This window comes from Kitasatospora phosalacinea (assembly GCF_000717185.1).
In the GTDB taxonomy this organism is placed as follows: domain Bacteria; phylum Actinomycetota; class Actinomycetes; order Streptomycetales; family Streptomycetaceae; genus Kitasatospora; species Kitasatospora phosalacinea_A.
The window spans coordinates 110,978-156,653 of sequence record NZ_JNYE01000003.1; the positions used below are offsets into that span (position 1 = coordinate 110,978).

The following is a 45,676-nucleotide window of genomic DNA, read 5'->3' on the forward strand; positions in this document are numbered from 1 at the left end:
ACCCCAGCACCGACCCCAGCGCGTTGCCCAGCCCCGCCGCCGCCGCGACCAGGCCCAGCGCCACCGTCCCCGGCAGGCCGCCCGGAGGGTCCCGGCGGATCAGGAACGCCAGGAACATCACCAGGAACCCGACCAGCCAGCGCAGCGCCGCCACCCCGCGCAGCGCCATCACCACCGAGGGGCCGACCGCCCGCAGCACCCCCTTGGGCCGCACCTCCGGCGACTCGGCGTGCAGCTCCGCCCGCTGCTCGCCCTTCGCCGAGTCCACCTGGTGCGGCAGGTGGAAGGCCATCAGCGTCCCGACCACGAACACCACGAACGCCCCGCGCAGCGGCCACGCCGGCCCGAGCAGGTGCAGCAGACCGCCCACCCCGCCCGCCACCAGCGTGGTCAGCAGACCCGCCAGCGTCACCCGCGAGTTCGCCTTCACCAGCGACAACTGGGCGGGCAGCAGCCGCGGCACCACCACGCTGCGCACCACCCCGTACGCCTTCGAGGCGACCAGCACGCCCAGCGCCTCCGGGTACAGCGCCAGCCCGCCGCCGGTCACCACCCCCGCCATCACCCAGGCCAGCACCGCCCGCGCCAGCATCGACATCGCCATCGCCGAGCGACGGCCGTTCGGCAGCCGGTCCAGCAGCGGGCCGATCACCGGGGCCAGCACCGCGAACGGCGCCATCGTGATCAGCAGGTACAGCGCGACCCGGCCGCGGGCCTCGCCGGTCGGCACCGAGAAGAAGATGGTGGACGCCAGCGCCACCGTGATCAGCATGTCGCCGAACGAGTTCAGCGCGTGCAGCTCGATCAGCTTCGCCAGGCCCGACTCGCCCGCGCCCTCCGCCGACGTCGCCCGCCGGATCCGCCGGCCCGTCCCGTGCACCACCCGGCCGGTGCGCACCCCCGCCGCCGACGCGCGGCGGGCCCAGAACCCGCGGGCCTTCACCGTCGGTGCGGCGCCGGCCCCGCCCTCCGCAGGCTCCTCCGCCGGCTGCCCGTCCTGACGGGGCGTCGGACGCGGCGCACCCGCCTCCGGCTCACCGGGGGCCACGGGTTGCTGCCGCGACACGGCGGACGCTCCCGACAAGCCCTCGGCCTGCCCGGGACGCAGTCCGTGTTGCGGTGGGTTCTCCTCCGCCACACACCCATCCTGCCCGAGAATCGCAGACCTAACGAGTGATTGCCCGGGCCTCGGCGCGCCCGGGCCCGCGGCCCCGGACTGTCCTGCACCACCGACCGACGGGTAGCCTGCACTACGCGCATGCCCGGCCTCCCGCAGGGGGGTGGCCGACCTGGGCGGCGCGGCCCGGCCACGGAGCGGCCCCGGGTCTAGCAGAATGGACCGGCCCCGTGCTCGCGGGGGCCGCCCGGAGACGTGGCAGCGGCAGCCGGCGCGGGCCCGGACGCCGGGCGACACCGGCAAGGCCGCAGGATGACAGAACTGGGAGAGAACCGACGCCGTGAGTGCTGCGATGCGAAGCCGTACCCCTGACCGGCTCTGTGCAGAGGCCGTCGACCTCGCCCGCCAGGCAGTGGTGGACAGCGTCGGAGAGGCCGTCGTCGGCCCCCACGTGAAGGCGGGCGCGGACGCCGAGCGCGTCGTCACCCACACCTTCGAGTGCCTCGACCCGGCCTACCGCGGCTGGCACTGGGCGGTCACCGTCGCCCGCGCCCCGCGCGCCAAGAACGTCACCCTCGACGAGGTCGCCCTGCTCCCCGGCGCGGACGCCGTCCTCGCCCCGCAGTGGGTCCCGTGGAGCGAGCGGCTGCGGCCCGGCGACCTCGGCCCCGGCGACCTGCTCCCCACCGGCGCCGACGACCTGCGCCTGGAGCCCGGCTGGACCGGCGAGGACGAGCCCGCCCCCAACTCGGTGCTGGCCGAGGCCGCCGAGGACGAGGCCCCCGCCGAGGACATCCAGCCCGCGCCCGCCCGCGCCAAGATCAGCGCGATCGCCGAGGAGCTCGGCCTCGTCCGCCCCCGGGTGCTCTCCCGGCACGGCCTGCACCAGGCCGCCGAACGCTGGGAGACCGCGTACGGCCCGCAGACCCCGATGGCACAGTCCGCCCCCGCCTCCTGCAACACCTGCGGCTTCCTCGTCCCGATCGGCGGCTCGCTCGGCCAGGCGTTCGGCGTCTGCGGCAACGAGTTCGGCCCCGCCGACGGCCAGGTCGTCTCCCTCGCCTACGGCTGCGGCGCCCACTCCGAGGCCGCGGTCCTCCCGGCCCCGCCCGTCCCCAGCGAGCTCATCCTCGACGAGACGGTCGTCGAACCCCTCCCGCTCCACCCGGACCGCACCTCCGGCTCCGTCGAACCGGACGCGCCCGCCGAGGAGCTCGGCCACGCGTAGCGTTGCGCGCTGAGCGGAACCAGGGGCGCGGGGAACTGCGCGAGCGAGTACGCACCCGCAGCAGGACCGCGAGGCGGCAGCAAGCCACTGCCCCCGTCGCGACCCCGCTAGCGTGCGACTCCCGCTGCGCGCAGCTCCCCGCGCCCCCGTCGTGCGCATCCCGTTCGGTGCCGTCCCGTCGGGGACGACTGGCAGAATGCCGACTCGTACGCAGACCACGCGAAGGGCGGCTCGGCACGTGGAGTCTCGGATCATCGGCAGTGCGGCGCTCCCCGGGGAACCGGACGTCTTCGACACGGCCAGGCTGCGGCACACCGTGCTCACCGCCTGGGCGGCCGCGCCCGCCCGGTTCCGGGAGGACGCCAACGCCGAGGAGGAGCTCGCGCTCGGCGGCTACCGGGACCGCCTGGTCGTCGAACTCGCCCAGAACGCCGCGGACGCGGCCGCCCGGGCGGGCGTCACCGGGCGGCTGCGGCTGACCCTGCGGGACGGCGTGCTGGCCGCCGCCAACACCGGCGCCCCGCTGGACGCGGCCGCGGTGGAGTCGCTGTCCACGCTGCGGGCGTCCGCGAAGCGGGAGGACGAGCGGGCGGTGGTCGGCCGGTTCGGCGTCGGCTTCGCCGCGGTGCTGGCCGTCAGCGACGAGCCCGCCGTGCTCGGCCACACCGGGGGCGTGCGCTGGTCGCTCACCGACGCCCGCGCGCTGGTCGCCGACATCCCGCAGCTCACCGCGGAGTTGACCCGCCGCGAGGGCCACCTGCCGGTGCTCCGGGTGCCGTTCCCGGCCGAGGGCGGGGCCCCCGAGGGCTACGACACGGTGGTCGTCCTGCCGCTGCGCGACGCCGCCGCCGAGGACCTCACCCGCCGCCTGCTCGCCGAGGTCGACGACGCCCTGCTGCTGACCCTGCCCGGCCTGGCCGAGGTGGTCGTCGACACCGCGGAGGGCGAACGCACCCTGACCCGCACCGCGCACCCGCCGCGCCCCGAGCAGCTGCCCACCGTGACGATCACCGACGGGGAGCGCGCCACCACCTGGCAGACCGTCAGCGCCTCCGGCACCGCCGCCCCCGAACTGCTCGCCGACCGCACCACCGAGGAGCGGGCCCGCCCGCACTGGACGCTCACCTGGGCCGTCCCGGTCGACGAGCGGGGCCGCCCGCAGCGCCCGCGCACCGCCGCCGTGGTGCACGCCCCCACGCCCAGCGACGAGCCGCTCGGCGTGCCCGCGCTGCTGATCGCCTCGTACCCGCTCGACCCGACCCGGCGGCACGTCGCGCCCGGCCCGCTCACCGACTTCCTCACCGAGCGCGCCGCCGAGGCCTACACCGAACTGCTGCGCGCCCGCGGCGCCGACCTGCACTCGCTGGACCTGGTGCCCGCCCCGCTCGGCCAGGGCGCGCTGGACGGCGCGCTGCGCACCGCGGTGCTGCGGCGGCTGCCCGACGTCCCGTTCCTGCCGCACCCGCGCGGCACCGAGGAGGGCACCCCCGCGCTGCGCCCGCGCGACGCCGTGCTGCTGGAGGGCGCCGACCACTCGGTGGTGGAGGCGCTCGCCCCGGTCTTCCCCGGCCTGCTCCCGGCCGGCCTGGAGCGCCGCACCGAACTGCGCACCCTCCAGGTGCGCCGCACCCCGCTCGCCGAGGTGGTCGACCAGCTCGGCGGCCTGGAGCGCGAACCCGCCTGGTGGCGCGGCCTGTACGCGGCCCTGGCCGGGGCCGACCCGGAGGCCCTGGGCGCGCTGCCCGTCCCGCTCGCCGACGGCCGCACCGTCACCGGCCCGCGCCGCGTCCTGCTGCCCTCCGACGCCGCCGACTGGGCCGGCTACGAGGGCTACCCCGCGGCGCTCGCCGAGGCCCTCGACCTGCTCGACCTGCGCCTCGCCCACCCCGACGCGGCGCACCCGCTGCTGGCCAAGCTCGGCGCCGCCACCGCCACCCCCGCGGGCGTCCTGGACACCCCCGAGGTGCGGGCCGCCGTCGCCCGCTCGCTGGAGCTCGGCGAGGACGACTACGAGGCCGCCGTCGACCTCGCCGACGCCGTCCTGGCCCTGGTCAAGGCCGCCGCCCCCGCCCCCGGCGCACACCCCTGGCTGGCCCGCCTGGCCCTCCCCGACGACGAGGGCGAACTCGCCCGCGCGGGTGAACTCCTGCTCCCCGACAGCCCGTTCGCCCGCCTGGTGGACGAGGATGACGCCGCCTTCGTGGACGACGACCTGTACGACCGCTGGGGCCCCGAGGTCCTCGCCGCGGCCGGGGCGCTCACCGCCTTCACCCTGGTGCGCGCCGAGGACGTCGTCCTCGACCCCGACGACCTGGAGCGCCTCGACCCCACCGCCCCCGCCGACCGGGCCGCGGGCGGCCGCCCCACCGGCCTGATCGACGAGGCCCCCGACGGCCTCGCCGAATGGTGCGAGGACGCCCTGGAGGCCCTGCACGCCGACGACGCCGGGGAGTTGGGCGTCCCGCCGGTCGCCGCCGAACTGCTCGCCGTCCGCGACCTCGACCTGGTCGCCGACGACGCCTGGCCCGAGGCCCTCGCCCTGCTCGCCCGGCCCCCGTACCGGGACGCCGTGGTGACGCCGGTGCGCACCCTGCTGCCCGACGGCAGCTACACCGACCTGCCCCCGTACACCGCCTGGTGGCTGCGCGACCACCCCGTCCTGGACGGCCGCGAACCGGCCGGGCTGCGCGCCGCGGGCGCCGACCCGCTGCTGCGCGGCCTCTACGACGAGGCCCGCACCACCCTCGACCCGCAGTTCCTGCACGCCCTCGGCGTGCGCACCACGCTGAACGCGCTGCTCGCCGAACCGCACGGCCCCGAGGAGCTGGTCGACCGGCTCACCGACCCGCTCTCCGAGGTCAGCCACCGCCAACTCCACGGCATCTACAGCCTGTTGGCCGCCCTCCCGGCCGAGCGCGTCGAAGCCCTGGACGTGGTGCGGGCGCTCGCCCCGCTCGACTCCGCCTCCGGCCGCCGCGACGACCGCACCGTCATCGTGGACGCCGGCACCGCGGTCGTCGCCGACGCCCCCGACCTGGTCGAACTCCTCCACGACCACGCCGTGCTCCCGGTCCACCCGCTGCTCGCCCCGGCCCTCGCCGAGCGCCTGCACGTCTCGCTGGCCAGCGAGGTGGCGGGCGGCCGCGTCCTGTCCGAGGGCACCCTGCACCGCACCCCCGCGGTGGTCCGCGAACTCCTCCCCGGCTGCCCGGCCGTCTACGAGGAGCACGAGGAACTCCTGGTCGTCGGCCCCGACGGCGAGGAGGCGCACGTCGCCTGGCGCTGGGACACCGCGGCGACCGCCCCCGAACTCCCCTACGCCCCGGAGGACGCCGAAGCGGCCGACGAGGACGACGAGTTCGACGTCCCGCCCGTCCCCGGCCTGCTGCACGCCGCCACCCCCGAGGGCCTGGCCGCGGGCCTCGCCTGGTCCGTCCACCAGTGGCACCGCCGCTTCGAGGTCCTCGCCGCCCTCACCGAACCGGACCGGGCGTACGAGCTGCTGGCGGCGCGCGACTACGAGTAGGGCCCCTGTCGGGGCTCTGCCGTTCCCCCTTCAGCTCTTCTCAGCTCTTCTCAGCTCTTCTCCACGAAGACCCGCGAGGTGACCTCCAGCAGGCAGCCCGCGATCGCGGCGATCGCCACGCCCGCCAACGGGTCGCGCCAGCCGACGAGTTGGAGCTGGAAGAAGTCGGAGAGCCAGGGGACCACCAGCACCAGTGCGAACGCGCCGGACATGGTGCCGATCAGCAGCAGGCGCCACCAGGTGTACGGGCGGGCGACGATCGCGAGGACCCAGATCGCGCAGATGAACAGCGTCAGGGTGGCGACCGAGGTGTCGGCCTCCAGGGTGGTCGCGTCGTCGCCGCGGGCCAGTGCGTAGGCGGTGAAGGTCGCGGCGCCGCAGACCGCCCCGCCGGGCACCGCCAGCCGCAGCACCCGGCGGACGAAGCCGGTGCGGGCCCGCTCGTTGTTGGGGGCCAGGGCGAGGAAGAACGCCGGGATGCCGATGGTCAGCGAGGACAGCACCGTCGAGTGCCGGGGCAGGAACGGGTACGGGACCTGGGTGAACACCACCAGCAGGGCCAGCAGCACCGAGTAGACCGTCTTCACCAGGAACAGCCCGGCGACGCGCTCGATGTTGCCGATCACCCGGCGGCCCTCGGCGACCACCGAGGGCAGGGTGGCGAACCGGTCGTCGAGCAGCACGATCTGGGCGACGGCCCGGGTCGCGTCCGAGCCGGTGCCCATCGCGACGCCGATGTCGGCGTCCTTCAGGGCGAGCACGTCGTTGACGCCGTCGCCGGTCATCGCGACGGTGTGGCCCTTCGACTGCAGGGCGCCGACCAGGGCGCGCTTCTGCTGCGGGGTGACCCGGCCGAAGACGGCGGTCCGGTCGGCGGCCTCGGCGAGCCGTTCGGGGTCGGTGGGCAGGGTGCGGGCGTCGGTCGCGGTCTCGGCGCCGGGCAGGCCGAGGTGGGCGGCGACCGCGCCGACCGAGACGGCGCTGTCGCCGGAGATGACCTTGGCCCGGACGTCCTGGGAGCGGAAGTAGCGCAGGGTGTCCGCGGCGTCCTCGCGCAGCCGCTGCTGCAGCACCAGCAGGGCCAGCGGCCGCAGCTGCGCGGCCGGGTCGGGGTCGTCCAGCGGCAGCGGGCTGCGGCCCAGCAGCAGGACCCGCAGGCCCTTCGCGCCCAGCTCGTCGACCTCGGCGAGCGCGGGGGCACCGGCCGGGAGCAGCACGTCGGGGGCGCCGAGCAGCCAGCTGCCCTCGGTGCCGCCGGGCTCCAGCAGCTGCACGCCGCTCCACTTGCGGGCGGAGGAGAACGGGATCGCCTCCAGCACCCGCCAGCGGCCCTCCGGCGGCGGCCCGTACGCGTCGATGACGGCCTGCATGCTGGGGTTGGGGCGGGCGTCGGCAGTGCCGATCGCGCCGAGCGCCTCGGCCAGGAGCACCTTGTCGGCGCTGCCGGCGGCGCTGTCGGTGCTGCTGGATTGCGGGGCCTCGCTCGGGGCGGCGAGCGGGCGGAGGTCGACCAGGTCCATGCCGCCCTCGGTGAGGGTGCCGGTCTTGTCCAGGCACACGGTGTCGACCCGGGCCAGGCCCTCGATCGCGGGCAGCTCCTGCACCAGGCACTGCTTGCGGCCCAGCCGGACCACGCCGATCGCGAAGGCCACCGAGGTGAGCAGCACCAGGCCCTCGGGCACCATCGGCACGATGCCCGCCACCATCCGGCGCACCGCCTCCTTCCAGTCGTTGCGCTGCACCGCGAGCTGGCTGATCACCAGGCCGATCGCGGTGGGCACCAGCAGGTAGGTGATGAACCGCAGGATCTGGTCGATGCCGGTGCGCAGCTCCGACTTCACCAGGGTGAACTTGCTGGCCTCCTCGGCGAGCTTGGCGGCGTACGCCTCCCGGCCGACCTTGGTCGCGGTGAACGCACCCGCCCCGGCCACCACGAAGGAGCCGGACATCACGTGGTCGCCGGGGCGCTTGTGGACGGGGTCGGGCTCGCCGGTCAGCAGCGACTCGTCGATCTCCAGGGCGTCCGCCTCGGTGACCGTGCCGTCCACCACGACCTTGTCGCCGATGCCCAGCAGCACCGTGTCGTCCAGCACGATCTCGCCGGTGCCGACCTGCACCGCGGCGCCGTCCCGGCGGACCTGGGGGCGGGCCTCGCCGATCAGCGCGAGGCTGTCCAGGGTCTTCTTGGCGCGCAGCTCCTGGACGATGCCGATCGCCGTGTTGGCGACGATGACCAGGCCGAACAGGCCGTCCTGGAGCGGGCCGACGACCAGGATGATGCCGAACATCACCCCGATGATCGCGTTGAACCGGGTGAACACGTTGGCCCGGACGATCTCCCGCACCGAACGGCTCGAACGCACCGGGACGTCGTTCACCTGCCCGCGGGCGACCCGCTCGGCGACCCCGGCCGCACTCAGCCCGGGCTGGTACGCGCCGCCCGCGCCGGTGGGGTGCGCGCCGGGGCCGGGGCCGGGGACCGGGCCGGGCGCGGCGGTGCCTTCCGCTGAGTGCGTCATGGCACCGACTCTAGGTGGGCGATTTGTCCGGTGCGCCCCGCCTCGGGACGGATTCCGGCCGGACGGGTGGCGGCCGGGCGGCGGCTGCCCGGGGCTGCTAGGCCACCGGCTCCCCGGCCGCCTCGGCGGCGCGGGCGCGGCGGATCGCGGCCCGGCGGGCGGTGCAGTACTTGAGGCCGATCAGGCCGAGCAGGCCGCCGGACAGGCAGACCCACGGCCAGCTGCCGTGGCCGTGGTCGGACAGCCACCCCTGGAACGGCACCAGCGCCACGAAGCCGACGAACCACAGCACCGTGCCGGTGCCGACGATGGCGACGTCGTTCCCTTCCAGGGGCGGGGGAGCGGTGCGCAGCGCGGTCTTGGGCATGGGCCCTAGCCTACGGGCCGCTCCGGCGGGCGGTCCGCGGCGGGTCGCGACGGCCCGTGGCCGGGTGGCCCGGCGAGGGGAGGTCCGGCGGGGTGGCCCGGCAGGGCGGCCCGGCAGGGCGGCCCGGCAGGGCCGGACGTGTCGACAGGTGAGCGACGGTGACCGTAATGGGCTCACTCTACGCGCGAAGATGGCGCGTGCACGACCGGAATCGACATACTGAAATGCCCCCCCACCTTGCTTCGCCCGGTCTCCCCCGGCCTCTCCCGATCGAGGACCCCCGACATGTCTCCGCAGGCCCAGTCGACCACCGCGTCGCCCGAGCCCTCCCAGAACGCGCCGAAGCCCCCGTCCGGCGCCCTGGACCGCTTCTTCAAGATCTCCGAGCGGGGCTCCACCCTGCCCCGCGAGATCCGCGGTGGTGTCGCCACGTTCTTCACGATGGCGTACATCCTGGTGCTCAACCCGATCATCCTGGCCTCGGCCACGGATATGAACAACACGCACCTCAACGGCGGACAGCTGGTCACCGCGACCGCGCTCACCGCCGGCCTCACCACCCTGCTGATGGGCGTCATCGGCAACGTCCCGATCGGCCTCGCCGCGGGCCTGGGCGTCAACACCATCGTGGCGCTCCAGCTCGCCCCCCAGATGACCTGGCCCGACGCCATGGGCATGGTCGTCCTGGCCGGTTTCGCGATCATGCTGCTGGTCGCCACCGGCCTGCGCGAGCGCGTCATGAACGCCGTCCCGCTCGGCCTGCGCAAGGCCATCGCGATCGGCATCGGCCTGTTCATCACCCTGGTCGGCCTGGTCGACTCCGGCTTCGTCACCCGCATCCCGGACGCCGCCCAGACCACCGTCCCCCTCCAGCTCGGCATCGGCGGGCACCTGCACGGCTGGCCCGTGCTGGTCTTCATCCTCGGCCTGCTGCTCACCATGGCCCTGGTCGTCCGCAAGGTCCCCGGCGCGATCCTGATCTCCATCGCCGTGATGACCGCAGCCGCGGTGGTCATCCAGCAGTTCGCCGACCTCTCCGCCGAGGCCTGGGGCCTCACCGTCCCGGCCTGGCCCGGCAACCCCGTCGCCACCCCCGACTTCGGCCTGGTCGGCCACTTCAGCCTGTTCGGCGGCTTCCAGCACGTCAGCGTGCTGACCGGCATCCTGTTCGTCTTCACCGTGCTGATGAGCTGCTTCTTCGACGCGATGGGCACCATCCTCGGCGTCGCCGACGAGGCCCACCTGCTCGACGAGAAGGGCGACCTCCCGGGCATCAACAAGGTCCTGATGGTCGACGGCATCGCCACCGCCGCGGGCGGCGCGACCTCCGCCTCCGCCAACACCTGCTTCGTCGAGTCCACCGCGGGCGTCGGCGAGGGCGCCCGCACCGGCTTCGCCTCGATCGTCACCGGCGCGCTCTTCCTGCTCGCCCTCTTCCTCACCCCCCTCGCGACCATGGTCCCCGCCCAGGCCGCCACCCCCGCCCTGGTCACCGTCGGCTTCCTGATCCTGGCGAACTCCATCAAGGAGATCGACTGGTCCGACTACACCATCGCGATGCCGGCCTTCATCACCATCGTGATGATGCCGTTCACCTACTCCATCACCAACGGCATCGGCTTCGGCTTCATCGCCTTCTGCCTCCTGCGCGTCGTCGCGGGCCGCGCCCGCACCGTCCCGATCGCGATGTACGGCGTCGCCGCCGTCTTCGCCTTCTACTACCTGATGCCGGCCCTCGGCCTGCTCTGACGGCTCTCGCCCCGACGGCCCTCCTCCGCGTGCTGCGGGGGAGGGCCGTCGGGGCTGTGCGATATCGAATGAGGGGTGCTCTCGATATCATGGGGTTCGCCCGCCGACGGAAGGACGATCATGACGCGTACGGTCATCGACCTCGACGACGACCTCCTGGCGGAGGCCCAGCGGCTCTTCGGGACCACCACCAAGGTCGCCACGGTGAACGCCGCCCTGCTCGAAGCCGTCAAACTCGCCCGCCGGATAGAGTTCGCGGACGCCGTGGCCAGCGGGGAGTTCGACCTCCTCGGTGAGCCCGGCGACCGGGCGGTGGCGTGAGCCGGGAGCACTTCCTGATCGACAAGTCGGCCCTGGCGCGGTGGGGCAAGCCGTCCGTGCGCCCGGTGCTGGACGACCTCTCCCAGCGGGCCCTGCTCGCCGTCAGCCCGACGGTGGAGATGGAGGTGCTGTTCAGCGCCCGCACCCTGGCCGAGGCCGAACGGCTGCGCCACCTGCTCCGGGGCTTCGACTACCTGCCGTGTCCCGACGAGGTGTGGGACCGGGCGAAGCAGGTGCAGCAGCAGGCGCTGTTCCGCGGGAACCACCGGGCGCTGTCGATGGCCGACCTGCTCATCGCGGCCACGGCGGAGCGGCACGGCGTCACCGTCCTGCACTACGACGGCGACTACGACATGATCGCGGCGATCACCGGGCAGCCGGCCCGCTGGGTGGTGCCGACCGGGACGGCCGACTGAGGGGCGGCCCGGAGCTTCGGCAACCGCCCCGGCCCCACACGCCCGTGCCCTCCTCCGCGTGGTGCGGGGGAGGGCCGTTCCGTGTGGTCAGGGGGTGCGCAGGAGCGGGGTGAGGCGGGGGGTGAGGAGGGTGGCGGCGGCGAGGAGGTGGGCGGGGTCGGGGGTGCGGGCGAGGAGGACGACGATGACGACCAGCAGGGTGCGGTCGGCGGGCGGGAAGCGGCGGGCGGGGCGGGGGCGGCGGGTGCGGGACATGGGCGGTCCTTCGTCGGAGGGTCAGGCGGTGGTGCGGGCGACCAGGTCGTCGATGCTCTGGGCGGGGCGCAGGAGCTCGAAGCGGACGGTGCCGTCGGGGGAGGTCGCGGCGCCGTGGACGGCGGGCTCGGGGAGGCTGTTGTAGGAGAAGTGGTTGGTGGCGTAGTAGGCCCCGCAGTCGAGCAGGCAGTACAGGTCGCCCTGGTCCAGCAAGGGGAGCGGGCGGGCCCGGGCGACCAGGTCGCCCGCGAAGCAGCACGGGCCCGCCACGTCCTGGAGGACGGGCACACCGTGCTTGGCCGCGCCGGAGGGGTGGTGGACGCTGATCCGCAGCGGCCAGCTGCCGGGCGCGAAGACGGTGCGGGTGGCGACCTGGGCGCCCGCGTGGCCGATGGCGATGGGGCGGCCGCCCGCCACCTTGGTGTACTCGACGTACGAGGCGACGAAGCCGGACTTGGCGAGCACGGAGCGGCCGAACTCGGTGGTCAGCCGGTAGCGGCCGTCGAACAGGACGGGGGCGTGCGCGCGCAGCCGCTCCACGTAGGCGTCCCAGCCGGGGGCGGTCCGGTCGCCGGCGAAGTTGACCGGGAGGCCGCCGCCGAGGTCGATGCCGGTGACCTGGCGGCGGCCCAGCTCCCGGTTGATCCGTTCGGCGAAGGCGGCGGTGCTGGCGATGCCGGTGGCCATCAGGTCGAGGTCGACGCCCTGGGAGCCGACGTGGCAGTGCAGTTCGGTGAGCCAGGGGCGGGCGCGGAAGGCTTCGACCAGGCGGGCCGCGTTGCCGGTGTCGGCGAGCGGGACGCCGAACTTCGAGGTGGAGGTGGCGGTGCTCATCGCGGCGATCCGGCCGCCGCCGACCTGCGGGTTGATCCGGACGCCGATCCGGGAGGAGCTGCGGCGGTCGGCCAGGATCGCGTCCACGCGGGCGAGCTCCTGCCAGTTGTCGATGTTGACGCTGACGCCGAGGTCCAGCGCGAGGGCCAGTTCGGCGCGGGTCTTGGCGGGGGAGTCCAGCACGATCAGTTCCGGGGGGAAGCCCGCGGCCAGCGCCTGCGCGAACTCGCCGGGGCTGGCCACCTCGCACCCCATGCCCAGCTCGCGCAGTCGGCGCAGCACCGGCCCGAGCGGGTTGGCCTTGGCGGCGAAGGCGTGCCGCACCTCCAGTTCGGCGGGGAACGCGGCGTGCAGGGCGGCGACCGTCCCGGCGACGGCGTCCAGGTCGAGGAAGGCGGCCAGCGGGGCCCGCTCCGGGTCGAGCAGGCCCTGCCGGACGGCCGCGCGCAGGACGAGTTCGCGCCGCTCGGCGCTGATCAGGGACGGTGAGGGGCGGTGCTCGGGCATGGGGACACACTCCGCACGGGTCGGCGCTCGGAAGGGAGGGGGCCGGGCCGGCGGACGGGCGCCGGGGCCGTGCTCCCAGGATGGCCGCGGGGGCGGGGGCCGCGTAGTACCGGCCGGGCCGGGTTTCCGGGGCCGGAGCGGTCGCCGTGCACCGCCGCGGGGTCGGGTTGCGGCCGGTGCGGTGCGCGGCGGCGGCCCGGGCGGTCCGGAGCGGTGCGGGCGGACCGGGCGCGGCCTCCGGCGGGCGCGGACGGTCGGGGGAGACCGGGGACGGGGCGGCCGGTGGTGCGGGCGGCGGTGCGCGGCGGCCGGGGCGGGGCGGGGTGGTGCGCGGACACCGGAGCGACGGGCGGATCCGGTGCCCGCGCACCACTGGCCGCGCCGCCGTACGCACCACCGGCGGCGCCGCCGCCCGCTCAGCCCCGGTCGGCCCGGTACTCGCGCGCCAGCAGCTGGATGCGGGCGAGCAGCATGGCGTCGGCGTCTGCGGTCTCCAGGCCGAAGGTGTCGCGCAGCTTGGCGAGTTGGCGGTTGAAGGTGGCACGGGGCATGCCGAGCGAGTCGGCCGCCGGGCCCTTCTGCTCGCCGTGGCGCAGGTAGGCGGACAGCAGCTCCAGCGGGTGGCGGCCGTTCTGGGGCGCGGCCTCGGCGAGCCGGGCCACCGAGGTGCGCACCGGCAGCGGAAGCCCGTCCGCCGTCTCGATGAACTGCCGCAGGGCCACCGCGTCGGCGACCTGCTCGACGGTGGCGCAGTCGGGGGCGGGGCGCTCGCGGCGGAACAGCAGCCCGCCCAGGGCCAGTTCGGCGGCCCGGCGGGAGCGGGCGGCGTCGTCCAGCCGGGCCTGGACCGGGCCGAGGCCGACCGGCACCCGGACGCCCAGCCGGGCGGACAGGGCGTCGGACAGCCGGCCGCCGTAGTCGGCGACCTGGGCCCGGGCGTCGGCGGGGGTGTTCGCCAGGCCGCCGAGCAGGACCAGGACGCCGCGTTCGGCGGGGAGGACCAGGTAGTCGCTGCCGGGGCGGGGCTGGTGCAGGCGCACCGCCCGTTCCAGCCGGGCCCGGCGGGCGTCGTCCACCGGACCGGGCGCACCCACGGCCAGGACGGCGCAGCGGGCGGCCGCGGGCAGGCCGCTGTACCCGGCGAGCAGGGCGCCGGAGCCAGGGCCGTCGAGCACCGCGCGGGCCGCGCCGAGCAGCAGGGCGTGCCGGGCCTCGTGGTGCGTGCGGTGGTGGAGCAGGTGGGGGACGGCGGCCTCGGCGGCGGCCCGCAGCACGTCGACGGCCTCGTGCCCCAGGGCCTTCCCGGTGATCGCGGCCACCCAGATCGAGCCGAGGCGCATGCCGCCGGCCTGCACCGCGACGGCCATCCGCTCCGGCACGTCGCCCTCGGGGAGGCGGTGCAGCACCTGGTTCGAGGACCAGAGCTGCTTGAAGAAGCCCTCCCGGTTCATCGCCTTGCGCCGCTCCTCGGGGACGGCGCCGGTCAGGACGGTCCAGAGCCGGATCCGGTCCACGTCGATGCTCTCGGCGTGGTGCGCGAGGACCCGGGAGTCCGGGTCCTCGATGGTCACCGCCCCCTCGACCGCCCGGGCGATCTGGCGGGCCAGGCCGCCGAGGTCGCCCAGCAGCACGTTGCCGCCGTCCGGGGCCGGGCTCTCCAGGGCGGCCCGCACGGTGGCGATCACGGTCTGCCAGTCCGTCCAGGAGGCGCGCAGCAGCAGGGCGGTCCCGGCCCGTTCCGCGATCTCCCCCAGCCGTTCCCGGCGCGCCCGGTCGGCCACTCCCCGCAGCACCACGGCCGTCACCCGGTCCGCGCCCGCCTCGCGCAGCAGGTCCTCGGCCACCGCGGAGCGCGGGTCGACCCCGATCGCGACCAGGACGGTCCCGGCCCGGTTCGCGCCCGGGGGGTCGAGCGGGTCGAACACCGACAGGTGCCGGACGGGCGCCAGCGGCTCCGGCAGCGCGACCGCGTCGACCAGGGTGCTGGTCAGGGCGAGCAGCCCCGTCAGGGTTCCGGCCCGCAGTGCCGATCTGTTCCACGCATCCTCGCCCATCGGGCGGCCTCCCCGGAACGCACGAAAAACTGATGGGCGGTCAACTGTGGTCGCTGCCGCCCGAGTCGGGCCATCGTAGGGCCGTCGCCGGTGGCTGTCACGGTCCGTCGCGGGCGGGAGGCGGTGCGGGGCGCGGCGCGGGGCGCAGCGCGGGGCGGGGTGCGGGGCGAGGGAAAAACCCGAGGTGGGAGCGGGTGCGAACGGGTTAGGGTGGGCGCGTCCCGGGGCGGCCGTCTACCGCTCCTCTCGTGGCGCGAACAACGCGCCCGCAATCCAGGGAGTTGCTTCGGCATGGTGCGCGTCCTCGTCGGTGAGCTGTCGTCCGCGATCGGGCGGACGGTGACGGTCAAGGGGTGGGTCGGCACGCTGCGGCTGCAGAGCAGGGTGCAGTTCGTGGTGGTGCGGGACCACACGGGGGCGGTGCAGGTCACGCACCGGCGCGGGGGCGGGGAGGACGCGCTGGGGGAGCTGCTGCGGGGGCTGACGGTCGAGTCGGCGGTGGTGGTGACCGGCCGGGTGGTGGCGAACCCGGTGGTGAAGCTCGGCGGGCTGGAGATCGTCCCGGAGCGGGTCGAGGTGGTGTCGGCGGCCGAGCCCGGGCTGCCGATCGGGCCGGAGACCGGCCCGGAGCAGCGGGCGAACTGGCGGTTCCTGGACGTCCGGCGGCCGGAGCGGCGGCTGGTGTTCGAGGTGCAGACCACGGTCGAGCGGGCGATGCGGGAGGTCGCCGCCGAGCAGGGCTGCACGGAGCTGCACACGCCGAAGCTGATGGGCACGGCCTCGGAGTCCGGCGCCGAGGTGTTCGAGGTCGGGTACTTCGACCGGAAGGCGTACCTGGCGCAGTCCCCGCAGTTCTACAAGCAGATGGCGATCGCGGGCGGCATCGACCGGGTCTTCGAGATCGGCCCGGTGTTCCGCGCCGAGCCCTCCTTCACCTCCCGGCACGCGACCGAATTCACCGGCGTGGACGTCGAGTTGGCGTGGATCGACGGCGTGCAGGACGTGATGTCCTTCGAGGAGCGGATGCTGCACCGGGTGCTGGAGCAGGTCGCCGAACGGCACGGCGAGGAGATCGAGCGGCACCGGGGCGTCCGGGTCGTGGTGCCCGAACTGCCCTTCCCCCGGCTGACGATGGCCGAGGCGGTGGAGAAGCTGCGGGGCGCCGGGTGGGACGCCGAGGGCGTCCGGGAGGACCTGGACCCGGAGGGCGAGCGGCTGCTCAGCGCGCTGGTGCAGCGGGAGACCGGGCACGAGTTCGTGTTCGTGACGGGGTTCCCCGCCTCGGTGCGGCCGTTCTACCACCTGCGCTCGGCCGACGACCCGTCCGTCACCGAGTCCTTCGACCTGCTGTGGAAGGGCGTGGAGATCACCACCGGCGCCCAGCGCGAGCACCGGCACGGGCAACTCGTCGCCCAGGCCCGGGAGAAGGGCATGGACGCGAGCCCCGAGGGCCCGCTCGGCCGGTACCTGGACTGCTTCCGGTACGGCATGCCGCCGCACGGCGGGTTCGGCCTCGGGCTGGCCCGGGTGCTGATGCTGGCGCTCGGACTGCCCACGATCCGGGACGCGGTGTTCCTGTTCCGCGGCCCGAACCGACTGGAGCCGTAGCGGAGTTCAGCGTCCGGTGCGGGTCGCGCCGGGCGGCCACAGGACGTCCACCGGCAGTCCGGCGGCCCGGGCGGCGGCGACCATGTCGGCCGTTCCGCCCGGGCCGTTGCCCGGCCCGCCGTCCCAGACCGCGACCAGCCGGTCGGCGAGTTGCAGCAGCCGGGCGTTGGCGGCCACGTACGCGGCCGGGTCGAGCCGCAGGGCGGGCAGCACCAGCACCCGGTGCGCGGCGGCGCGCAGCCGGTCGAAGGCGGCCCGCTCGGCGGGGGTGGCCCGCGGGCCGGGGTGGGACGGGCCGGGCAGGACGGCGACCAGGCGGGCGCCGCGGGCCAGCACGGCGTCCGCGAACAGCGTGTCGGCGCCCGGCGCGAGGCAGGAGACGCCGGTCAACTCCGCGGCCGGGTAGCGGGACAGCAGCACGTCCAGGGCCGCGCGGACGGCGCGGGAGGTGGCCGGGGCGAGGTCCAGGTGCCCGGTCACGGCGATCACGGGCATGGCGGGCGCTCCTCCGGGCCGGTCGTCGGTGCTCCGCCAGATCTTGCCAGGACGGGGCCTGCCAGGACGGGGCCTGCCAGGACGGTGATCGCCTGGAGGGGTGCTCGCCCGGACGGCGCCCGGACGGCGCCCGGACGGCGCCCGGACGCCGGGGAGTTGGCCCGGACCGGGCCGAGGACCCGCGGGCCGCGCGGGGTGGCCGGCCGTCCCCCGGACCGGGGGCGGGCAGCGTGCTGGACAGCGCGGACCGGCCGCCCGACAATCACGCTATGGCCGCTCAGGAGTTCAGCACCCAGCTCGCCCGCCCCTCGCAGGCCGAGCGGGACAGCGCGCTGGAGGTGCTGCGGGACGGGGTCGGCAGCGGCCGGCTCTCGCACGACACCTTCATCCGCCGGATGGAGCTGGTGCTGACCGCCCGCAGTCGCGCCGAACTCGCCGAGGTGGTCGGCGACCTGCGCACCTACGGCCCGGTCTCCCGGGCCCTGCTGCGCAGCGTCGCCAGGGTCTCCGCGCTCCAGGTCCGGCTGCGGCAGACCTGGCACGCCGAGCAGCTGACCAGGCTGCAGCTGCCCGACCCGGCCGTCCGGCGGCTGCGGATCGGCCGGATGACCGGCTCCGACCTCCGGCTGGGCGACTCGACCGTCTCCCGGCACCACGCCGAGCTGCGCTTCGAGGCGGGCGACTGGGTGCTGTACGACCTGGGCTCCAGCAACGGCACCTTCGTCAACGACCGCCGGGTGGCCGGCGGCACCGTGGTCCGGGCCGGGGACCGGCTGCGCTTCGGCCGGCTGGGCTTCCACCTCACCGCGGACTGAGCGGTCCTCCGCCGGCCGGGCCGGGCGAAATCAATTTTCCTTAGCCTTAGTAATGACGTAGGCTAATGACATGCCCGAGATGTCCGAGGACGACCTGCTGGCGGTCAGCCAGCTGCGGTCGTCCGCGATGCGCCTGGCCCGACGGTTGCGACACCAGCGGGTCGAGGAGTCGCTGAGCCCCACCGAGATGGGGGTGCTCGGCACCCTGGCCCGCTGCGGCAAGGCGACACCAGGCGAGCTGGCCCGCAAGGAGCACGTCCAGCCGCCGTCCATGACCAGGATCATCGCGATGCTGGAGGAGAAGGGCCTGGTGCGGCGCGAGCCGCACCCGGAGGACCGCCGGCAGGTGGTGGTCAGCAGTACGGAGCAGGCCGAGGAGATCCTCAACGAGTCCCGCCGCCGCCGGAACGCCTGGCTGGCCGCGCTCGCCGAGGGCCTCGACCCGGAGGAGTGGGAACGGCTGAAGGCGGCCGCGCCCGCGCTCTACAAACTGGCCAACCTGTAGCACCGCCGACCGGCACGACCAGGGTCCGTCCCGTCCCGGGCGTACGAAGGAGAACCGCATCACCGCAGCACCCACCAGCGTCACAGAACGCGCCGCGACCGGACGAACGGTCGCGGCGCGCCGAGGGGAGACCACCTTGACACCGCCGGCCGCCCGCGCCGCCGCGATCCGCACCGCGACCATCCGCACCGACCTCCGCACCGACCCCCGGCGCCTGACCACCCGCCCCGCGGGCGTGCGCCACGACGAACCGCTCACCGACGAAGCGGCCGCCACCGAGACCGCGCCCACCGGCGCCCCCGCCGCGCAGAGCCAGGCACCCGCCCCCGCGGGCCTGCCGGGCAGCGGCGACGACGACCCCGAGCATCCCACCGCGGCGGAGGCTCCCGCCGCTTCGCCGGGCCGGTTCACCCGCCCGGGAGGGATGTTCTCGTCCCTGCGCATCCGCAACTACCGGTACTACTTCGCCGGACAGGTGGTCTCCAACACCGGCACCTGGATGCAGCGCATCGCCCAGGACTGGCTGGTGCTCAGCCTCACCGGCAGCCCGTTCGCGGTCGGCATCACCACCGCCATGCAGTTCCTGCCGATGCTGCTGCTCGGCCTGTGGGGCGGCGTCCTCGCCGACCGGCTGCCCAAGCGCCGCCTGCTGATCGCCACCCAGGGCGCGATGGGCCTGCTCGCCGCGGGCCTCGCCCTGCTCACCGTCACCGGGCTCGTCACGCCCGTCGCGGTGTACCTGTTCGCGCTGCTGCTCGGCCTGGTCACCGTCGTCGACAACCCGACCCGGCAGGCCTTCGTCAGCGAGATGGTCCCGGCCAAGGACCTCGCCAACGCCGTCAGCCTGAACGCCGCGAACTTCCAGACCGCCCGCCTGGTCGGCCCCGCCGTCGCGGGCGCCCTGATCGCCGCGGTCGGCAGCGGCTGGGCGTTCGCCGTCAACGCGCTCTCCTTCGTCGCGGTCATCGGCGGCCTGCTCGCCATGCGCAGCAGCGAGCTGCGCCCCGTCGAGCGGATCGCCCGCCGCCGCGGACAGCTCCGCGAGGGCCTGCGGTACGTCCGGGAACGCCCCGAACTGCTGTGGCCGATGGTGCTCGCCGGGTTCATCGGCACCTTCGGGTTCAACTTCCCGACCCTGCTCGCGGGCTTCGCGCACGACACCTTCCACGTCGGCGCGGGCGCGTACGGCCTGCTCAACACCGCCATGGCGGTCGGCTCGCTGGCCGGTGCCCTGCTCGCCGCCCGCCGCGGCGCGCCCCGGCTGCGCCGCCTGGTCTTCGCCGCGCTCGCCTTCGGCGCCCTGGAGGTGCTGGCCGCGTTCGCCCCCGGCTACTGGACCTTCGCCCTGCTGCTCACCCTGATCGGCGTGTTCGGCCTGACCTTCAACACCTCGGTCAACTCGGCCCTGCAGCTCGGCACCGACCCCGAGATGCGCGGCCGGGTGATGGGCCTGCTGGTCCTGGTCTTCACCGGCGGCACCCCGATCGGCGCCCCGCTGGTCGGCTGGATCACCGCCGAGTACGGCCCGCGCCTCGGCCTGCTCGCCTGCGGCCTGGTCTCCGCCGTCGCGGCGGGCGTGGTCGCGCTGGTCCTCGGCCGGATCGGCGGCCTGCGCCTGCGCCTGGACCTGCACCCGGTGCGGACCCGCGGCCGGGTGTTCTCGGTGGTGCAGAAGGACGGCCTGGCGACCGCCTGCTGATCCTCAGCCGGTGCGCAGCTCCAGCAGCTGCCCCGGCCACGGACCGGTCGGCCGGTCCTCGGTGAACGAGGCGGTGCGGGTGAACCCGAGCCGCTCGTACTGGGCGACCAGCCGGCCGCCGCCGCCCGCGTAGCAGTCGACCCGTAGCAGGCCGACCCCGCGCCCGCGGGCCCGGCGGCGGGCCTCGGCGACCAGGGCCGCACCGATCCCCGCCCCGCGGTGGGCGGGGTCGGTGACCAGCCAGCGGACGAACAGCTCCGGCTCGCCCGCGGGCGGGAGGTGCTCGGGGGCGCGGTCGGCCAGCACGCAGATGCCCAGCGGGGCGCCGTCCGGCCCCGGGCCCGGGTCCGCCCCTGGTTCCGCCCCTGGTTCCGGCTCCGCTTCGGCGATCAGCACCAGGTTCTCCGCCGTCACCCGCGCCGCCCGCTCGGCGGCGCCCGGGCGCCGCGACCACGGCTCCGTCCCCCACTGGTCGGTGCGGCCCCGCGCGGTCAGCCAGGCGACCGCGCCGTCGAGCAGGTTCAGCAGGACGGCGTCGGAACCGGGGCCTCCGGTGCGGATGTGCATGACCTTCTTTCTATCGGACCGGCGGGGGAGGCGGTGCGGCAGGATGGCGGGATGAGGCTCTTCGTCGCCGTGAACCCTCCGGCCCCCGCCAAGCAGGAACTCGTCGACGCCGTGGAGCCCCTGCGCGAACTCCCCGGCGCGGACCGGCTGCGCTGGACCGAACCCGCCGGGTGGCACCTCACCCTGGCCTTCCTCGGCGAAGTCCCGGCCGACGAGGTGCCCGCCCTGGAGCACGCCCTGGCCCGGGTCGCGGGCGAGCACCCGGAGCACGTGCTGCGGCTGTCCGGCAGCGGCACCTTCGGCGAACGGGCCCTCTGGGCGGGCGTCGAGGGCGAGGTCCGGGCCCTGCGGGAGCTGGCCGCGGCCGTGCGGCGCACGCTCGGCGCCGAGGACGAGGAGCACGGCTTCCACCCCCACCTGACCCTCGCCCGCTCCGGCACCACCCGCGGCCGGAGACCGGGCGGACCGGGCGGACCGGGCGGGCGGGGGGAGCTGGCGGCGATGGCCGACGCGATGCGGGGCTTCCGCGGCCGGGAGTGGCGGGCCGGACGGATCCAGCTGATGCGCAGCGAGACGGGCTACGGACCGGCCCGCTACACGGCGCTGGAGGGGTGGCCGCTGGGCACCTGAGACCCGCTGCGCCCGCGGAACGGCGCAAGGGGGGCGACCTGCTCCGCGATCCGGCCGCGCCGTTGCCCGCGCCCCTGGACGCTCAGCCTCCGGTCCCGGGGGCCTCGCGGAGCGCGATGCGGGTCGGGGCGGCGGGGCCGAGTTCCAGCAGGGTGAGGGTGTTCGGGCCGGGGCGGAGCAGGGGGCCGGGGCAGTACAGGGTGGTCTGCGGGCCCCTGGCGTCGTAGCGGCCGAGGAGGAAGCCGTTGACCCAGAGGTAGCCGTGGTGGCCCCCGGGGACGGCGAGGAAGGTGTCGCCGGGGGTGTCGAGGTGGAGGGTGCCGCGGGCGAGCGCCTCGGGGGCGGGGGTGCCGGGGGTCCAGACGGCGGGGTCGGGGAGCGGGTCCAGGCGGAGCGGTTCGGCGTGCCAGCCGTGCAGGTACTGGCGTTCGTGGCGGACGCCGGTGATGCCCTTGGTCTCGCCGACCCGCGGGCCGTAGTTGACCCGGCCGAGGGATTCGACGAGCAGGCGGACGCGGGCGCCGCCGCCCGCGGCGACCGGTTCGGCGGCCACGCCGCGTTCGAGCGCGGTGGCGGGCCCGCCGTCCACCCGGAGGGTGGCCCGGTCGCGCAACCCTTCGACGGTGAGCGGGAGTTCGGGGCTGAGTGCGGGCACGGTGGCGGTGTAGCGGACGAGGCCGTGCTCCAGGCCGAGCTCTTCGAAGAGCGGGGGGACGGGCGAGGCGACGGCCGGGCCGAACGGCAGCTCGGCGCACTCGTCGAGGGTGACCTCGCGGGCGTCCAGCAGCGGTTCGGGCGTGGGCAGTTCGGGGGTTCGGCCGTCCAAGTAGCGGGCCTCGTCCGGGTGTTCGGCGGCGAAGTCGGCGAGGACCTGCCGGAAGGCGTCGAACTTGGCGGTGGGCAGGCCGCGTTCGTCGAGGGGCGCGTCGTAGTCGTAGGAGGTGGTGGTGGGCTGGTAGGGGGAGTGCGTCCAGTCGGTGGAGTTGAACGGCGGGTCGGCGTGGTTGGCCCCGGCGGTGGTGCCGAAGTTGGTGCCGCCGTGGGCCATGTAGAGGTTGACGGAGCCGCCCGCGGCGAGGATGCGGCGCAGGGTGTCGGCGGCGTCGGCGGCGTCGCGGGCGTGGTGGGGGCCGCCCCAGTGGTCGAACCAGCCGTTCCAGTACTCCATGCAGAACGGCGGGTCCTCGGGGCGGTGGCGGCGCAGGGCGGCGAAGGCGCCCTCCGGGTCGGAGCCGAAGTTGACGGTGGCCAGCACGCCGGGGACGGTGCCCGCGGCGAGCATGTGGTCCTCGGGGCCGTCGGAGGTGAACAGCGGGACGGTGACGCCGCGCCCGCGCAGGCCGCGGACCAGGTGGGCGAGGTAAGCGGCGTCGCTGCCGTGGGCCCCGTACTCGTTCTCGACCTGCACCATCAGCACGGTGCCGCCGGGCCGGCCCCACTGGCGCTCGACGACCTGGGGCAGCAGGGCGTCGAAGTGGGCGTCGACGGCGGCGAGGTAGGCGGGGTCGCCGGTGCGGGCGCGGCGGCCGACCCGGGCGGTGAGCCAGCCGGGCAGGCCGCCGTTGTCCCACTCGGCGCAGATGTACGGGCCGGGCCGGACGATCGTCCACAGGCCCTGGCGGTGCGCCTCGTCGAGGAAGGCGCCGAGTTCGCCGAGCCGTTCGCGGCGGCCCGGCGCGGGCTCGTGCAGGTTCCACGGCACGTACGTCTCGACGGTGTTCAGGCCCATCGCGCGCACCGCCGCCAGCCGGGCGGGCCACTGCTCGGGGCGGCTGCGGAAGTAGTGCACCGCACCGGACAGGATGCGCAGCGGTCGGCCGTCGAGGCGGAAGCCGGTCGAGTCGTAGGTGAGCATGCCCCTAGCCTGCCCAACGGGAGGGGGCCCAGCCGTGGAGGCGTGCGCTGCGGCGGGTCCCCGTCAGGGCTGGGTGCGGGCCGGGGCGTGCGACCGACTAGTCTCGAAGCGTGGACCCGAAGACCCGTATGCGGATCGTGACCGGCGCGTTCGTTCTGTTGCTCGCCGTGGTGATCGTCGGCGCGATCATGCAGAAGTAGCGGACGCGGCGCCCCCGTCCGCCGTCGGCGGCGGGGTGGTGCGCAGGCGGCCGATCATGCCGGGGCCGGCGATGCCGGGCAGGAGCATCCGCCACAGCGCGGTGAGGCGCCGGGGCAGGTCGGCGCGGGCGGTGTGGACCTGGGACATCACCCGGACGCCGGTGAACGCGGCGATGACCACGTCGGCGGCCTCGTCGAGGTCGAGGCCGGGCAGCGTCTCGCCCTGGGCGGCGGCCTCGGCGAGCAGGGTGCGGACCACGGCGCGGGACTGCTCGTACGGGGTGACGGCGGGGCGCGGCAGCGAGGTCTGCTCGACGGCGAGGCGGACGGCGGCGCGCAGGACGGCGTCGGTGTGCAGGCGGTCGGCGAAGGCGAAGCACAGGTCGATGACGGACTGCAGGCGGCTGGAGTGCTCGGGGACGGCGAGGCCGTCGCCGTGGGCCTCCAGGACGGCGAGCGCGACGGCTTCCTTGGACGGGAAGTGGTGGTAGAGCGCGCCCCTGGTCAGGCCGGTGCGGGCGAGGATCTCGTTGGTCCCGGCGGCCTCGTACCCGCGCAGGTCGAAGACCTCGGCCGCGGCCTCCAGGATGGCCCGCCGCGAGCGGATGCCGCGTTCCTGCTTGGTCATGCCCGGTCTCCTCGTGCGGCGTCGGGGCACCGGTGAGGGTGCCGACCTGTCTGCATCCTACCGGTGGCGTCCGCGACCGTCGGAGGGTTTGGGGCCCGCTTCCCGTGGGCTCTTCCCACTTTTTCATACAGGTCTGTCGGTATGATTTGCGGCGGCGCGACCCTACCGGTGGGTCGGCCAGGGGATGAGGGGGCGGTTGCCATGGAGTACACCCGACTCGGCCGCAGCGGACTGCAGGTGTCCCGGCTGGTGCTCGGCACGATGAACTTCGGGACGGAGACCGACGAGCGCGAGAGCCACGCGATCATGCAGCGGGCCCACGAGACGGGCGTCAACTTCTTCGACACCGCGAACGTCTACGGCACCCGCCCGGGCGAGAGCTCCACCGAGGAGATCATCGGCCGCTGGTTCGCGGGCGACCCGGAGCGCCGCGAGCGGACCGTCCTGGCCACCAAGGCCTACCTCCCGACCGGCTCCCGCCCCAACGAGGGCGGCCTCAGCGCGCTGCACATCCGGCGCGCCTGCGAGGACTCGCTGCGCCGGCTCGGCACCGACCGGATCGACCTCTACCAGATGCACCACGTCGACCGGCACACCCCGTGGGAGGAGGTCTGGGAGGCCTTCGGCGTCCTGCGGCAGCAGGGCAAGGTGCTGTACTTCGGCTCCTCCAACTTCGCGGGCTGGCACCTCGCCCAGGCCCAGGAGGCCGCCCGCGAACGGCACTTCCTCGGCCTGGTCGCCGAGCAGTCCCGGTACAACCTGATGACCCGCTGGGCCGAACTGGAGGTGCTGCCCGCCGCCCGCCACTACGGCATCGGCGTGATCCCGTGGGGCCCGCTGAACGGCGGCCTGCTCGGCGGCGTGCTGCGCAAGCGGCGGGAGGGCACCGCGGCCCGCGGCGGCAGCGGGCACGCGGCGGCCGCCCTGGCCGCGCACCACGGGACGCTGACGGCGTACGAGGACCTGTGCGCGCGGGCGGGCGCCGACCCGGCGCACGTCGGCCTGGCCTGGCTGCTGGCCCGACCGGGCGTCACCGGCCCGATCGTCGGCCCGCGCACCGTGGCGCAACTGGACGGCGCGCTGGCCGCCCTGGACCTCGAACTGGACGCGGAACTGCTGGCCGAACTGGACCGGCTCTTCCCGCCGCCCGGCCCGAACGGCGGCGGCCCCGCGCCGGAGGCGTACGCCTGGTGACGCGCCCGGACCGGCGGGCACGCCGGAGGCCCCGGTCCGCGAGCGGGCCGGGGCCTCCGGGGAGGACGCGGGGCGTCAGTCGTTCAGGTGCTCGACCACGTAGTCGATGGCGCCGGTGAGCTTCTCGACGTCCGCCGGGTCGACCGCCGGGAACATCGCGATGCGCAGCTGGTTGCGGCCCAGCTTGCGGTAGGGCTCGGTGTCCACGATGCCGTTGGCACGCAGTGCCTTGGCGACCGCGGCGGCGTCGACCGAGTCGTCGAAGTCGATGGTGCCGACGACCTGCGAGCGCTCCTCCGGCTTGGCCACGAAGGGCTGCGCGAAGGAGGACTTCTCGGCCCAGGAGTACAGGATCGAGGAGGACTCCGCGGTGCGGGCCACCGCCCACTCCAGGCCGCCCTGGCCGTTCAGCCACTCCAACTGGTCGGCCAGCAGGAAGAGGGTGGAGATGGACGGGGTGTTGTACGTCTGGTCCTTCGACGAGTTGTCGATCGCGGTCGGCAGGTCGAAGAACGGCGGGACGTACCGGCCGGAGCCGGCGATCTCCGCGGCGCGCTCCAGCGCGGCCGGCGAGAAGGTGGCCAGCCAGAGGCCGCCCTCGGAGGCGAAGGACTTCTGCGGGGCGAAGTAGTAGACGTCCGTCTCGCGGATGTCGACCGGCAGGCCGCCGGCGCCGGAGGTGGCGTCGACCAGGACCAGCGAGCCGGCGTCCGCGCCCTCGGGGCGGCGGATCGGCATCGCGACACCGGTGGAGGTCTCGTTGTGGGTGAGGCCGTAGACGTCCACGCCCGCCTCGGCGACCGGCAGCGGGTGGGTGCCCGGGGCGGTCTTGATCACCGTGGGCTCGGCCAGCCACGGGGCGGCCTTCACGGAGGAGGCGAACTTGGACGAGAACTCGCCGAAGTCCAGGTGCTGCGACTTCTCGCGCACCAGGCCGAACGCGGCGATGTCCCAGAACGCGGTGGAGCCGCCGTTGCCGAGCACGACCTCGTAGCCCTCCGGCAGCGAGAACAGCTCGGCGACGCCCTGGCGGACGCGCTTGACGAGGTTCTTCACCGGGGCCTGGCGGTGGGAGGTGCCCAGCAGGGAGGTTCCGGTGGCGGCGAGGGCACTCAGGGCCTCGGGGCGCACCTTGGAGGGGCCGCAGCCGAAGCGGCCGTCGTTGGGCAGATTGTCGGCGGGGATCTGAATCTGAGCCACCCCCGCACCCTATCCCCCGGACGTGCGGCGGCGGTACGCCCGTCCGGCCGCTGAGACGTGATCTTGGCCGCCCCGGACAGGCCGCACCGGAACGCGTGACCCCTGGTCAGGGGGTGTCCACGCGCCCGGTGGCGGCCGTGCCGGTGCTGACGGCCGGTCAGCTTTTCACCCGGAAGTGGGTCAGCCGGCGATCTGGTCCCAGCCCTCGATCTCCTGCGGCTTGCGGGAGCCCGGGCCGATGTAGCGGGCGGCCGGGCGGACCAGCCGGCCGGTGCGCTTCTGCTCCAGGATGTGCGCCGACCAGCCGGCCGTGCGGGCGCAGGTGAACATCGAGGTGAACATGTGCGCCGGGACCTCGGCGAAGTCCAGCATGATGGCGGCCCAGAACTCGACGTTGGTGGCCAGCACGCGGTCGGGGCGGCGGTTGTGCAGCTCCTCCAGCGCGGCCTTCTCCAGCGCCTCGGCGATCTCGTAGCGCGGCGCGCCGAGCTCCTTGGCGGTGCGGCGCAGCACCCGGGCGCGCGGGTCCTCGGCGCGGTAGACGCGGTGGCCGAAGCCCATCAGCCGCTCGCCCTTGTCCAGGGCCTGCTTCACGTAGCCCGCCGCGTCGCCGGTGCGCTCGATCTCCTCGATCATGCCGAGCACCCGGGACGGCGCGCCGCCGTGCAGCGGGCCGGACATCGCGCCCACCGCGCCGGACAGCGCCGCCGCGACGTCCGCGCCGGTGGAGGCGATCACCCGGGCGGTGAAGGTGGAGGCGTTCATGCCGTGCTCGGCGGCCGAGGTCCAGTACGCGTCGACGGCCTTGACGTGCTTCGGGTCCGGCTCGCCGCGCCAGCGGATCATGAACCGCTCGACGATGGTCCCCGCCTTGTCGATCTCGCGCTGCGGCACCATCGGCAGGCCCTGGCCGCGGGCCGACTGGGCCACGTACGACAGCGCCATCACGGCGGCCCGGGCGAGGTCGTCGCGGGCCTGCTCGGCGGAGATGTCCAGCAGCGGCTTGAGGCCCCAGACCGGGGCGAGCATGGCGAGGGCGGACTGCACGTCGACCCGGATGTCACCGGAGTGGACCGGGATCGGGAACGGTTCGGCGGCCGGCAGGCCGGGGGCGAACTTGCCGTCCACCAGCAGGCCCCACACGTGCCCGAAGGAGACCTGGCCGACCAGGTCCTCGATGTCCACCCCGCGGTAGCGCAGCGCCCCGCCCTCGCGGTCGGGCTCGGCGATCTCGCTCTCGAAGGCGACTACACCCTCAAGGCCGGGTACGAAATCCGACATCAGAACGGCTCCTTCAGTGATCCGACGCGGCGCGCGGCCGTGGTGGGGCGGCGCGCCGGTGGCCGATGGTGGTTGGCACTCGGTGTCAGATTGTCAGGCACGGAGTGCATTGCGCCATACACCACGACGGTGATGTTTCCCCCACGGGCCGCTCGCACCCCTGTCGTCTCCGGCGTCGTCGGCGGATTTTCGGGGCGTCCCGGGCGGTAGCCGGACGATTCCCCGGCAGGCGGGTCGTGAAGCGGTGGCGTGCCACCCTACTCCCGACCGCGCCCCCGGAGGCGGCGGCGCCCGGCGCTTGTCGTACGGGATGATGGGGGCGTGCCTACCGCGGAACGCCACCCGAGCACCGAGCCGAGTGCCCTGCCCCTGCCCACGGAGCCCACGGAGCCCGCCGGGCCCGCCGCGCCCGCAGCGCCGACCGGGGAGCGCCCCGGGCCGGACCCGTCGGTGATGCGCGAGCACTACCTGCACGAGGGGCTCGCCGAGGGGGAGCTCGCCGACGACCCGTACCAGCAGTTCACCCGCTGGTTCCACGAGGCGGGCGAGGCGGGCGTGCCCGAGCCCAACGCGATGGTGCTCTCCACCGCCGACGCCGAGGGGCTGCCCTCCGCGCGCACCGTCCTGCTCAAGGGCTACGACCGGCGCGGCTTCGTGTTCTTCACCAACTACGGCTCCCGCAAGGGCGCCGACCTGGCCGCCAACCCGAACGCCGCGCTGCTCTTCCCGTGGATCGTGCTGGCCCGCCAGGTCATCGTGACCGGCCGGGTGGAGAAGGTCGGCCGGGACGAGACCGCCGCCTACTTCCGCACCCGCCCGCACGGCTCCCAGCTCGGCGCCTGGGCCAGCGAGCAGTCCAGCCCGGTGGCCGACCGCGGGGTGCTGGAGCGCCGGTACGCCGACCTGGCCGCCCGCTACCCGGAGGGCGAGGGGGTGCCCGTCCCGCCGTTCTGGGGCGGCTACCGGGTCGTCCCGCGCGCCGTCGAGTTCTGGCAGGGCCGGGAGAACCGGCTGCACGACCGGCTGCGGTACGTCGCCACCGCCGAGGGGTGGCGGGTCGAGCGGCTCTGCCCCTGACCCGTCGTCGGGGGCGGGCCGCCAGTTCGACCTTCGTTAGCACGCTCGGTCGAGTGCCGGTACCGCCGAACGGGTGGTTCGTGGGGCGCTGATGGGCCTTCAACTTCCTTGCGGACAAGGGCCGGAGGGCCCGCCGGCGGGCTTCCGGGCCTTGCCTCGCCGGGTGCTCCCAAGGTCTATGCTGTGCATCGGTGTCAGGCCGCAGTGACTCGCGACACTGATGGATTCCGGCTGCGGCGATCCCCCGTTCGCACGCCTCGATGAATGAAGGCAACGCCGATGACCACTGCACTTGTCGAAGACCTGTCCGAGCCTCGGGTCGCTTCCGAGTGTGAGAGCCTGGCCGACCTCGCCGCCCTGGACGTCGAGGAGCTCACCGCGCAGATCGAGCGGGCGCTCCCGACCGCGGGGGGCCGCCAGGTGTCGGTGGCTGCCTTCCAGTCGTCCATCTGAGCGGACGGAACGCGTCGAATCGGTCCGTCCGACATGTTCGAAACAGTGCCCTTCAGCCAGTTCGTCCTGAAGGTCCACAGCCGCTGTGACCTGGCCTGCGACCACTGCTACGTCTACGAGCACGAGGACACCAGCTGGGGCCGCAAGCCCAGGGTGGTCGGGGACGAGGTGCTGGAGCGGACGGCCGGGCGGATCGGGGAGCACGCCAGGACCCACCGGCTCCCCGCCGTGCACGTCGTGCTGCACGGCGGGGAGCCGCTGCTCGCGGGCCCGGAGCGGCTGCGGCGGGCCGCCGGACTGCTGCGGGCCGCACTGCCCGCGGGCTGCGAGCTGGACCTGCGGATCCACACCAACGGGGTGCTGCTGAGCCGCCGCTTCTGCGAGCTGTTCGCCGAGCAGGGGATCAAGGTCGGCATCTCGCTGGACGGCGACCGGGCCGCCAACGACCGGCACCGCCTCTTCCCGGACGGCCGCTCCAGCCACGCCAAGGTGCTGGCCGCGCTGGCCCTGCTGCGCGAACCGGAGTTCCGGCACCTGTACGCCGGGCTGCTGTGCACGATCGACGTCGCCAACGACCCGGTCGCGGTGTACGAGGCCCTGGCCGCCGAGGAACCGCCGCGGATCGACTTCCTCCTGCCGCACGCCACCTGGGACCACCCGCCCGTCCGGCCCGAGGGCTCGGGGCCGACACCCTACGCCGACTGGCTGCTGGCGGTCCACCGGCACTGGACCGAGCGGGGCCGCCCGGTGCCGGTGCGGATCTTCGACTCGGTGCACCGCACGCTGCGGGGCCTGACCAGCCTCACCGAGTCGCTCGGACTCGGCCCGGCGGACCTGGTGGTCGTCGAGACCGACGGGACGCTGGAACAGGCCGACAGCCTGAAGACCGCCTACGACGGGGCGCCCGAGACCGGGTTCACGGTCTTCGAGCACGGCTTCGACCGGGTCGCCGCCCACCCCGGCATGGTGGAGCGGCAGTCCGGGCTGGCCGGGCTGGCCGAGCAGTGCCGGGCCTGCCCGGTGGTGCGCTCCTGCGGCGGGGGCCTCTACGCACACCGCTACCGGGGCGACGACGGCTCCGGCTTCCGCAACCCCTCCGTCTTCTGCGGGGACCTCTTGAAGCTGATCACCACCATCCGGGACCGGACGGCGCCCGCCGCCGCCGTCCCGGCCCAGGACCCGTCCGGTGCCGCGCTGACCGGGCGCCAGCTCGACGAACTGGCGACGGGCCTCGGCGGGGCCGACACCGTCCGCGCCCTGTCGGCCGCCCAACTCGGGCTCACCCGGCGGCTGGTGGCCGCGGTCGGCAGCGCCTCCCCGGCCTGGGGCCTGGTCACCTCGCTGGACGGCACCGACCGCGCCGCGCTGTCCGCCGTGCTGGCCCACCCGTACGTCCGGGCCTGGGCGGTGCGCTGCCTGGGCGGCGAGGCCGGGGCGGGCCCCGGCGGGGCGGACCTGGGCGGGATGGCCGAGGTGGCGGCCGCGGCCGCGCTGCGGGCCCGCCGCTCCTTCGAGCTGGCGCTGCCGGTCCGCGCCGGGGCCGTGCACCTGCCCACGCTGGGGCGGGTGCTGGTCGGCGGGGCGGGCGAGGCGGTGCTCACCGGCGGCCCGGAGGGCTTCGAGGTCGGCGGCGTCCGGGTCGGCCGGGACGACCCCGGGGACGGGCGCTGGCAGCCGGTGCGCGGCGTCGCCCTCCCCGACGGCTGGACCGTCGCCCTGGAGGACACCGACCCGCAGCGCGACAGCCACCAGTGGCCGGTCGCCGAACGCCTGGACGACGCCGAACTCCACGCCTGGACGGGCGCGTTGCAGGGCGCCTGGGAGCTGCTCGGCCGGGACCTGCCCGAGTACGCCCCCGGCCTCCGCGCCGGCCTGTCCACCCTCACCCCGCTGCGCCCCGGCCCGGCCGGGCGGGACGTCTCGGCCGCCGCCCGGCAGGCGTACGGGGCGGTCGGGATCGCCCGGCCGGCCACCGCGCCCACGCTGGCGCTGCTGCTCGCCCACGAGTTCCAGCACGTCAAGCTCGGCGCGGTGCTCGACTTCCACGACCTGTACGACCGGGCGGACGAGCGGCTCTACCACGCGCCCTGGCGGCCCGACCCGCGCCCGCTGGAGGGGCTGCTGCAGGGCACGTACGCGCACCTGGCGGTCGCCGCGTACTGGGCGAGCCGGGTGCGGGCGCTGGACGGCGGACCGGGCGGGGACGACGCCCGGGTGCAGCTGGCGCGCTGGCGGTCGCACACCGCCGGGGCGATCGAGACGCTGGCCGGGTCCGGCTCGCTCACCCCGCTCGGGGAGCGCTTCGCCGCGGGGATGCGCGCGGGGCTCGCGCCCGCGCTGGCGGTGCCGGTCGGGGCGGCGGCCGAGCGGGCGGCGGCCGAGGACGCCGCGGCGAACCTGGCCGCCTGGCGCGAGCGCGCAGCGGCGGCCCGGCCGTGACCGGGACGGCGGTCCGCCCGGAGCGGGCGGCGCGCACCGGCCGGGGGCGGCCCTGGGAGGTCGGCGAACTCGTCGGCCACCTGAGGGACCTGGGCGTGCGGGAGGGCGAGGTCCTGCTGGTGCAGTCCTCGCTGCGGGCGGTCGGGCCGGTGACGGGGGGCGTGCAAGGGGTGGTGGAGGCGCTCCTCGGGGCGCTGGGGGCGCGCGGCACGCTCGTCGTCTACACCGCTACGCCCGAGAACTCCCGGACCTCCCCCCACTACCGGGCCGCCACCGCCGGCCTGACCCCCGCCCAACTGGCCGGATACCACGAGCGGATGCCGGTCTGGGACCGCGCCCTGACCGCCGCCTCGCCGACCATGGGGCGGCTCGCCGAGGAGGTCCGGCTGCTGCCCGGAGCGCTGCGCAGCGCGCACCCGCAGACCTCGTTCACCGCGGTCGGGCCCGCCGCCGCCGAGCTGACCGACGGCCACCGGCTGGAGTGCCACCTCGGCGACGACTCGCCCGCCGGGTGGCTGTACCGGAACCGGGCGCGGAGCCTGATGCTCGGCGTGCCGGTGTGGTGCTGCACCCCGCTCCACCTGCTGGAGTACTGGCAGCCGGACCGGCCGGAACAGGTGTACACCTGCGTCCGGCGGGACGGGGCGGGCGGGCGCGAGGTGGTCGAGTTCACCGGCACCCGGCTGCGGGACGACCACTTCGAGGCGATGGGCGCGCTGCTCGACGCGCAGCTGGGCGCCCCGCTGCGGCACGGCCCGGTCGGCGACGCCCGCTGCCACCTGATGCCGATCCGCGAAGCGGTCGACCTCGCAGCCAAGTGGTACCGGAACGGCCGGAGTTGACGCCGGATCAGATCAAGGCCCTATTCCATTCGGACCGCCGACCTTCCTACACTTGAGTCCCTTTCGGGGGAACAGTGACAGGCGGGCTCGGGGGAGGCGCGTGTGAGCAGCGGGGCGGGCCAGAGGAAGGACGCGCCCAGGCCGTACTTCTTCCTCAGCTACGCGCACACGCCGCGGATCAACTCGCGGGGCGCGGCCGACCCCAACCTGTGGGTGGCGAAGCTGTACCAGGACCTGTCCGAGGCGATCCTGCAGATCACCGACGCGCCGTCCGGGCACCCCGTCGGCTTCATGGACCGCTCCATGCACCAGGGCCAGAAGTGGGCCGAGCGCCTCTCCCGGGAGCTGGCCACCTGCCGGGTGTTCGTGCCGCTGTACTCGCCGCGCTACTTCAAGTCCGAGGCGTGCGGCCGGGAGTGGCACCTGTTCAGCCGCCGCTCGGTCTACCAGCGGCGCCCCACCGCGGAGCGGATGACCGGCATCGTCCCGGCGCTGTGGGTGGCGATGGAGCACTACCAGCTGCCCCGGGTCGCCGGTGAGCTCCAGTTCAACCACGACAGCTTCGGCGCCGAGTACGCGACCGAGGGCCTGTACGCGCTGATGAAGATCGCCGCGTTCAGCTCGGAGTACCACACCGCGGTGTGGCGGCTGGCCCGGCGGATCGTCGACGTCGCCGAGCAGACCGTCATCCCGATCGGGCAGGTGCTGGACTTCGAGTCCCAGCCGTCCGCCTTCGACCCGCCCGACAACGCCGACCAGGTCCGGATCTCGGTGTTCTCCTACCGGGAGCGCGAACTGCCGCCCCAGCGCAGCGCGTTCTGGTACGGCGAGCAGCGCACCGACTGGCAGCCGTACCGGCCGGACTCCTCCCGGCCGCTGGCCCAGGACGGCGCCGGCTGGACCGGCGCAACCTCGGTCCGGTCGCCGTCATCGAGCCCTGGAACCGCGAGGACCAGCAGAGCCGCGACCACGAGCGGATGCTCGACGAGCTCGGCGACGACGTGCTGTCCGTCAGCCGCGGCTCCCGGCAGCGGCCCAGCCTGCGCGACGAGGGCCCCACCGGGGCCCCCGGCAGCATCGAGGAGTTCCGCGGCGAGATGGAGCGCGCCGTGATGCGCGCCTGCACCGCCCACGAGCAGCAGCACCGGGACGGCCCGGACGACGGGCCGGTCGACCGCAGACCCAGCATCGGGCCCTGACCGGGCCCGGAACGGCACCTCGCAGGACACCGGGCGGTCGGGACTCCGGCCGGTGAGCACGGCGTGCGCACCACGACGGGCACCCAAGGGCCCGAGGGAGGGAACGTCATGACCGAGAGGCCGGCGAAGGGCCCGCAGATCCAGGCGCGCCGCCGCGACGCCACGATCGAGAACCGGCACGGCCGGATCGTCACCTTCTACTCCTACAAGGGCGGCACCGGCCGCACCATGGCCCTGGCCAACAGCGCCTGGATCCTGGCCGCCAACGGCTACCGGGTGCTGGTCGTCGACTGGGACCTGGAGGCCCCCGGCCTGGCCCAGTTCTTCCGGCCCTTCCTCAACCCGGAGGTGGTCGCCGCCACCACCGGCATCATGGACCTGTTCGGCGACTACCTCGAAGAGGCCCGCCGCCCGATCGACCGCGACCCCGAGTGGATCGAGGACTTCGCCCGGATCCACCCGCACGCCCTCTCGCTGGCCTGGCCGCACTTCCCCGGCGGCGGCCGCATCGACCTCGTCCCCGCCGGGCAGCAGAACCGCGACTACTCGGTGGCCCGCCTGGACTGGGACCTGCTGTACGAGCGCTACGAGGGCCGCCGGTTCATCCAGTCGCTGCGCGCCGACATGAAGCGCCGCTACGACTACGTGCTGATCGACAGCCGCACCGGCCTCACCGACACCGCCGACATCTGCACCGTCGAGATGCCCGACGACCTGGTGGTCTGCTTCACCCTCAGCGACCAGTCCATCGACGGCGCCTCCCGGATCGCCCGGGTGATCGAGGACCGCTACGGCGACCGCGACATCCGGATCCTGCCCGTCCCGATGCGCATCGACGAGGGCGAGAAGGACAAGGCCGACGCGGGCCGGGCGCTGGCCCGGATCAAGTTCGCCGGCCTGCCCGCGGGCTTCGGCGAGAGCGAACTGGCCCGCTACTGGGCCGGGGTGGAGATCCCCTACCGGCCGTTCTACGCGTACGAGGAGATCCTCGCCCCGTTCGGCGACCAGCCCGGGCTGCCCGGCTCGATGCTCGCCGCCAACGAGCGGCTGACCCGGGAGATCACCCAGAACCGGGTCGGCGGGCTGCCGCCGATGCCCGAGGACCTGCGGCTGCGCTTCCTCGACGGCTTCGCCCGCCGCCGCCCCACCGCCCCCGCCGACCTGTACCTCAGCTACGTCCCCGAGGACCGGGCCTGGGCGGACTGGATCTCCGCGCTGCTCGCCGACGCGGGCTACCGGGTCGTCCCGCGCGACGTCGGCGCCGGGGCCAACCCGCGCGAGGCCACCGGGCGCGGCATCGACTCCGCGTACCGCACCGTCGCCCTGCTGTCCGCCGCCTACCTGCAGTCGCCGCAGGCCCAGGCGCTGTGGGACCGCACCGTGCTCGCCGACCCGGCCGGGGCCCGCCGCCAGCTGATCCCGGTCCGGGTCTCCGACGTCCGGCTGAACGCGCCGTACAACAACCGCAACCCCGTCGACCTGATCGGCCGCGACGAGGTCGCCGCCGCCACCGCGCTGCTGCGCGCGCTCGGCCGCACCGAGGCCGAGCTGCCCGAGCGCAGCCCCGGCGCGCCGCGCTTCCCCGGCACCAAGCCCACCTACTGGGAGGTGCCGCAGCGCAACCACTCCTTCACCGGCCGGGTCAAGGTCCTCGACGACCTGCGGGCCCAGCTCGCGGGCGGCACCACGGCCGTGCTGCCCCCGCCGCAGACCCTGTACGGCCTCGGCGGCGTCGGCAAGACCCAGGTCGCGCTGGAGTACGCGCACCGCTACATGTCGCACTACGACCTGGTGTGGTGGATCGACGCCGAGCAGAGCGAGAACGTCGTGGTCGACCTCGCCGACCTCGCCGGACGCCTCGGACTGCGGGTCGGCGACAACGTCAGCGAGGCCGCGCAGGCCGCCCGCGACGCGCTCCGGCAGGGCATCCCGACCCCCAACTGGCTGCTGATCTTCGACAACGCCGACGAGCCCGGCGAGATCCGCCGCTTCTTCCCCGACGGCCCCGGCCACATCCTGGTCACCTCCCGCAACCAGGGCTGGTCCGGGCAGGCCGGCGTGCTCAACGTCGACGTGTTCGACCGCACCGAGTCCGTCGACCACCTCACCCGCCGGGTCCGCGGCCTCGCCCGCGGCGACGCCGACCGGGTCGCCGAGGCCGTCGGCGACCTGCCGCTGGCCGTCGAGGTCGCCGCGGCCTGGCTGGAGACCACCCGCACCCCCGTCGACACCTACGTCAACCAGCTCAAGGCCGAGGCCACCAAGGTCCTCGCGGCCGGCGAGACCCCCGTCGACTACCCCACCCCCGTCGGGCTCACCTGGAACGTCTCCATCACCCGGCTGCGCGAGCAGTCGCCCGCCGCCGTCCGGCTGCTGGAGCTGTGCGCCTTCTTCGCGCCCGAGCCGATCTCGCTGCGGCAGTTCTTCTTCTCCGAGCAGATGCGGCTCGCCCTCGTCCCCTACGACGAGGAGCTCACCGACACCTTCCTGCTCGGCAAGGTGCTGCGCGCCGTCAGCCGCTACGCCCTCGCCAAGACCGACGCCGGATCCGACTCCTTCCAGGTCCACCGGCTCGTCCAGGCCGTCGTCCGCAGCGGCATGAGCGAGGCCGAGCGCAACACCGCCATGCACCAGGTGCACCGCATCCTGGTCAACGCCCGGCCCCAGCGCGGCGACACCGACGACCCCGTCAACTGGCCCACCCTGGAGAAGATCTGGCCCCACCTCACGCCGTCCCGGGCCCAGGACTGCGACGAGCGCGAGGTCCGCGAACTGCTCATCGACCGCGTCCGCTACCTGTGGAAGCGCGTCGACCTCGAACAGGCCCTGCAGCTCGGCCGCCAGCTCGACGCCGCCTGGACGGTCCGCGCCGAGACCGAGGGCGACAGCACCGAGCAGCGGATCTGGCGCCGCCAGATCCTCAGCCTGCGCCTGCAGATCGCCAACGTGCTGCGCTCCAAGGGGTTCTACGCCGACTCGCTGGCCCTCAACCAGCAGACCCTGGCCGGGCAGCGCGAACTCCTCGGCGAGCACCACCCGTACACCCTGATGACCGCCAACTCGATGGCCGCCGACCTGCGCTACCTCAACCGGTTCCAGGAGGCGCTCGCCCTCGACCAGGACACCTACGACCAGTTCGTCGAACTCTTCGGCGAGGACGACCCGCGCACCCTCACCGTCGCCAACAACCTCGCCATCGACCACCGCCTGGTCGGCAACACCGCGGCTGCCCGCGACCTCGACCAGGACACCGTCGAACGCAACGGCGCCGTCCGCGGCCCGCACCACCCCTACACCCTCGGCACCAAGTCCAACCTCGCCCGCGACCTGCGCGAGATGGGCGACTACAAGGGCTCGGTGGAACTGCTGCGGGAAGTCACCGAGGCCTTCGCCGACCTCCCGCAGTCCGACCTGCCCGAGGAACTGCGCAACGCCAAGTCGCTCGCCGTCTCGCTCCGCCGGGCCGGACAGTACGCCGAGGCCCGCGAACTCACCGAACGCACCTACGAGCGCTACCTCGACCTGTTCGGCCCCGACTTCGCCGACGCCCTCGCCTGCCGGCTCAACCTGGCGGCCGACCACAGCGCCGCCGGCGACAAGGAGACCGCCCGCGACATCGCCGCCGACGCCTACGAGGGCCACCGCCGGCTCTTCGGCGACGACCACCCCTTCACCTTCGCCTGCGAGAACAACCTCGCCATCTACCTGCGCGGCTCCGGCGACCTGGAGGGCGCCACCGCCCACGGCCGCGCCGCGGCGGCGGGCCTGGCCCGCGTCCTCGGCGACGGCCACCCGTTCGTCCTCAACGCCACCCTCAACCTCGCCAACGCGCTCGGGGAGAACGGCGAGTACGAGGAGGCCGAACTGCTCGGCCGCATCGCCCACGACGGGCTCGCCACCCGCTACGGGGCCAACCACCCCGACGCGCTGATCTGCCAGGCCAACCTCGCCGTCACCCTCCGCGAGGCGGGCCGGCGCAGCGAGGCGGAGGCCCTGCGGATGCCGGCCGTCGCCGGCCTGGTCGAACTCTTCGGGGAGGAGCACCCGTCCGTCGTCGCGGCCCGCAGGTGGCAGCGCACCAACCGCGACCTGGAGCCGCAGCCGCTCTGAGACGACGCTGCGCGGGGCGGGAGGGGGACGGCAGCGAGGTCGCGAGGCGGGCGGCGGGTGGCCGCTCCCTCGCGGTCCTGCCGGGGGCGCCGGGTCGCTCGCGCGGTTCCCCGCGCCCCCGTTCCCGTCAGGTGTGGGTGACCCAGCGGATGGCGTCCGTCATCTCCTTGAGGGAGCCGAAGTGCGCGGCGCCGGGTTCGAGGTAGAGCTGGGCGCCGGGGATGTGGTCGGCGAGCCAGGCGGAGTGGCCGACGGGGGAGAACTTGTCGTCGGCGCCGTGCCAGAGGCGGACCGGGACACCGATGTCGCCGACGGCGAAGCCCCAGTCGGTGACGAAGGCCAGGACGTCGTCGATCCAGCCGTCGGCGCCGTAGCGGAAGGCCTGGCGGTAGGTGGAGTGGAGCATCCGGCGGATGCCGATGTCGGCGACGACGGTGCGGTCCGGCGGGCTGAGCTCGGGGACCAGGTTGCGGATCAGCTGGGCCGGGTCGCGGCGGATCACCCGGGAGCGGACCTGGAACTGGCCGGCGATCCGGGGCTGGCCCAGTTCGGCCTGGCGGTAGGCGCGCTCGTTGGAGGCGGTCATGCCCGCGAACCAGTCGAGGCCGTCCGCGTGGCGGGGGGCGAGCGAGACCTGGGTGGCGACCCGGTGGACCCGGTCGGGGAGCAGCGCGGCGCAGGCGAGCGCGTGCGGGCCGCCGCCGGAGCGGCCGACCACGGCGAAGCGGTCGAGGCCGAGGGCGTCGGCGATCACGGTGACGTCGTGCGCGGCGGCGGCGACGTCGCGGCCGGGCAGCCGGGTGGACTCGCCGTAGCCGGGGCGGTCGAAGGAGATCAGGCGGACCCGCATCCGGGCCAGGACGGCGCTGCGCGGGGCGGGGCCGACCCGGCTGCCGGGGGTGCCGTGGAGCAGGAACACCGGCCTGCCGGACGGGTCGCCCGAGGTGTCGACGGCGAGGACGCCGCCGTCCGGGGTCTCGATCCTCCGTGTCGCCACGCGGCGGCCCTCCTGCTCAGCTGGGGATGTCGAGGCTGCGCACCTCGCGGCGCGCCTGCCAGGTGGTGTGCTCCCGGGAGATGGCGTCCTCGGCGTCCCGGGCGAACCGGGCCCAGATCTCCTCGGCCTCCGCGGAGTCCAGGTCGAGGGAGGCCAACTGGGCCTCCACCTTGGCGAGTTCGGCGGCGGCGAGGGTGTAGGCGGCGGCCTGCGGCCGGTACTGGCGCAGCTGGGCCCAGGCGGCGACGGACGCGGCGACGGCGGAGACCGCGCCGAGCGCGTCGAAGCCGAACTGGCCGAGGGCGCGCAGCACGGCCAGCAGCAGGCCCGCGGCGGGCAGCACGATGGCGAGCCGGCCGACCCGGCGGGTGGCGTTGCGGCACTGGATGGCCTTGGCCTGGTACCACTGGCGCTGGCTCTGCACCCGCTCGCGCAGGTAGATCTCGCGGCGGACCGGGAGCGGCTGCTCGCGCAGCTTCTCCATGGTGTCGGTGATCTGCGGGTGGCGGGCCGGGGCGCGCCAGGTGCCGAGCTCCTCGATGACGCCGGGGGCGACCAGGCCGGTGTCGAACTCGCCCAGGATGCCGGAGAGCTGGACGTCGTAGAGGCGCTCGGCGTCCGGCAGCTTGCGCGGCGGCGGCTGGTAGGAGTCGGCGCGCACCGCGTACTTCCACACCAGGGTCTTCACCGACTCGGCGACCGCCCGGCCGTCGTACCAGAGCCGCTGCGGGTTCTGCCGGGCGACGGTGACGGCGATGAACAGCGCGCCGAGGTACGCCACGGCGGCGGCCCAGGCCCAGACCGGGCCGTCCGCGGAGCCCGCGAAGGCGGCGCCCACCAGCAGGAGCAGCTCCCAGCGGGAGAGCGCCACCGCCCTGGCCTGTCCCTGCAGGGACGCGCCGTCGGCGGCCCAGAAGACGCGCGGGAGCAGGTCCTGCTCCCGCACGAAGCCGATCGAACGCCCCGCCCCAGCCGCCATCCCCGCCCCCGCAGCGCAGTCTCACCGGACTCGGGAGTCCTTCCCCGTTCCGGGTGAACTTACGCGAGCGGCACCGGAGTTGGCCGAATGGAGCAGGTCGCCGCTGGGGTCACCAGGCGTAGAAGATCCGGTCCGCGTTGTCGGCGATCACCTTGTTGTTCCACTCGGTGCCGCCGTCGACGTTGCCGGAGCGGAACAGCGGCGGGGTGATGCCGCGGTCGGCCAGCTTGGCGATCGCCGAGGCCGTCACCGACTGCATCAGGGCGCTGGTGGTGATGGTCGACACCGAGCCGAACGGGGCGCCCGCGCCGGGGTGGTCCAGCTCGCCGTCGCCGATCCCGATCTTGCTGTCCAGGACGACGTCGCAGTTGTCCTTGAGGTAGGTGCCGGACGGGTGGTTGGAAGTGACCTCGCCGGGATAGGCCAGCGAGGTCACGCCGATCACCTTCATGCCGCGGGCGCGGGCGTGCTGCGCCAGCTCGACCGGCATCACCTGGCGGCCGGAGAGCGAGATCACGAACAGCAGGTCGCCGCTGCGGGCCGGGGTGAGGTCGAGCGTGGTGGTGGCCAGCCCGGAGACCCGCTCCAGGGCGCTGCCCAGGTGCGCGGGCATCACGTTCACGCCGGTCATCCCGGGCACGTTCAGCAGGTTCATCACGACCAGGCCGCCGGCCCGGTAGACCACGTCCTGGGCGGCCAGCGAGGAGTGCCCGGCGCCGTAGGTGAAGATCCGCCGGCCGTGCTCGACGGCCTCCGCCAGCAGCTCCGCGGCGGCCTCGACGTTCTCCCCCTCCTCGGCGCGGATCCGCTCCAGGTGGGCCACGGCGGCGTCCAGGTACCGGCCGACCAGTTCGCTCATCTCTGCTCCGTCCGAGTTCGGTGGCGGTCGGGTGGTCCAGACCGCACTGTGGAGAAAACTACGGCGTGCACGGTGGCCCGCGCCGGACCCGGCTGTCAACCACGACGAGAGGCACCGGGCATAGCGGGCGCGCGGATCCGGTTGTCACCGCGGTACGTCAGAATTGGCGGTGAGGACACCGAAGAACGGAGCCAGGGGCGATGTCAGGGCTGATCGACACCACTGAGATGTACCTCCGCACCATCCTGGAGCTGGAGGAGGAAGGCATCACCCCGATGCGCGCCCGGATCGCCGAGCGGCTGGAGCAGTCCGGCCCGACGGTGAGCCAGACGGTGGGCCGGATGGAACGGGACGGCCTGCTCCAGGTCGCCGAGGACCGCCACCTCGAACTGACCGGCGAGGGGCGCAAGTTGGCCGTCCGGGTGATGCGCAAGCACCGCATCGCCGAGTGCCTGCTGGTGGACGTGATCGGCCTGGAGTGGGAGCAGGTCCACGAGGAGGCCTGCCGCTGGGAGCACGTGATGAGCGAGACGGTCGAGCGCAAGGTGCTCGCCATGCTCGGCCACCCCACCCAGTCCCCGTACGGCAACCCGATCCCGGGCCTGGACGAGCTCGGCGACACCAAGGCCGAGGGCGAGGGCTACGACGCCGGGCTGGTGACGCTGGAGGCCGTCGCGGCCAAGGACGGGGTGGACGTGGTGGTCCGCCGGATCGGCGAGCCGATCCAGACCGACGGCGAGCTGATGCGCACCCTGCGCCGGGCGGGCGTCCGCCCCGGGGCGACGGTGCGGGTCGCCCCGGCGGCGGGCGGCGTGCTGGTCGGCGCCGGCGAGAGCGCGGCCGAGCTGGGCAAGGACATCGCCGCGCACGTGTTCGTCGCCCAGCCGTAGGCGGCGCCGGGCGACCGGGGAGCGGACGACGCACGACGTACGACGCACGACGTACGGCGCAGGGCCCGGTGTCCCCACACCGGGCCCTGCGCCGTCCCCCGTTCCCCCCTGCTCCCCTCCGCCCCCCGTAGCGGTCGTGCGCGGCTCCCCGGCCGCGCCCGGCCGCTTCCTCCCCGTTCCCCCTCGCCCCTCCCTGCCCTCCCGCTGCCGCATTCGGCTTCCCCGTCCGAACGCCCTCCCGGCAGCCCCCCGCGCTCTCGGCCCGCTCGCTCCTTCCGCTCCGTCGGCCCCGTGCTGACGCTGAGGATGATCCCCTCGGCAGCCGCGGCCAATCCTTGAGCGAGGTCACCCGATCGGTGGGCTTCCCCCGTTGACCTGCGGGTATGACGACCGGTTCCGGAAGATCACGCTCCGGACGGGCCGGAACGGGTCGGAACGGGCCGGAACGGCCCCGGGGCACGCGAACGGCGGGCCCCGCCCCCGGATCGGGGGCCGGACCCGCCACGGCCGCGCGGGGTGCCGCGCGGACACGCCCCCACCGGATCGGCCGGGGGCACACTCGGGAGGTCAGCGCACGGCGGCCGCCGGGCGCTGCACGGGGCGCGGGGCCGAGGCCTCGCGCCCGCAGGCGTACGCGAGCGGGCTGACCAGCTCCATCGCGTCCGGCAGCCAGCGGTTCAGCGCGGACGGCGGCCGGGCCCACTGCGCGGAGGCGTACCCGCCGACCCGGGAGGGCGGGGCCACCACCCAGTCGCCCTCGCCGCGCGCCACCAGGTCGAGCCGCTCCGGCGTCCAGCCGATCTGCCGGAGCATGTCCGGCAGCTTGTCGACCACGCCGGGCAGCACCAGGAAGTGCAGCCGCCGCCCGGTGCGCCCCGGCGCGGCGGGCACCGCGACCACCGGGCCCAGTTGCAGCCCCATCCGCTCCATCCGGGCCAGCGCCAGGCAGCCCGCGACCTCCGGCACGTCCAGTACGTCGAAGGCCCGGCCGGTGGGCAGCAGGATCGAGGCCTCCGGGTTCTCGGTCCACCACTTGCGGACCACCCCGGGCCCGGCGCTCGCCCTGCGCCGCCAGTCCGCGCCGAGGGGGTGCGCGCCGGGGAGCGCACAGCGCTCCTCGCCGCACGAGCAGCGGGCCGGGCCGTCGCCGTCGAGCAGCCAGGCGCCCGGCGCGACCTCCCAGTGCCGGTCCTCGGCGTAGCGGACGGCTTCGATCAGCAGCGGCGGCAGGTTCTGTTCGGGGGCTCCCGGGGTGTTGTCCACGTGCTGCACAACTACCGTCCGTGAGTGCGGGTTACGGCCCCGGGCCGAACGGTTCGAACGGGGCGCGGGATGTCACCCGGGACGGTGATCCTGGTCGGAAGAGGTCGTCCGAGCAGGGGCGGTAACGGGCGCAGTGGGGGCGCACAGAGGCATTCACCCGGGCGCGTGGGGAGTGGGTACGTCACCGTGGGTATTCCGCATGGTGTTGCACAGTCGTCGCCCTCCGGTCGGGTCCGGACGGCGTTGGGGAGGCGGGAAAAGCCCATGGCCGCGAGACCACTCGTCGCACGAGAGCCGAACGAGCGTCTGCAGCAGCTGATCCAGGAGGCGGGCTGCTCCAATGCGGGCCTCGCCCGCCGGGTCAACCTCTGCGGAGCAGAACACGGACTGGACCTTCGCTACGACAAGACCTCCGTCGCCCGCTGGCTGCGCGGGCAACAACCCCGCGGGCAGGCGCCCGCGGTGATCGCCGAGGCGCTCGGCCGCAAGCTCGGCCGCGGCGTGACCGTGGACGAGATCGGCATGGCCGACGGCAAGAGCCTCAGCTCCGCCGTCGGCCTCCAGTTCGCGCCCAGCCTGGGCGCCGCGCTGGAGCAGATCTGCGAGCTGTGGCGCAGCGACGTCGGCAAGCGCGACTTCCTGGCCGGCACCACCGTCGCCGCCTCCGCGCTGGTCGAGCCCAGCCGGGACTGGCTGATCACCCCGCCCGACCCGGTGGTCGCCCGCACCGGCGGCACCCGGGTCGGCCTGGCCGACGTCGCGGCGATCCGGGCCACCACCCAGATGCTGGTCGACCTCGACCACCGCTTCGGCAGCGGCCACGTCCGCCCCGTCGTGGTGCACTACCTCAACAGCGTGGTCTCCGGCTTCCTCGGCGGCTCCTACCGCGACGAGACGGGACGTCAACTCTTCGGCGCCGTCGCCCGGTTGACCGAACTGGCCGGCTACATGGCGGTCGACACCGGCCAACCCGGCCTCGCCCAGCGGTACTACATCCAGGCGCTGCGCCTGGCCCAGGCCGCCGACGACCGCGGCTACGGCGGCTACGTGCTCGCCGCGTCGATGAGCCACCTCGCCGCGACCCTCGGCAACCCCCGGGAGATCGCCCAACTCGCCCGCGCCGCCCAGGAGGGCGCCCGGACCGTCGCCACCCCGACCGCGATGGCGATGTTCTACGCCGCCGAGGCCCGCGGCCACGCCCTGCTCGGCGACGCGTACGCCTGCGAGAGCGTCGCCGCCAAGGCGCTGGCCGCGATGGAGCAGCGCAACCCCGCCGACGACCCCGACTGGATCGTCCACTTCGACGAGGCCTACCTCGCCGACGAGTTGGCGCACTGCCACCGGGACCTGCAGCAGGGCGAGCGGGCCGAGCACTACGCCCGCACCGCGCTCGAACTGCACCCCGCGCACCGCGTCCGCCGCCGCGCCGTCGACCTCGTCCTGCTGGCCACCGCCCAGCTCCAGCAGCGCGACCTGGAACGCGCCTGCGAGACCGGCACCGAGGCCGTCCGGCTGCTCAGCGGGCTGCGCTCCAACCGCGGCGTCGAGTACCTGGACGACTTCCGCAGCCGGCTGGAGCCGTACCGCGGGCACCGCGCCGTGCGGGAGTTCCACGCCCGGATGGACGGGGAGGCCGCGTGACGGCCCCCGGCCCAGCGCGGATCGTGAATCAATAGCACAGAACAGCGGCCCGCGTAGTCACCTGTGCCGGTGAACGGGTACCGTGGCCTCGCAGTTGTGGTCCGCCGTCAGCAAACCGGCGGGGCAACCGAGAGGCCCGGGATCCCGGAGCCGTGCACAGGTGAGGAATCGCGTTGAGCCAGCGCCGCTCGTACCCCAACTCCGGCGACTTCAATCTGGACGACCTGTTCCGCCCGGAGCCCGCCGCGGACGGTCAGGGCACTCCGGCGCAGGCCGCCGCGGAGCCCCCGTACGCCCCGCCGCAGGCTCCCGTCCCGCAGCAGCAGTCCGCGCCGCCGCTCGGCGGGAGCGGCAGCCCCGAGTACTGGGGCGCGCCCCCGCAGCCGACCGCGGCGGCCCCGCAGGCCGACGAGGGCGCCACCCAGTACCTGCCGCCCTACCCGGCGGGCGGCCCGTCCGTCGGCGGCGCCCCCCAGCCCGGCTTCCCGCCGCAGCAGCCGCCCGCGTTCCCGCCCCAGCAGCAGCCCCAGCAGCCCGCCTACGGGGCTCCCCAGCCGACGTACGGGGGCGGCGTGGGCTACGGCTCCCCGCAGCCGCCGCAGCAGGGGTACGCCGGTGACGGCGGCCGCCGGAAGCCCAGCGCCAAGGTGCTGATCGGTGCGGGCGTGGCCGGTGTCGCGGTGATCGCCGTCCTGGTCGGCGTGCTGGCCAGCGGGGGCGACAAGGACGACAAGGACACCGCGAAGGGCAGCACGGCCGGCCAGAGCGCCGCCGCGCCCAGCCCGAACGGCGGGAACGCCGCCGTCACCCCCGAGACGAAGGCCCAGGCGCAGGCCATGTCCGACCTGCTCGGCACCGCCAGCGCCAGCCGCACCTCGGTGGTCAACGCGGTCACCGCGGTCGGCAAGTGCCAGAACCTCTCCGACTCGCAGGCCGCGCTCACCGCGGCCGCGGCCCAGCGGCAGGAACTGCTCAAGAAGCTCGGCGACCTCAAGGTCGACAAGCTCACCGACGGCGCGAAGCTCGTCACCCAGCTCCAGCAGGCGTGGCAGGCCTCCGCCACCGCCGACTCCGAGTACGCCCAGTGGGCCGGCGACCTGGCCGCGGGCTGCGACCCGGCCAAGTCCAAGGACAACGCCCACCTGCGCAGCGGCGACGCGGCGAGCGGCACGGCCACGACGGCGAAGAAGCAGGCCTCGGAGCTGTGGGCCACGATCGCCGCGAAGACGGGGCTGCAGGGCAAGAGCGCCAGCGAGCTCTAGGTGTACTGACCACGGAGGTTGGTGACGGGGTTCACGGTGTGGTGATCTTGAAATGAGTGAGGGCCTTCTGGCTCGGTGTGGATTGCGACATCTGC

36 protein-coding genes (1 of these 36 only partly in view) are annotated in these 45,676 nt (G+C 74.9%); 20 read left to right on the forward strand and 16 right to left on the reverse strand.

Annotation, left to right across the window (positions count from 1 at the left end):
* Window positions 1-943, reverse strand: partial view of an MFS transporter gene (locus OO57_RS02460; RefSeq protein WP_418909866.1) — the 5' portion only. 398 nt of this gene lie to the left of the window's left edge; only the first 943 of its 1,341 coding nucleotides appear in the window; it begins with the start codon at window positions 941-943; the stop codon falls past the left edge of the window.
* A gap of 526 nt (window positions 944-1,469) precedes the next feature.
* Between OO57_RS02460 and OO57_RS02465 the strand changes: the two genes are divergently transcribed.
* Window positions 1,470-2,345 (forward strand): DUF3027 domain-containing protein, encoded by an 876-nt coding sequence (locus OO57_RS02465; RefSeq protein WP_033250549.1) that lies wholly within the window; start codon window positions 1,470-1,472, stop codon window positions 2,343-2,345.
* Between the two features lie 238 nt (window positions 2,346-2,583).
* Window positions 2,584-5,871, forward strand: coding sequence for a sacsin N-terminal ATP-binding-like domain-containing protein (locus OO57_RS02470; protein ID WP_033250550.1), 3,288 nt, complete (start codon window positions 2,584-2,586; stop codon window positions 5,869-5,871).
* A gap of 50 nt (window positions 5,872-5,921) precedes the next feature.
* On the opposite strand, the gene OO57_RS02475 is transcribed toward OO57_RS02470, so the two are convergent.
* The gene (locus OO57_RS02475; protein WP_033250551.1) at window positions 5,922-8,390 is read right to left on the reverse strand and encodes an HAD-IC family P-type ATPase; all 2,469 of its coding nucleotides are present in this window, start codon (window positions 8,388-8,390) and stop codon (window positions 5,922-5,924) included.
* Window positions 8,391-8,487: 97 nt separating this feature from the next.
* Window positions 8,488-8,757: a DUF2530 domain-containing protein gene (locus OO57_RS02480; protein ID WP_033250552.1), complete on the reverse strand. Its 270-nt coding sequence runs from the start codon at window positions 8,755-8,757 to the stop codon at window positions 8,488-8,490.
* A 285-nt stretch (window positions 8,758-9,042) separates the two neighbouring features.
* On the opposite strand from OO57_RS02480, the gene OO57_RS02485 reads away from it, so the two are divergent.
* From OO57_RS02485 to OO57_RS02495, 3 genes are all read left to right on the forward strand, one after another.
* Complete coding sequence (locus OO57_RS02485; RefSeq protein ID WP_033250553.1) at window positions 9,043-10,506, forward strand: NCS2 family permease; 1,464 nt, start codon at window positions 9,043-9,045, stop codon at window positions 10,504-10,506.
* Window positions 10,507-10,626: 120 nt separating this feature from the next.
* Complete coding sequence (locus OO57_RS02490; RefSeq protein WP_033250554.1) at window positions 10,627-10,827, forward strand: type II toxin-antitoxin system VapB family antitoxin; 201 nt, start codon at window positions 10,627-10,629, stop codon at window positions 10,825-10,827.
* Window positions 10,824-11,243 (forward strand): PIN domain nuclease, encoded by a 420-nt coding sequence (locus tag OO57_RS02495; protein WP_033250555.1) that lies wholly within the window; start codon window positions 10,824-10,826, stop codon window positions 11,241-11,243. The genes OO57_RS02490 and OO57_RS02495 overlap by 4 nt, the downstream gene beginning before the upstream one ends.
* A gap of 87 nt (window positions 11,244-11,330) precedes the next feature.
* On the opposite strand, the gene OO57_RS43490 is transcribed toward OO57_RS02495, so the two are convergent.
* The 3 genes from OO57_RS43490 to OO57_RS02505 form a co-directional block, all read right to left on the reverse strand.
* Complete coding sequence (locus OO57_RS43490) at window positions 11,331-11,498, reverse strand: hypothetical protein (protein ID WP_158715003.1); 168 nt, start codon at window positions 11,496-11,498, stop codon at window positions 11,331-11,333.
* 21 nt (window positions 11,499-11,519) lie between these two features.
* Complete coding sequence (locus OO57_RS02500) at window positions 11,520-12,839, reverse strand: hypothetical protein (RefSeq protein ID WP_051776414.1); 1,320 nt, start codon at window positions 12,837-12,839, stop codon at window positions 11,520-11,522.
* 416 nt (window positions 12,840-13,255) lie between these two features.
* Entirely contained in the window at window positions 13,256-14,893 is a 1,638-nt protein-coding gene (locus OO57_RS02505) for a helix-turn-helix domain-containing protein (RefSeq protein WP_033250556.1), read from the reverse strand.
* Window positions 14,894-15,184: 291 nt separating this feature from the next.
* Between OO57_RS02505 and aspS the strand changes: the two genes are divergently transcribed.
* Window positions 15,185-16,501 carry an aspartate--tRNA(Asn) ligase gene (aspS, locus tag OO57_RS02510; protein ID WP_033250557.1) on the forward strand — a complete coding sequence of 439 codons (1,317 nt, stop codon included), beginning with the start codon at window positions 15,185-15,187 and terminating at the stop codon, window positions 16,499-16,501.
* 6 nt (window positions 16,502-16,507) lie between these two features.
* Here the strand turns inward: aspS and OO57_RS02515 are convergent, their stop codons facing one another.
* Window positions 16,508-16,996: a hypothetical protein gene (locus OO57_RS02515; protein ID WP_033250558.1), complete on the reverse strand. Its 489-nt coding sequence runs from the start codon at window positions 16,994-16,996 to the stop codon at window positions 16,508-16,510.
* A 269-nt stretch (window positions 16,997-17,265) separates the two neighbouring features.
* On the opposite strand from OO57_RS02515, the gene OO57_RS02520 reads away from it, so the two are divergent.
* The 3 genes from OO57_RS02520 to OO57_RS02530 all read left to right on the forward strand — a co-directional run bounded on the left by OO57_RS02520 (window position 17,266) and on the right by OO57_RS02530 (window position 20,015).
* On the forward strand, window positions 17,266-17,811 hold the full coding sequence (locus OO57_RS02520; RefSeq protein ID WP_033250559.1) for a DUF1707 and FHA domain-containing protein: 546 nt from the start codon (window positions 17,266-17,268) through the stop codon (window positions 17,809-17,811).
* A gap of 70 nt (window positions 17,812-17,881) precedes the next feature.
* Window positions 17,882-18,316, forward strand: a complete 435-nt coding sequence (locus OO57_RS02525) for a MarR family winged helix-turn-helix transcriptional regulator (RefSeq protein WP_033250560.1) — start codon at window positions 17,882-17,884, stop codon at window positions 18,314-18,316.
* Between the two features lie 424 nt (window positions 18,317-18,740).
* Window positions 18,741-20,015 (forward strand): MFS transporter, encoded by a 1,275-nt coding sequence (locus OO57_RS02530; RefSeq protein WP_081973412.1) that lies wholly within the window; start codon window positions 18,741-18,743, stop codon window positions 20,013-20,015.
* A gap of 3 nt (window positions 20,016-20,018) precedes the next feature.
* Here OO57_RS02530 and OO57_RS02535 read toward each other — a convergent pair whose 3' ends face one another.
* Entirely contained in the window at window positions 20,019-20,582 is a 564-nt protein-coding gene (locus tag OO57_RS02535) for a GNAT family N-acetyltransferase (RefSeq protein ID WP_081973411.1), read from the reverse strand.
* Between the two features lie 51 nt (window positions 20,583-20,633).
* Here OO57_RS02535 and thpR point away from each other — a divergent pair, with 51 nt between their 5' ends.
* Window positions 20,634-21,212: an RNA 2',3'-cyclic phosphodiesterase gene (gene thpR / locus OO57_RS02540; RefSeq protein ID WP_051776416.1), complete on the forward strand. Its 579-nt coding sequence runs from the start codon at window positions 20,634-20,636 to the stop codon at window positions 21,210-21,212.
* Window positions 21,213-21,294: 82 nt separating this feature from the next.
* Here the strand turns inward: thpR and OO57_RS02545 are convergent, their stop codons facing one another.
* Together OO57_RS02545 and OO57_RS02550 are read right to left on the reverse strand one after the other, a co-directional pair.
* Window positions 21,295-23,067: a glycoside hydrolase family 35 protein gene (locus OO57_RS02545; protein ID WP_033250562.1), complete on the reverse strand. Its 1,773-nt coding sequence runs from the start codon at window positions 23,065-23,067 to the stop codon at window positions 21,295-21,297.
* Between the two features lie 186 nt (window positions 23,068-23,253).
* Window positions 23,254-23,895 carry a ScbR family autoregulator-binding transcription factor gene (locus OO57_RS02550; RefSeq protein ID WP_033250563.1) on the reverse strand — a complete coding sequence of 214 codons (642 nt, stop codon included), beginning with the start codon at window positions 23,893-23,895 and terminating at the stop codon, window positions 23,254-23,256.
* Window positions 23,896-24,096: 201 nt separating this feature from the next.
* On the opposite strand from OO57_RS02550, the gene OO57_RS02555 reads away from it, so the two are divergent.
* Entirely contained in the window at window positions 24,097-25,089 is a 993-nt protein-coding gene (locus OO57_RS02555) for an aldo/keto reductase (protein WP_033250564.1), read from the forward strand.
* A 75-nt stretch (window positions 25,090-25,164) separates the two neighbouring features.
* On the opposite strand, the gene serC is transcribed toward OO57_RS02555, so the two are convergent.
* Together serC and OO57_RS02565 are read right to left on the reverse strand one after the other, a co-directional pair.
* The gene (gene serC / locus OO57_RS02560) at window positions 25,165-26,289 is read right to left on the reverse strand and encodes a phosphoserine transaminase (RefSeq protein ID WP_033250565.1); all 1,125 of its coding nucleotides are present in this window, start codon (window positions 26,287-26,289) and stop codon (window positions 25,165-25,167) included.
* Window positions 26,290-26,469: 180 nt separating this feature from the next.
* Window positions 26,470-27,570: a citrate synthase 2 gene (locus OO57_RS02565; protein ID WP_033250566.1), complete on the reverse strand. Its 1,101-nt coding sequence runs from the start codon at window positions 27,568-27,570 to the stop codon at window positions 26,470-26,472.
* Window positions 27,571-28,023: 453 nt separating this feature from the next.
* Here OO57_RS02565 and pdxH point away from each other — a divergent pair, with 453 nt between their 5' ends.
* From pdxH to fxsT, 6 genes are all read left to right on the forward strand, one after another.
* A complete protein-coding gene (pdxH, locus tag OO57_RS02570; RefSeq protein ID WP_033250567.1) occupies window positions 28,024-28,647 on the forward strand; it encodes a pyridoxamine 5'-phosphate oxidase in 624 nt (207 codons plus the stop codon).
* Between the two features lie 279 nt (window positions 28,648-28,926).
* Window positions 28,927-29,100 carry an FxSxx-COOH cyclophane-containing RiPP peptide gene (gene fxsA / locus OO57_RS40305; protein WP_063737477.1) on the forward strand — a complete coding sequence of 58 codons (174 nt, stop codon included), beginning with the start codon at window positions 28,927-28,929 and terminating at the stop codon, window positions 29,098-29,100.
* Between the two features lie 33 nt (window positions 29,101-29,133).
* The gene (locus OO57_RS02575; RefSeq protein ID WP_033250568.1) at window positions 29,134-31,539 is read left to right on the forward strand and encodes an FxsB family cyclophane-forming radical SAM/SPASM peptide maturase; all 2,406 of its coding nucleotides are present in this window, start codon (window positions 29,134-29,136) and stop codon (window positions 31,537-31,539) included.
* Window positions 31,536-32,381 carry an AAC(3) family N-acetyltransferase gene (locus OO57_RS02580; RefSeq protein ID WP_234337188.1) on the forward strand — a complete coding sequence of 282 codons (846 nt, stop codon included), beginning with the start codon at window positions 31,536-31,538 and terminating at the stop codon, window positions 32,379-32,381. Before OO57_RS02575 ends, OO57_RS02580 begins: the two co-directional genes overlap by 4 nt.
* A gap of 102 nt (window positions 32,382-32,483) precedes the next feature.
* The gene (locus OO57_RS02585) at window positions 32,484-33,494 is read left to right on the forward strand and encodes a TIR-like protein FxsC (RefSeq protein WP_051776419.1); all 1,011 of its coding nucleotides are present in this window, start codon (window positions 32,484-32,486) and stop codon (window positions 33,492-33,494) included.
* Between the two features lie 194 nt (window positions 33,495-33,688).
* Window positions 33,689-37,690, forward strand: coding sequence for an FxSxx-COOH system tetratricopeptide repeat protein (fxsT, locus tag OO57_RS02590; RefSeq protein ID WP_106973881.1), 4,002 nt, complete (start codon window positions 33,689-33,691; stop codon window positions 37,688-37,690).
* Window positions 37,691-37,817: 127 nt separating this feature from the next.
* Here fxsT and OO57_RS02595 read toward each other — a convergent pair whose 3' ends face one another.
* The 3 genes from OO57_RS02595 to OO57_RS02605 form a co-directional block, all read right to left on the reverse strand.
* Window positions 37,818-38,687, reverse strand: coding sequence for an alpha/beta fold hydrolase (locus OO57_RS02595; RefSeq protein WP_234337189.1), 870 nt, complete (start codon window positions 38,685-38,687; stop codon window positions 37,818-37,820).
* A 16-nt stretch (window positions 38,688-38,703) separates the two neighbouring features.
* On the reverse strand, window positions 38,704-39,633 hold the full coding sequence (locus OO57_RS02600) for a DUF4231 domain-containing protein (protein WP_051776421.1): 930 nt from the start codon (window positions 39,631-39,633) through the stop codon (window positions 38,704-38,706).
* 142 nt (window positions 39,634-39,775) lie between these two features.
* Window positions 39,776-40,525, reverse strand: coding sequence for a sugar isomerase domain-containing protein (locus tag OO57_RS02605; RefSeq protein ID WP_033250570.1), 750 nt, complete (start codon window positions 40,523-40,525; stop codon window positions 39,776-39,778).
* 200 nt (window positions 40,526-40,725) lie between these two features.
* On the opposite strand from OO57_RS02605, the gene OO57_RS02610 reads away from it, so the two are divergent.
* Window positions 40,726-41,415: a metal-dependent transcriptional regulator gene (locus OO57_RS02610; protein WP_033250571.1), complete on the forward strand. Its 690-nt coding sequence runs from the start codon at window positions 40,726-40,728 to the stop codon at window positions 41,413-41,415.
* Between the two features lie 567 nt (window positions 41,416-41,982).
* On the opposite strand, the gene OO57_RS02615 is transcribed toward OO57_RS02610, so the two are convergent.
* Entirely contained in the window at window positions 41,983-42,687 is a 705-nt protein-coding gene (locus OO57_RS02615; RefSeq protein ID WP_033250572.1) for a bifunctional DNA primase/polymerase, read from the reverse strand.
* 255 nt (window positions 42,688-42,942) lie between these two features.
* Here OO57_RS02615 and OO57_RS02620 point away from each other — a divergent pair, with 255 nt between their 5' ends.
* On the forward strand, window positions 42,943-44,319 hold the full coding sequence (locus tag OO57_RS02620; protein WP_033250573.1) for a hypothetical protein: 1,377 nt from the start codon (window positions 42,943-42,945) through the stop codon (window positions 44,317-44,319).
* Between the two features lie 173 nt (window positions 44,320-44,492).
* A complete protein-coding gene (locus OO57_RS44530) occupies window positions 44,493-45,581 on the forward strand; it encodes a hypothetical protein (RefSeq protein ID WP_051776422.1) in 1,089 nt (362 codons plus the stop codon).
* Window positions 45,582-45,676 lie beyond the last annotated feature (95 nt).

Coding starts and splice junctions, on each gene's coding strand:
- OO57_RS02465 (WP_033250549.1), top strand. CDS start 1,470: ATGCGAAGCCGTACCCCTGACCGGCTCTGTGCAGAGGCCGTCGACCTC.
- OO57_RS02475 (WP_033250551.1), bottom strand. CDS start 8,390: ATGACGCACTCAGCGGAAGGCACCGCCGCGCCCGGCCCGGTCCCCGGC.
- OO57_RS02480 (WP_033250552.1), bottom strand. CDS start 8,757: ATGCCCAAGACCGCGCTGCGCACCGCTCCCCCGCCCCTGGAAGGGAAC.
- OO57_RS02485 (WP_033250553.1), top strand. CDS start 9,043: ATGTCTCCGCAGGCCCAGTCGACCACCGCGTCGCCCGAGCCCTCCCAG.
- OO57_RS02490 (WP_033250554.1), top strand. CDS start 10,627: ATGACGCGTACGGTCATCGACCTCGACGACGACCTCCTGGCGGAGGCC.
- OO57_RS43490 (WP_158715003.1), bottom strand. CDS start 11,498: ATGTCCCGCACCCGCCGCCCCCGCCCCGCCCGCCGCTTCCCGCCCGCC.
- OO57_RS02500 (WP_051776414.1), bottom strand. CDS start 12,839: ATGCCCGAGCACCGCCCCTCACCGTCCCTGATCAGCGCCGAGCGGCGC.
- OO57_RS02505 (WP_033250556.1), bottom strand. CDS start 14,893: ATGGGCGAGGATGCGTGGAACAGATCGGCACTGCGGGCCGGAACCCTG.
- aspS (WP_033250557.1), top strand. CDS start 15,185: ATGGTGCGCGTCCTCGTCGGTGAGCTGTCGTCCGCGATCGGGCGGACG.
- OO57_RS02515 (WP_033250558.1), bottom strand. CDS start 16,996: ATGCCCGTGATCGCCGTGACCGGGCACCTGGACCTCGCCCCGGCCACC.
- OO57_RS02520 (WP_033250559.1), top strand. CDS start 17,266: ATGGCCGCTCAGGAGTTCAGCACCCAGCTCGCCCGCCCCTCGCAGGCC.
- OO57_RS02525 (WP_033250560.1), top strand. CDS start 17,882: ATGCCCGAGATGTCCGAGGACGACCTGCTGGCGGTCAGCCAGCTGCGG.
- OO57_RS02530 (WP_081973412.1), top strand. CDS start 18,741: ATGTTCTCGTCCCTGCGCATCCGCAACTACCGGTACTACTTCGCCGGA.
- OO57_RS02535 (WP_081973411.1), bottom strand. CDS start 20,582: ATGCACATCCGCACCGGAGGCCCCGGTTCCGACGCCGTCCTGCTGAAC.
- thpR (WP_051776416.1), top strand. CDS start 20,634: ATGAGGCTCTTCGTCGCCGTGAACCCTCCGGCCCCCGCCAAGCAGGAA.
- OO57_RS02545 (WP_033250562.1), bottom strand. CDS start 23,067: ATGCTCACCTACGACTCGACCGGCTTCCGCCTCGACGGCCGACCGCTG.
- OO57_RS02550 (WP_033250563.1), bottom strand. CDS start 23,895: ATGACCAAGCAGGAACGCGGCATCCGCTCGCGGCGGGCCATCCTGGAG.
- OO57_RS02555 (WP_033250564.1), top strand. CDS start 24,097: ATGGAGTACACCCGACTCGGCCGCAGCGGACTGCAGGTGTCCCGGCTG.
- OO57_RS02565 (WP_033250566.1), bottom strand. CDS start 27,570: ATGTCGGATTTCGTACCCGGCCTTGAGGGTGTAGTCGCCTTCGAGAGC.
- pdxH (WP_033250567.1), top strand. CDS start 28,024: ATGCGCGAGCACTACCTGCACGAGGGGCTCGCCGAGGGGGAGCTCGCC.
- fxsA (WP_063737477.1), top strand. CDS start 28,927: ATGACCACTGCACTTGTCGAAGACCTGTCCGAGCCTCGGGTCGCTTCC.
- OO57_RS02575 (WP_033250568.1), top strand. CDS start 29,134: ATGTTCGAAACAGTGCCCTTCAGCCAGTTCGTCCTGAAGGTCCACAGC.
- fxsT (WP_106973881.1), top strand. CDS start 33,689: ATGACCGAGAGGCCGGCGAAGGGCCCGCAGATCCAGGCGCGCCGCCGC.
- OO57_RS02605 (WP_033250570.1), bottom strand. CDS start 40,525: ATGAGCGAACTGGTCGGCCGGTACCTGGACGCCGCCGTGGCCCACCTG.
- OO57_RS02610 (WP_033250571.1), top strand. CDS start 40,726: ATGTCAGGGCTGATCGACACCACTGAGATGTACCTCCGCACCATCCTG.
- OO57_RS02620 (WP_033250573.1), top strand. CDS start 42,943: ATGGCCGCGAGACCACTCGTCGCACGAGAGCCGAACGAGCGTCTGCAG.